The 48,190-nt window shown below is 71.6% G+C and carries 37 protein-coding genes and 1 tRNA gene; 24 read left to right on the top strand and 14 right to left on the bottom strand.

Annotated features, from left to right (window positions below; all coding sequences use genetic code 11):
• Positions 1-128 precede the first annotated feature (128 nt).
• On the bottom strand, positions 129-1,070 hold the full coding sequence (gene hemC, locus NBY69_RS31640; protein WP_250305381.1) for a hydroxymethylbilane synthase: 942 nt from the start codon (positions 1,068-1,070) through the stop codon (positions 129-131).
• A 216-nt stretch (positions 1,071-1,286) separates the two neighbouring features.
• Here hemC and NBY69_RS31635 point away from each other — a divergent pair, with 216 nt between their 5' ends.
• The gene (locus NBY69_RS31635; protein WP_250305380.1) at positions 1,287-1,592 is read left to right on the top strand and encodes a DUF6087 family protein; all 306 of its coding nucleotides are present in this window, start codon (positions 1,287-1,289) and stop codon (positions 1,590-1,592) included.
• A gap of 114 nt (positions 1,593-1,706) precedes the next feature.
• On the opposite strand, the gene NBY69_RS31630 is transcribed toward NBY69_RS31635, so the two are convergent.
• From NBY69_RS31630 to NBY69_RS31615, 4 genes are all read right to left on the bottom strand, one after another.
• Positions 1,707-2,507 (bottom strand): GDSL-type esterase/lipase family protein, encoded by an 801-nt coding sequence (locus tag NBY69_RS31630; RefSeq protein WP_250305379.1) that lies wholly within the window; start codon positions 2,505-2,507, stop codon positions 1,707-1,709.
• A 151-nt stretch (positions 2,508-2,658) separates the two neighbouring features.
• Complete coding sequence (locus NBY69_RS31625) at positions 2,659-3,474, bottom strand: phosphotransferase family protein (RefSeq protein ID WP_250305378.1); 816 nt, start codon at positions 3,472-3,474, stop codon at positions 2,659-2,661.
• 296 nt (positions 3,475-3,770) lie between these two features.
• The gene (locus tag NBY69_RS31620; protein WP_250305377.1) at positions 3,771-4,844 is read right to left on the bottom strand and encodes a hypothetical protein; all 1,074 of its coding nucleotides are present in this window, start codon (positions 4,842-4,844) and stop codon (positions 3,771-3,773) included.
• 112 nt (positions 4,845-4,956) lie between these two features.
• Positions 4,957-5,988 (bottom strand): hypothetical protein, encoded by a 1,032-nt coding sequence (locus NBY69_RS31615; protein WP_250305376.1) that lies wholly within the window; start codon positions 5,986-5,988, stop codon positions 4,957-4,959.
• Between the two features lie 334 nt (positions 5,989-6,322).
• On the opposite strand from NBY69_RS31615, the gene NBY69_RS31610 reads away from it, so the two are divergent.
• Both NBY69_RS31610 and NBY69_RS31605 read left to right on the top strand, forming a co-directional pair.
• Positions 6,323-7,021 carry a hypothetical protein gene (locus NBY69_RS31610; protein WP_250305375.1) on the top strand — a complete coding sequence of 233 codons (699 nt, stop codon included), beginning with the start codon at positions 6,323-6,325 and terminating at the stop codon, positions 7,019-7,021.
• A 190-nt stretch (positions 7,022-7,211) separates the two neighbouring features.
• Positions 7,212-8,735, top strand: a complete 1,524-nt coding sequence (locus NBY69_RS31605) for a serine/threonine-protein kinase (protein ID WP_250305374.1) — start codon at positions 7,212-7,214, stop codon at positions 8,733-8,735.
• A gap of 103 nt (positions 8,736-8,838) precedes the next feature.
• Here the strand turns inward: NBY69_RS31605 and NBY69_RS31600 are convergent, their stop codons facing one another.
• From NBY69_RS31600 to NBY69_RS31580, 5 genes are all read right to left on the bottom strand, one after another.
• Positions 8,839-9,282 (bottom strand): hypothetical protein, encoded by a 444-nt coding sequence (locus NBY69_RS31600; RefSeq protein ID WP_250305373.1) that lies wholly within the window; start codon positions 9,280-9,282, stop codon positions 8,839-8,841.
• A gap of 303 nt (positions 9,283-9,585) precedes the next feature.
• Positions 9,586-11,715 carry a hypothetical protein gene (locus NBY69_RS31595; protein WP_250305372.1) on the bottom strand — a complete coding sequence of 710 codons (2,130 nt, stop codon included), beginning with the start codon at positions 11,713-11,715 and terminating at the stop codon, positions 9,586-9,588.
• Positions 11,716-11,939: 224 nt separating this feature from the next.
• Complete coding sequence (locus NBY69_RS31590) at positions 11,940-12,476, bottom strand: hypothetical protein (RefSeq protein ID WP_250305371.1); 537 nt, start codon at positions 12,474-12,476, stop codon at positions 11,940-11,942.
• Between the two features lie 160 nt (positions 12,477-12,636).
• Positions 12,637-13,485 carry a hypothetical protein gene (locus NBY69_RS31585; RefSeq protein ID WP_250305370.1) on the bottom strand — a complete coding sequence of 283 codons (849 nt, stop codon included), beginning with the start codon at positions 13,483-13,485 and terminating at the stop codon, positions 12,637-12,639.
• A 135-nt stretch (positions 13,486-13,620) separates the two neighbouring features.
• Positions 13,621-13,694 (bottom strand) — tRNA-Met (locus NBY69_RS31580).
• Positions 13,695-13,865: 171 nt separating this feature from the next.
• Between NBY69_RS31580 and NBY69_RS31575 the strand changes: the two genes are divergently transcribed.
• Both NBY69_RS31575 and NBY69_RS31570 read left to right on the top strand, forming a co-directional pair.
• A complete protein-coding gene (locus tag NBY69_RS31575; RefSeq protein WP_250305369.1) occupies positions 13,866-14,030 on the top strand; it encodes a hypothetical protein in 165 nt (54 codons plus the stop codon).
• A 73-nt stretch (positions 14,031-14,103) separates the two neighbouring features.
• On the top strand, positions 14,104-15,330 hold the full coding sequence (locus NBY69_RS31570) for a hypothetical protein (RefSeq protein WP_250305368.1): 1,227 nt from the start codon (positions 14,104-14,106) through the stop codon (positions 15,328-15,330).
• A gap of 54 nt (positions 15,331-15,384) precedes the next feature.
• Here NBY69_RS31570 and NBY69_RS31565 read toward each other — a convergent pair whose 3' ends face one another.
• Entirely contained in the window at positions 15,385-16,335 is a 951-nt protein-coding gene (locus NBY69_RS31565; protein ID WP_250305367.1) for a hypothetical protein, read from the bottom strand.
• A gap of 241 nt (positions 16,336-16,576) precedes the next feature.
• On the bottom strand, positions 16,577-18,097 hold the full coding sequence (locus NBY69_RS31560; RefSeq protein ID WP_250305366.1) for a DUF2637 domain-containing protein: 1,521 nt from the start codon (positions 18,095-18,097) through the stop codon (positions 16,577-16,579).
• 310 nt (positions 18,098-18,407) lie between these two features.
• On the opposite strand from NBY69_RS31560, the gene NBY69_RS31555 reads away from it, so the two are divergent.
• The 3 genes from NBY69_RS31555 to NBY69_RS31545 all read left to right on the top strand — a co-directional run bounded on the left by NBY69_RS31555 (position 18,408) and on the right by NBY69_RS31545 (position 22,921).
• Positions 18,408-19,136, top strand: coding sequence for an A24 family peptidase (locus NBY69_RS31555; protein ID WP_250305365.1), 729 nt, complete (start codon positions 18,408-18,410; stop codon positions 19,134-19,136).
• A 2,196-nt stretch (positions 19,137-21,332) separates the two neighbouring features.
• Positions 21,333-22,304, top strand: a complete 972-nt coding sequence (locus tag NBY69_RS31550; RefSeq protein WP_250305364.1) for a ParA family protein — start codon at positions 21,333-21,335, stop codon at positions 22,302-22,304.
• Positions 22,304-22,921 carry a hypothetical protein gene (locus NBY69_RS31545; RefSeq protein WP_250305363.1) on the top strand — a complete coding sequence of 206 codons (618 nt, stop codon included), beginning with the start codon at positions 22,304-22,306 and terminating at the stop codon, positions 22,919-22,921. The genes NBY69_RS31550 and NBY69_RS31545 overlap by 1 nt, the downstream gene beginning before the upstream one ends.
• A gap of 816 nt (positions 22,922-23,737) precedes the next feature.
• Here NBY69_RS31545 and NBY69_RS31540 read toward each other — a convergent pair.
• Complete coding sequence (locus NBY69_RS31540; RefSeq protein WP_250305362.1) at positions 23,738-25,042, bottom strand: Fic family protein; 1,305 nt, start codon at positions 25,040-25,042, stop codon at positions 23,738-23,740.
• A gap of 1,894 nt (positions 25,043-26,936) precedes the next feature.
• Between NBY69_RS31540 and NBY69_RS31535 the strand changes: the two genes are divergently transcribed.
• The 5 genes from NBY69_RS31535 to NBY69_RS31515 all read left to right on the top strand — a co-directional run bounded on the left by NBY69_RS31535 (position 26,937) and on the right by NBY69_RS31515 (position 32,532).
• Positions 26,937-28,268, top strand: coding sequence for a hypothetical protein (locus NBY69_RS31535; RefSeq protein WP_250305361.1), 1,332 nt, complete (start codon positions 26,937-26,939; stop codon positions 28,266-28,268).
• The gene (locus NBY69_RS31530; protein ID WP_250305360.1) at positions 28,265-29,323 is read left to right on the top strand and encodes a bifunctional DNA primase/polymerase; all 1,059 of its coding nucleotides are present in this window, start codon (positions 28,265-28,267) and stop codon (positions 29,321-29,323) included. Before NBY69_RS31535 ends, NBY69_RS31530 begins: the two co-directional genes overlap by 4 nt.
• Entirely contained in the window at positions 29,320-30,924 is a 1,605-nt protein-coding gene (locus NBY69_RS31525; RefSeq protein WP_250305359.1) for a hypothetical protein, read from the top strand. The genes NBY69_RS31530 and NBY69_RS31525 overlap by 4 nt, the downstream gene beginning before the upstream one ends.
• A gap of 741 nt (positions 30,925-31,665) precedes the next feature.
• Complete coding sequence (locus tag NBY69_RS31520) at positions 31,666-32,193, top strand: GNAT family N-acetyltransferase (RefSeq protein ID WP_250305358.1); 528 nt, start codon at positions 31,666-31,668, stop codon at positions 32,191-32,193.
• Positions 32,194-32,286: 93 nt separating this feature from the next.
• Positions 32,287-32,532, top strand: a complete 246-nt coding sequence (locus NBY69_RS31515; protein WP_250305357.1) for a hypothetical protein — start codon at positions 32,287-32,289, stop codon at positions 32,530-32,532.
• A 184-nt stretch (positions 32,533-32,716) separates the two neighbouring features.
• On the opposite strand, the gene NBY69_RS31510 is transcribed toward NBY69_RS31515, so the two are convergent.
• Complete coding sequence (locus tag NBY69_RS31510; protein ID WP_250305356.1) at positions 32,717-33,265, bottom strand: AAA family ATPase; 549 nt, start codon at positions 33,263-33,265, stop codon at positions 32,717-32,719.
• Between the two features lie 325 nt (positions 33,266-33,590).
• Between NBY69_RS31510 and NBY69_RS31505 the strand changes: the two genes are divergently transcribed.
• The 11 genes from NBY69_RS31505 to NBY69_RS31450 all read left to right on the top strand — a co-directional run bounded on the left by NBY69_RS31505 (position 33,591) and on the right by NBY69_RS31450 (position 47,994).
• Complete coding sequence (locus tag NBY69_RS31505) at positions 33,591-34,706, top strand: DNA-binding protein (protein WP_250305355.1); 1,116 nt, start codon at positions 33,591-33,593, stop codon at positions 34,704-34,706.
• A 68-nt stretch (positions 34,707-34,774) separates the two neighbouring features.
• Positions 34,775-36,040: a helix-turn-helix domain-containing protein gene (locus NBY69_RS31500; RefSeq protein ID WP_250305354.1), complete on the top strand. Its 1,266-nt coding sequence runs from the start codon at positions 34,775-34,777 to the stop codon at positions 36,038-36,040.
• 218 nt (positions 36,041-36,258) lie between these two features.
• Positions 36,259-37,374: a radical SAM protein gene (locus tag NBY69_RS31495; protein ID WP_250305353.1), complete on the top strand. Its 1,116-nt coding sequence runs from the start codon at positions 36,259-36,261 to the stop codon at positions 37,372-37,374.
• Between the two features lie 118 nt (positions 37,375-37,492).
• Positions 37,493-38,668, top strand: coding sequence for a cytochrome P450 (locus NBY69_RS31490; protein ID WP_250305352.1), 1,176 nt, complete (start codon positions 37,493-37,495; stop codon positions 38,666-38,668).
• Positions 38,665-39,951 carry a hypothetical protein gene (locus NBY69_RS31485; protein WP_250305351.1) on the top strand — a complete coding sequence of 429 codons (1,287 nt, stop codon included), beginning with the start codon at positions 38,665-38,667 and terminating at the stop codon, positions 39,949-39,951. Before NBY69_RS31490 ends, NBY69_RS31485 begins: the two co-directional genes overlap by 4 nt.
• Positions 39,948-41,123, top strand: coding sequence for a glycosyltransferase family 9 protein (locus tag NBY69_RS31480; protein ID WP_250305350.1), 1,176 nt, complete (start codon positions 39,948-39,950; stop codon positions 41,121-41,123). The genes NBY69_RS31485 and NBY69_RS31480 overlap by 4 nt, the downstream gene beginning before the upstream one ends.
• 66 nt (positions 41,124-41,189) lie before the next feature.
• The gene (locus NBY69_RS31475; RefSeq protein WP_250305383.1) at positions 41,190-42,905 is read left to right on the top strand and encodes a carbamoyltransferase C-terminal domain-containing protein; all 1,716 of its coding nucleotides are present in this window, start codon (positions 41,190-41,192) and stop codon (positions 42,903-42,905) included.
• Positions 42,906-42,987: 82 nt separating this feature from the next.
• Positions 42,988-44,382: a GDSL-type esterase/lipase family protein gene (locus NBY69_RS31470; RefSeq protein WP_250305349.1), complete on the top strand. Its 1,395-nt coding sequence runs from the start codon at positions 42,988-42,990 to the stop codon at positions 44,380-44,382.
• Between the two features lie 87 nt (positions 44,383-44,469).
• The gene (locus NBY69_RS31460) at positions 44,470-46,422 is read left to right on the top strand and encodes a PfkB family carbohydrate kinase (RefSeq protein WP_308409515.1); all 1,953 of its coding nucleotides are present in this window, start codon (positions 44,470-44,472) and stop codon (positions 46,420-46,422) included.
• Positions 46,419-47,396, top strand: a complete 978-nt coding sequence (locus tag NBY69_RS31455; RefSeq protein ID WP_250305348.1) for an NAD(P)-dependent oxidoreductase — start codon at positions 46,419-46,421, stop codon at positions 47,394-47,396. Before NBY69_RS31460 ends, NBY69_RS31455 begins: the two co-directional genes overlap by 4 nt.
• Positions 47,383-47,994 (top strand): HAD-IIIA family hydrolase, encoded by a 612-nt coding sequence (locus NBY69_RS31450; RefSeq protein WP_250305347.1) that lies wholly within the window; start codon positions 47,383-47,385, stop codon positions 47,992-47,994. Before NBY69_RS31455 ends, NBY69_RS31450 begins: the two co-directional genes overlap by 14 nt.
• Positions 47,995-48,190: the final 196 nt, after the last annotated feature.

The raw sequence follows: 48,190 nt of genomic DNA, 5'->3' as shown, positions 1-48,190 counted from the left end.
GGACCGGCTGGTGACCGGGGACCCGCGCAGCGACATCCGCACGGCCTTCTGAGACCGACCCGCACCCCTGACCCGCCAGAGCTTCCCGGCGGCGTGCCGGAACCGCGGCACGCTGCTCCCGGGGCGGCCTACCGTGCGCCAACAGCCGCAGGGCGGATCTCCGCGAGGATGGTCCGTGCCCCCTGGTCGAGGAGGTCCAGTGCGACCGCCGCGCCGAGCTTCTCCGGCTCGTCGGCACGGCCGGTGGAGGCGGCGGTGAGCCGAACGGCTCCGTCCAGGGACACGACCTGCCCGGTGAGGCGCAGCTGGCCTTCCGGCTCATGGGTCACGTAGGCGCCCACTGGGACGCTGCACCCGCCGTGGAGTTCGGCGAGCATGCTCCGCTCGGCCCGGACCGCCGCGTGGACCGTATGGTCGGCCGCCCGTTCCAGCAGCGTCCGCAACTCCTGCTGGTCGCTGCGGATCTGGATACCCAGAGCGCCCTGGCCGGGCGAGGCGGGGAACCGGTCCAGTGGCAGCACCTCGGTGATGTGCTCCTCCAGGCCCAGCCGTCGCAGGCCCGCGACCGCGAGGACCACGGCGTGCACCCGGTTCCTTCCCTTCAGCGCCGCCAGCCGCCCGGGGACGTTGCCCCGGATCGGCACCAGCTCCAGGTCCGGCCGCACCGCCCGCAGCAGCGCGGCCCGGCGGGGGGCTCCGGTACCGACCCGGGCCCCGTGCGGCAACTCGGCCAGCGTCGAGCCGCACAGGGCGTCTTCCACCGCCTCCCGCCCTGGCGGGGCCAGCAGCACCAGGCCTTCCGGCATGCTGGTCGGCAGGTCTTTCAGGGAGTGGACCGCGACGTCGATCTCGCCGGCGGCCAGGGCCGCCTCCAGGCGGCTGGAGAACGCGCCTCCCGCACTGCGCCCGGCGACGTCGGCAAGCAGTGAGACGCGGTCGCGGTCGCCTGCCTCCGTGATCACCCGGCGCTTGAACTCGACGCCGGGGCAGAGCGGGGCGAGCAGCTCCAGGTACTGGCGGACCTGGGTACGGGCGAGTTCGCTGCCCCGCGAACCGACAAGGATGGGCACACCGGCTCCCGGAATCTGACGAGACGTGAGCTCCACGGTACCCGGCCGGAGCGGTGGCGCTTTCCGACAGCGCGTCGGGGACAACGCACCTGTGCGTCATGGGTGTTGGCGCTTCTGGCGGATTGGGGAACAGGTGCTCGATGGCCGGCTGGCGTGGGCCTTCGGTAGGGTCCGTGGCGCGGTTCAGATGAAGCGAGCGAGACGTTGGGAGTAGGGATGCCAGACGACGAGGAGCCCTTGAGCGCCTGGTACGCGCGCCGGGAGGCGAGGCGCCGTCCGATCGGCGAGCGCCACGTCGTCAGTCTGCAAGCGGGTCCGAGCCGGGGCTCGCACGTCGATCCGCAGGCTCCGCGGATCGTCGAGGAGTGGGACGGGCACAGCTGGCAGCCCGTCTCCGTGGCCGACGACTACTCCGCCGCTTGCCGCGCCGTCTCCGCGCTCGACGCAGCCGTGGCGGTGCCGGTGCCCGGGTTCAACCCGCTGGGGCCGGGGACCGGACGGCACCGGAAGATCCCCACCTGACCCGACGGCGGCCCCGGCCACCGAGCGGGAGGAGTGGTCGCCCTTCCGGCCGACGGCGTGCTGCCCGGGCCGGCGGACGCGTCCTGGCCGGCGGCGCCGGACATGCCGGCCGGTCTACGCGGTGCCTCGGTCCGGGCGGGAGATGAGGAGCCTGTCGATGATCCGGTGCTCGGCGAGGAGCCGTTCGGCCTGCTGGAGCAGCAGGGTGTCGCCCAGCTCGGTCAGGTGTACCCCGTCGCTCCACAGGCCGGCCGGGTCGTCGCCGTCGGCGGGTGTGAGGTGCCGGGCGGCGGCGGTGAAGGGGGCCCACACGTCCAGGAACAGCGCGCCGTTCGTGGCGGCGGCCGCGCGGGCGGCCTCGTTGTAGCGGGCGAGTTCGGCGTTCATCGCGGCCACGGTGCCGGGGCTCTCGACAGGGCCGAACGGCGTCTCGGACATGACGATGGTTGTCCGGGCGGGGCCGCCGAGGCCGCCGAGCATCGCTTCGAGGTGCTGGGCGTACTCGTCGAGGTCGACCGCCTCCGGCAGCCGGTTCTGGAAGCGCCGCCACACGTCGTTGATGCCACAGCCGAGGAAGACGAGGTCGTAGTCGGCGCCGGTGGCCAGGTCGCGTTCGACGATGCCGGCGATGTCGCGGCTCGTGGCGCCGCCCAGCCCGTGGTTGCGGATGTCGAAGCCGACGTGGGGCCAGGCGGCGCGCAGGGACAGGGCAAGGCGGTGGACCCAGCCGCGCCGGCGCCACCCCTCGACGGTGATCCTGGAACCGACTGCGGGCAGGGCGGCCTGGTTGGCCATCTGCGCGTTGAACGCCTCCAGGTGCTCCATGATCGAGGTGCCGAAGAAGCCCACGGACAGGGTTCGGGGGCGCTGGCCGGCACCGGTCGGCATGACCTGGTCTGGTCGCTGTTCATGCATGATCTTCCACCCCCGAAGTCCGGACGATCACCAGGCTAGGACAGGGCGGCCCAGCGTATGGGGGCGTTCCCCGAACGTGGCGGCGTCGCCTCCTCACGACGGTGCCGGTTCTCCCAGGCGTCGGCCGGGGACGTCCGGGCCTCGCTCTGGACTACGGGGACGCCCAGTACCGGGCCCAGGTCCGCGCCGCGGTGACCGTGCGCTCCAGGTCCTCTGTCCCGTACTGCTGCCACGCCTCCCACCACCGGGCCTCCGCTTCGGCCAGGACGGCTACGGCCTCCCGTGAGGCCGCCGTGAAGGCGGGCACCTTCGCGCACCAGCGCGCGGCCTGCTCGGCGGTCTGTCTGCCGTCCAGGACCAGCCGGAAGCCCCACAGTGCCGTGTCCAGCCAGGCGGGGGCGCGCATCGCCCACGCCCAGTCGACGAGCCACACCCGGCCATCGCGCTCGGTCATGAAGTTCACGGCCGCAGGATCGGAGTGCGCGAGACGGTCGCCGGTCAGGAGGGGTTCGTCGGACGGGTCGCAGTACTCCCCCCACTTGTCCCAGGCCGTACGTCGCACGACCTCGGGTGCGGCCCGCAGGCTCAGCTCGCGCAGAACTGCGGCGACGGCGTCCAGGTGCTCGCTGTCGTCACCGAAGTACGTCCAGGCCGACGCGTCGAGCCCTTGGAAGCACAGCACGAGCCAGCCGCCAGCCTCCTCGCACCACAGCAACTTCGGCGCGCTCTGCGGAAGGAAGGGGGCCACCGCGACCTCGGCCCGCAGCTGACCGATCCGCTCGTGCCGTACCGGCAGCCCCTTCAGGAACACCATCTCGGAGCCCGTCGTCGGCCAGGCCCAGCAGGCGAGCGCCGCACTGGTCCCGTTCTCCACCTCGACCCGCGGGAAGTCCTCGCCGACCCGTGCCTCGATCGCGGCACGGGTCGCAGTGGGCAACTCGTCGAACGTCAGCCGCTCCACGTACACGGAGCCGTCAGCTCCCGGGCTTGGGCGGCTGGGGGTTGTTCGGCGGGAACGGGGGGTTCTTGTCCGGTCGGGTCGGGGGCCCGGTGGACGGCCCGCCCGGCGGCGGCTTGGACGTGGGCCCGGGTGACGGGCGCCTGAGCTCGGGGAACGTCGTCGTCATGCCGGGAACGTACCGCTGGCTTCAACGTCTCGCCCATGCGTTGCCCGGATTGGCCGGATCGTGTCCGCGGCTGGCCGTCGGCGCGCAGGGACAGTGCAAGGCGGTGGACCCAGCCGCGGCCGTCCAGGCCGCGTGCTCACTCGGTCCCGGCTCGGAGGTGGTGCAGAGCGGTCGCCGCCGCGTCTGCGGCCGGGTGGCCCGAGCCTGCAGCCCGGGCGGCCTGCGCGAGGACGGTGGTCGCCGTGTCGCTGCGGCCGTGCAGGTGGGCGGCGATGCCGAGGTTGAACTGGTCCCCCGGCTCCGGCAGCTGCTGTGAGACCTCGTTCCACTCCCGGGCGCCGAGCGGACGGGGCTTGTGTCCGTGGTTCCCCTCGTCGGCGCCTGCCGCGTATGCGAGTACCCGCCAGTCGGGCGACGCACCACCGGCGGCGCGAGAGAGCAGGCCTGTCGAGGCCCCGTCGGGGACAGCGCCGGCCCAGTCGAGCGCGCGCTCGAACAGGAGCCGGGAGTCCTCGTGGCTTCCCCGGGCGCACCAGAGGCGGTACAACTCGTCCTCGCCGAGGGGGCGGTGGATACCACAGCGCCGTACGTCGATGGCCGCCTGCACGAGGAGATGTCCTTCGGGGGCGCTGCGGGCAGCCTGGTGGTAGTGCCTGACCAGGTTCTCGCCGCCGACGAGGGACTCGGCGAGGCCCTTGCTGACGGGGTAGCCCTTCTCACGGAGATAGCTGCGCTCGCGGGCGGTCAGGGTGAAGGGCACCTTGATGCGGTGCGCGTACTCGAGCAGCACCGTCCGCGCGGGGGCGGTGGCGGGCGAGGTGTCCGCAAGGAGACGGCCGCGCCAGGCGGTGTCCACGCTGGCCAGCACCACGGCATGCGGGAGGGTCTTGTCCAGCACGCCGCTGCCCAACAGCACGAGGTCGGCCGGGGTGAGGCCGTCGAGCCACAGGACGTAGCGGCTGCCTGCGCTGAACCGGCTGGTGAAGTTGGGCTGTACGGCGACTCGGGCGAGATCGAGGGCGGTGAACTGGGCGAATTTGGCCTGCGGGAGGGCGCGCTGCAGGCCCTCGTACGCGGCCCGCGAGACGCCGGAGAGCGGCGGGCCGTCCAGGAGGATCATGGAGTTCATCGGCTCGGCGGCCGAGGCCAGGAGCCGCGAGACCTCGTCGATCGGGTCTGCCGGACCCTCAGGGTGGGGTCGCTGGGGCACGGTGAGTCCTTACGTCCGGTGCGGCACGCTGACCGCGATGGTCGCCCTCGGCGAGGGCTGGTCTTCGTCACTCCCGGCGCGGTCCGTTGCGGGCGCGGGGCGCCGGGACCTGTCAGGATCCGCCGGCTGTGCGGAGGTTCAGAGGTCGGGCCCAGGCTCCGTGGGCAGCGAAGGCGCGCAGCACGGGCTCGATCACGGTGGCCGCGTCGCGAGTGATGCCGTCGGGGGTGAGGGTGGCGCGGTGGCAGATCGGGCGGCCGGCGTCGGTGCCGTAGTCGGCGTACTTGCCGTCGTCGTAGCGGCCGATGGCTGCTTCGACGTCGATGAGTCCGAAGGCCTCGAGTTGGCGGTGGGTCTCGTAGGCGTCGCGGCCGAGTCCGAAGTGGCCGGCGCGCTCGGCGCCGGTGACGTACGGCTCGGCGTGGACGGGGTTCTGGTTGATGTCGAGCCACATGAGGTAGGTGACGATCTCGCTGGGGGTCAGCAGGTTGACCCAGCCGCGGGTGAAGAACTCGATCGGCACGTTGACGCCGGGCAGCGCGGGGCGGGGGACCTTGTACGGGATGGGGGCGGCGGTGGTGCTGGCGCCGCTGTCGCACAGCAGCTGGAAGTCGCGGAAGGGCCGGGAGGTCCCGGCGTTGGGGAGTTCGAGCAGCTGGTGCTCGTGCAGCTTCTTGATGGCCTCGGTGATCTGGCGGGCCTTGTTGACGCGAGGGCTGGCGATCCGCCGGCCGCCGGGGGTGTGGCGGGCGTGCGCGCCGATCAGGGACATCCAGGAGTAGGGCTGGGTGCTGTCGGGCTCGATGGGGATGCGGTTGGCCCACTGGTGGCCGGGGGCGGCCTGGCAGTGGGCGGCGAACAGCAGGACCAGGTGGAGGCGGCCGGCGATGCCGCGCGGGGCGATCAGGCGGGCCGCAGGGGGCTGGTCGGCGCGGGGCAGTCCGTTGCGCTCCCGGTCGACGAAGCGAGGGGTGTCGTGCCGGAGGTAGGTGCGGCGGAGCCGGACTGCGGCGGGGGTACGGCCGCGGGCGAACAGCTCTTCGCTGGCGGTGGTGACGGCGGCCAGGGCTCCGCTGGTGCGCAGCGTGGTGAGCGCGTCGAGGCGGGCCTGGACCTTGGCGGTAGCAGCTGCGGAGCGGTTCACCGACGAGTTCTCACCTTTTGATCGCCACGTTTTGATCCGTATGTTGTGCTCATCGTCATCCATCTATCCAGTCATGGTGTCGACACATGAGGATCAATCCGTGGTGCCAGTGTAGCGGGAGGGGCGTCCCGAAGGGGTCTCATGGTGTGTACGAGCTCCGCCGTCGCACCCGCGGCCCCGCTTCACAGGGGTCCCGGAGTCCTTGGCGGCGGCTCGTGCGGCAGAGGCGGTCCGGGCCCGGAAACGTCTTAGCCCCGGCGACATGATCACGAGGATCAGCGGTCCACCGGGGCTTCTCACCCATGACTATACCCGAATCCGAAGGAGGAACAACGTGACGCACGCTTCCCCGGCCCCCGGAGCCGGCCCGTGGGTGGAGGCCTGGCTGAGCCCGGCCCGCTACGGGGTGTACCTGAACGAGGCCGGCGGCGACCGCACCCGGGCGCTGGAGCTCTACCGGTGGAACAGCGAGCTGTCGTGCGCGGTCCTGCACGACCTCGGCCACTTGGAGGTCGCGCTGCGCAACGCCTACGCCGCCGCGCTGGACGCGACCTGGTCGGGGGCGGGGCACTGGCTCGACGATCCGGCCAGCCCGCTGCGGGCCCCGCTGATGCGTACCAAGCGGGGCGGCCCCCGCGGCCCGCGGCAGGTCGACATCAACGACAAGCCCCGCCGGGCGATCGACGCGGCCCGTAGCCGGTACGGAATGCAGGCCCCGCCGGGGAAGATCATCGCCGACCTGTCGCTGGGGCTGTGGCGCTACCTGTCGTCCTCCGCGCACGAGAAGACCCTGTGGGTGCCGCACCTGCACCGGGCCTTCCCGCCGGGGACCAACCGCGGCCAGGTCGACCGGAAGATCGGCGACCTCCACGGGCTGCGCAACCGGGCCGCGCACTGGGAGCCGCTGCTGGCCGCGCCGCTCACCCGCCGGATGGGCGACCTGGCGTGGGTCGCCGGGCTGCTGGGCCCCGAGCTGGCCGCCTTCATCCAGCATCACAGCGAGGTGTCGGCGCTGCTGGCCAAGCGCCCGTGACGACGGTGCCGGCCGCTGCCCGGCGCGGTGCCCGGGAGCGGCCGGCACCGTCGTCACGGCCTCCCCCCGGGGGTGCCCCGCTTCTGGTCCGGGCGGGGCCGCGGAGTTGTTTTCGTAGGCTCGCCCGGACGCCGGCACGGAGCCGGCGCAGTGCGGACCGCCCTGCGGGGCCGGCCGGGAGGAGGACATCATGCGCGGCACCACGGTGGCGGGCCGGTACCGGGTGGTCGACCTCCTCGGCGCCGGCGGGATGGGCGAGGTCTGGCGGGCCGTGGACGAGCGGCTCGACCGCCCGGTGGCGCTCAAGGTCCTCCTGCACCCCGAGGACGAGGAACTGCTCCGGCGCCTGGAGGGCGAGGCCCGGGCCGCGGCCGCCCTGTGCGATCCGCACGTCGTGGCCGTCCACGACGTCGGCGAGGCCCCTCTGGCCGGGCGCCGGGTCGTCTACCTGGTGATGGAACTGGTCGACGGGCAGCCGCTCAGCCGGCTCCTGGCCGAAGGCCTGCCGACGGTCGGCGACGTCGTGGCCTGGGGGCAGCAGATCTGCCGCGGCCTGCAGGCCGCCCACACCGCCGGCCTGGTGCACCGTGACATCAAGCCCGCGAACATCCTGATCACCGCCGACGGGCGGGTGAAGGTCTGCGACTTCGGGATCGCGCGCCGGACCGACGCGGTCGGCCATCCCCTCACCGGGACCGGAGCGGTGATCGGCACCCCGTCGTACATGTCCCCGGAGCAGGCCCGCGCCGATGCGGTGATCGACGCCCGCAGCGACCTGTACTCGCTGGGGTGCCTGCTGTACGAGCTGCTGACCGGCGCGCCGCCGTTCCCCGGCGGCGGGTGGCCGGTACTGGCCCAGCACCTGCACCAGGCCCCGGCCCCGGTTCGCTCCCACCGGCCCGAGGTGTCCGCCGAGCTCGAGCACCTGGTGGCGGAGCTGCTGCAGAAAGACCCGCAGCGGCGGCCCGCGGACGCGGCGGAGGTCGCCCGGCGCCTTCAGGCAACCGTCGTGCGCGCCTCCACCGCCCCGATCACCGTGCCGGTCGAGACCGTCGTGGTGCCCGTGGACCGGCTGCCCACGGTGCGCGCGGCCCAAGCCCGTCCGCCCGTCGTCAGGAAGGTCTCCACGGGCTCCGCCGACCGCGCGGCCGCCGGGCCCAGGAGGTCGGCACCGTGGCGGGCCGGAGCGCTGACCGGTGTCCTGGTCGGCGGCCAGCTGGCCATGTTCACGGCTCTCCCCGGCCCGGTGAGCGCTGTGCTGGGGCTGGTGGCCGGCGGCTGCGTCGCGGCCGGCTCGCGCCTGGAGGAGCGGCACGACGCCGTCCACGGCCAGCAGGGCGGGCAGGGCAGCGTCGTCGGGGTGTTCGCTGCGATGCTGATCGCCACCGTCACGATGGTGGTGCTGCTGGGGTGGAGCACGCTGACCTGGTGGGTGGCGGTACTGGTCGCAACGGTGACCGGGCCGGTGCTCGTGGCGGGCGCGGCCGGCGTCCGGGCCCTGGTCGAGCAGCTGCTGCGCCGAGGCGGACCGGAGGCCGAACTCGCCTCCACCGCCGGGCTGCTCAGCGGCGCCGTCGGCTACGCGCTGACCGCCTCCGCGATCCACGGGCCGGTCGCGGGCGCCCTCGCGGCCGGGGCCGGTGCCTGGGTGGTGAGCAGTCTGGCCGTCGGGGCTCTGATGCCCTCACCTCGCCCGCGCCCGCGGCACCTGTGAGCGCGCACAGCCAGCTGCAGCGACGAACGGGCTGGCCTTCTCATCGCGGCGGTTGCTGTCTCACCGCTCCGGTGCCGACCCCGCCCCCAGGCGTCGGAAGGTGCTACCGGCGCTGGATCTCCTCGTTGGCTTCGCGCGCGAAGGCAGCCAGTTGTCGCAGGCCGGCGGCGGTGGAGTCCTTGATCATCGAAGTCGGGGAACAATGGGGGACCATGCCCTCGGCCCGCATCTCACCGAGCACGACGAGCATCTCGAGGACCTCGGCGCAGGCGGCGTCATCAAGCGCGTTGGCCGCTTCAAGGCCTACCAGGTGGTCGGTGAGCTCCTGCTGCTGAGGCTCGCTGAGGATGATGGTGTTGCCCGCACGCAGGGTGGAGAACCACGCCGGTTCCGGAGCGCTTCGCTCGGCCAGGTCGGCTCCGGCCCGAAGGAGCGCCGCGCGAAGACGTTCGGCCCGGGCCGGCAGCTCAGGATCTGCCGTCAGCGCAGGGCGCGGAGCGGGGGAAGGGGCTGGTGCGGCGGGTCGGCGGCGGAGCTTGGCGAACACCCGTCGATGATGCCGTGCGACTCCCGCCAGATTCCAACTGCGGCCGGGTGCTGTGACAAGCCCCACGTCAGCGGCTGGACGGGCGAGCTCTGATCCCCCGGTGCGGGCGTCGTGCCGCTGACCAGGGTGCCAACGGGGACCCGGAACGGTTGGGGCTCCAGCACGCTTTCCTCAACGGCGAGGGCCGGTGCGAGCAGGCGGTCGCGGCGGGGACCAGGTGCCGGTCCCCGCCGCGCCTCCTTCTCGGCGCCCCCGGGAGTTGTTCGGATGACGGCGAGGCGTCCCCCTACATGGGGAAGGCCCCTACTCGGTCTCGCAGAACGCCTCGTACCAGTCGCGGACCTCGTAGAGGTCGAGCGGGATGGAGGCGACCAGTTCGAGCAGGCGCGGAGGGACGGGCCACGGGTAGTGCTCCGCGAGGAGAGCCAGGTCGGCCTGGCGTAGTGCCGTGACGCCGGCGCGGTGCCGTTCGTTCAGGTCGAGCTCCTCGTCGGTCTCCTCGGCGGCGGCGAGGTAGCAGGTGACGAACGGGTCGAAGGCCGCTCGCTGGGCGGCCAGGTGCCGGCGGTAGGTGGCGCTGTCCACCGAGGCGGTGTTGGCGGCCTCGCCGTCGTGCGTGCTGGGCATGCCGCACCACTCGTTGACGTACGCGCTCATGGAGTTGAGGTAGTCCTGGGTGTCCTCAGGGTGTGTGTCCGAGTGCTTCCAGTGGCCCGCGCTGGGGCCCGACGATGTGAAGAGGCGTCCCGAGACGCGGATCAGGCCCTCCACCATGCCGGCGAAGGTCAGGCAGCGGTGCGGGTCGGATGCGAGGAGCAGCTCGGCGATGGTCGGCTCGGCGGTGTCGGCGATCTCCTGGGGCAGGAGGAGCCGGTGCTTGCGGCTGTCGCGCCGGTGTCGCATGGCGGGGCCGGCTTCGATGGCCGCGTGCTGGGCCATGAGGGCTGCGGCGCCGGCGGAGGGCGCGGGCTGGTTCGCCCACACCACGGTGTACTCCTCCTCGGCGAAGTCGCCGGAGATCACCTGGACCGTGTAGCTGTGGGCTCCGTCGCTGTCGTGGAGTTCGAGGTCCAGGACTCCGGCGGGTGCGCGCAGCGAGGACTGCCGGGTCGTCTCGTCGAGCGGCGGGCCGATGGCGGTGGAGGCTGCGAGCGCCCAGTCCAGCAGCTCGACCTGGATCTCCAGGCCCCAGACCGCGGGGTCGATCTCCAGCTCGCCGTCGGGGCCGCGGACGCAGTCCAGGTCGTCGCTGCGGACGAGCTCGCCGAGGGAGCGCAGGTCGTCGTCCTGGCGGTCGAGGAAGTCCTCGGCGCCGGGCGGCAGGGCGGGGCGGTAGGGCTCGTGCGCGGTGCCGCCCTCCTCGTGGCGCCGGCAGTTGCCGCTCCAGCCCGCGCCGTCGAAGAGCGACGCGAAGCGGGGATCCGGCAGGACCTTCTCCGCGGCGGTCAGGGCCGCCTCGGCGGCTTGCAGGGTCAGCGGGTGCGGTTGAAGGCCCGCCAGCCGGCACAGGGCCTGCGCGGCGTCCGTGTCCCAGGGCTGCTTGGTGAACGGGTCCCCGCCGGTCCGCGCGGCGCGGATCACCGCTGTACGCGGGTCGACGCGCCGCGTGGGGCTGTCCTCGGCTGCGCCCGGCCACAGCTCCAGCGGCGCCGAGAGGGACTGCCACAGCGGGATCACGCTGGCCGAGTTGCCCGAGGCGTCGACGAGGTAGCGGCTGCCGTCGTGCTCGGTGACCAGCAGTTCGAGGGTTCCGCAGCGTGCCGCCACGGTGCGCAGCAGGCCGACGCGGCGCAGGGTGGCCGACAGTTGCGGTACGAGGGCATCGAGGTGGGCGAGGGTGTGGTCGCGGTGCTCGTGCTCGGTGGGAAGGGCCGGCGTCCCGGCTTCGGGCAGCCGGGCCTGAGCGTGGTGGTCTTCGCCCGGGGCGGTGAGCGTACTCAGGGCGGTGCGCCAGGTGTCCGGGCCGGTGTGGGCGAGGACGATGCGCATGCCGGGCAGGGTGAGCAGGATGTCCTCACCGCTGGTGGCCCAGCGCAGGTGGGGAACGCCGCGTCCGCCCGGTGCGGGAGCGTGGGCGAGGGCTTGTGCCCAGTGGTGAAGCTGCTCGGCGTCGACGCGGATCACGAGCTCTCCGGGACGCGGGATGACGCCGGCGATGCCGAACGGGCCGCCGGTGACAGCGGGGCTGTGACGGCCGTAGGCGCCAAGGAGAGCGGCGAAGACCTGGGCCTCGCCTTCCATCTGGGCCCGGGCGGGTACGGGGATCAGCTCGGGCCCGGTGACCGTCTCGAGTTCGAGGTGGGCGTCGTGCTCGCTCTCCCCGGTGGCCCAGGAGCGCAGCGCGCTGGGGCCGGGGGCCGGGCGGTCGGGGTGCGGCTCGTACAGGGTGTTGATGTCGCGGCGGGCGAGTTCTGCGATTTCGCGGTGGGACAACGGGTCCTCCACATCGGATGGCTGGGTGCTATCCGATAGAGGTGTCGAACGGCGTCCTCGTGTGACGGCCGGGCGGAGGTCTCAGTGGGAAGGCCGGCTTCGCCGCCGTGTGACGGCGGCCCGGTGGAGGTGGTTCGGCGCGGCCCATGGCCGGTCGGCTGGTCTTCGGGTGCCGGGCACGGCGCGCGGGCGGCCCCGGGCGCCGTGACGCGGCGGTGACCAGGTCAGGCGTTCTTGCTCCCTGCCCCGTCGGTCTTGAAGTCCGCGAACAGCCAGAGCGTCTGGTCGGGGTCCATCTCCACTCCCCCAGTGGCCAGGTCCACGGCGACCCCGGGCCCGGTGACCACGGGCAGGGCGCCTTGGGCCAGCGCTTCGGCCCGCCACCGGGCCCCTTCGTCCCCTGTCAGGAGGGGAATCGGCACGGAGGTGAAGAGCTCCCCGTCGGCTGTACGTACGTCGGTCTGCCCCGTCCGGGGGTCGCACGTCACGGTCCAGCCCTGTCCTGCTGCGAGTGCTGCGTCCACGTCGGCGTCCAGGGCCACGAAGCCTGCCATCTGGAGCAGTTCGAGCGATCCCATGTGGGCTCCGTCGCGGCCCATGACCTCCAGCGGCGGGCTCTGTACCGCCAGGCCGACGAGCGTCGTGGTCCCGTCCAGGGAGAACGTCATCGCGGACGCCTTGGCGGGCATCGGCGGGGCCTCTCCGACCCGGCCGTGGAAGTAGCCGTCCCGCATCGCATTCCGCATCGCATCGGTGCTCATGCCGGCCAGCTTCCCAGCGTTCGGACGGCCTTGAGGCCGCTATCGCGCAGAACGCCGCGATCGAGGGAGCGTCACGGCCGGAGGTGGCCTGCGCTCCCGTCACCGACGTCGGCATCCGCTGCACGCACTGCGGCCTGCCGGTCACGGTGGTGTTTGCCGATCATGCCGCGATCAGGTCGGCGGGCGGCGTCTCGCGGCGGCGTTCCGCCCAGGTGCGGACCCGGGCGGCGTCGCCGGGGCGCACTCCGGCGGCGATGGGGTCGAGGGGCAGCAGTGCTGCGTGCAGGGCGCGGATTCGCTGGTCGACGGAGATGCTGATGCGTGCGTAGTTGCCGTCGCGGATGGAGGCGACGGTATGGGGGTTGACGCACAGCCCTTGGGCGAGACGGCGGGCGGGCCAGCCCCGTTCGGCGAGCTCGGTGAGCAGGACGGAGGCGGGGGCCGCGTCGACCTGGCCGCGGCCGGCCAGCGGAGCTGGGCGCTCCTTCGGAGGAAGTGGCACGCCCAGCACTGCGTCGGCGGTGACCTGGGAGACCTGAGGAGGGTGGAGCGGCGGCGGCTTGAGGAGGCGGCGGATCAAGGTCACGGAGACGCCGGAGACGCCGGCGATGTCCTGCGCGGACATGCCGTGCTCGCGCAGGGCGGCGGCGTACTGGGCAGCGGGGCCGGCGTCCACTCGGCCGCGGCGGCCGGCCTCTCGTTCCCGGTCGCGCTCACGGCGCGCCTTGCGTGCGGCGGCCACGCAGACGGGTCGGGTGCAGCCGTAGTCGGCGCAGGACGGCTGCCCGTGTCGGACCCGGCTTCGCGCGGGACGGCGGCCGGACGGCCGAGCCGATCCGCCGATGTCAGCGGAAGCAGGCGTACCGGCCGGAGCAGCTGGAGCGGCGGAGGCCGGAGGCTCCCGCCGCTGCCGGGGGCTGGGGGTCGGGACGGGGGGAACGAGCAGCGCCACGGCACCTGAGGCCAGGGCTGCTGCCCTGTTCTGGTACTTGCCCGCGCCGTCGTTCACGCCCACCATTGTGAAGGCCCGGGGGCTCCGGCCCGTGACACCTCGGCCGCTTGCCTCCGAGCGGAGGTCCGCCCGTCCCGCCGGGGAACGGCAGTGGCCCCGGCGCGGGGGGGATGCGCCGAGGCCACTGGAAAGTAGCGGGGACAGGATTTGAACCTGCGACCTCTGGGTTATGAGCCCAGCGAGCTACCGAGCTGCTCCACCCCGCGTCGGTATGCCGTCACTCTACGGCATCGCGTCCGGCGCTCTGCACTGCTTTTCCGGCGGCGCACGGTCCTCCACCCTTCCATGTATTTCTTAATTCTGTGACTTCATGTATTGTTACAAATCTCCTTTCGAATGGGCCCTCCAGCCCGCACCCATCCCAATGAGGCGTGACCATGGCCGTCATGATGACCCGCCGGGGCAAGCGCCGGGACTACTGCTGTCCCGGGCACAACCCCAAGGAACTGCACCACGGAACCGAACGCGCCCGCGAGAAGCGCGAGTGGCTCCGAGAAGCCGCCCAGGACCTCGCCGACGGCGAACACCTCCTCGACTCCTGAGCCTCACCCCCGATACGGGGCCCATGCCACCTCCGGCCACGGCCCCGATCCCGTCCCCTCCCGGAGATCACCTGTGCCTCCCCCGCCCCCGGCCGAGCCCGAAGAGATCACGCTCCCCCTCCCCCGCGGCGGCGTCCTGTCCGTGTCGACCACCGCCTCCCCGCAGGCCGGCACCGCGCGCTACGCCGTCCACACCCGCCACCTTCGCGGAGTCCTCCTGGTCCGCCCGTACACCGTCGCCGACGAACTTCTTCCCGCGGGTGTGCGGGTCAGCTTCGGCGACGGCGAGCCACCGGTACGCCCGTACCGGCCGCGTCCGGACGAACCGGTCGTCCACCGCGTGCGCGTGCACGGAACCGCGACCTGCCTCACCCCCGACCGCCTCCCGGACCCCCGCGCCGTCCTCGTGGAAGCCGTCGTCCTCGGCGAGCACCACGCGACCAGGCGGGTACCCGACCGCGCGGCGGACCTCCTGGAGGAAGTCGTCCTGGCCGTCCTTGAGCACTGGCAGGCCCGTGACGACCGCAGCGACCTGGTGCTGGCCGCCGCACGCCGGGCAGCCCCCACCGCAGTCCGCACCACCCGCGCTGCCCTGGCCACGGCCGAAGCCGACCTCCACGCCGTCCGAGAACGCCTGCGCCTGGACCAAGACCGCCTGCTGCGCCTGGACGAGCTGGCCGCCGCTCCCCCACCGCCGCCCGATCCGCCGGCCGACGTCACGCGGCTCGTGTACACCGACGAGCACGGCCAGGCGCTCGGCACGGCGCTGGTGCGGGAGACCGCGGTCAACCAACCGCCCGGCACCGTCACCTACCGGGTCGACGGGCCCCGGCTGGCCGGCAGCGTCGTCATCGGCCCGTACCGGCACAGCACACACCCCGTCCCCACCGGCGTCAGCGTGCAGTACGGCACCGGCGCCGACGACGCCCGCAGCGACGAGCCTGTCGTCAACGGCATCCGGCTGCGCGGGGGCTGGAACCACTCCAGCACGACGCCCATCACCCCATCCTTCCCGCCGACGCTCCCCCGTGCCTCCCGGGCCGACCCCGCCGCCACCCAGCCCGTCCCGGCGGCCACCAACCACCGCTGGTGGGCCGTGGTCCGCGCCCTGGCCACCCACTACACCCAGCGGCCCGACATCGCTCTTCTGCGCCGTGCCGCCGCGTACACCCGGGCCGCGGACCGCAGCCACGCCGAGCGGCAGGCCCTCGCCAGGCTCCGGGCCGAGCAGGACAAGCTGACGGACACCGCGGCGACGCTGCAAAAGCGCCTGGACGAGGCCACCGCCCTGATGCGCTGACCCGTCCGCGGCTCAGGCCGCCCAGGCCGCCGTAGGCCTACCGCGCCTCCGGGGCTACTCGTCTCGGTCGTCTTCGACCGCCGGCTCTCCCCGGACGATCCGCCTCGCCACCCCTTGCAGGGCCCGCAGCAGCTCCCGGTCGGCTTCCTCGGCCCTGGACTCGATGTTCCACCGGCGGATGTCGTCCACCAGGCCCTCGATCTCCCCGGAGAGCCGCTCCCGCAGCAACCCGGGGCGCAGGGCCTCGACCTCGACCGAGATGTTCGGGTCGAGGCCTTCGCTCAGGCACTCCTCGCGGTAGCGGGCGTAGTTGACGTCGCGGGTGTTGACGTCGTGGGTGGCGAGACGCCCGGAGCGGACGTCGTCCGCGGTAATGGCGATCTGCCGGAAGTCCAGGTCGAGTTCGCCGTTGCCGTAGCGCTGCATCCGCGCGGCCACGGAACGAGGTACACATCTGCCCGTGGGGTCCCAGTCACCGCAGAAGATCACGGTCACCGGCTTGCCCTGCCGTGCGTACTGCTGCGCGGCCTCCCAGACGAAGGTCTTGCTGGACTGGCCCCGGCAGGAGTACAGGCCCACGCCCCACGCCGAGGTGACCGGCTCGACCACGCCCCCGACCGAGTCGCTCTCGACCCATACCTCGACGCGGCGGCGCTGGGAGGCCCACAGGTTGCGCCGGTAGCTCTCCGCGTGGCGCTGAAGGGCGTCGTCGAGGGTGTCGTACTGCGTCTCCTGCCGGGCCATGCGGGTCCCGTCGGTGATCCACTCCCAGGGCATCCGGCCAGCCTCGCGAAGGTGGCCCAGCTCGCGGACGACCAGCGAGTAGTTCTTGCGGGAGTGACCGGTGTCCTTGTCCCAGAGGAGTCCGATGCCGAGGTAGTACACGTGGCGGACGCTGCACGGCTGCGCCTCTTCCGTGATCGCGCAGATCGCCAGCCGCAGGGCCTCGACCTGGGCTTTCGTCCGGCGGCCCCGCTTTGCGGGGCTAGCGCTGTAATCCGCCATGCCTCCAGTGAACCGCGGCGTCCGAGCCTGCGTCGCCGCCCGGCCGCCGGTACCCGGGCGGGCGGGATGGGCGGTTGGTCCGACCCTTGATGGCCGCCGTCCGGGCGGGCGGCCCGTCGACACCAGCCCGCCTCTCCGTTCGTCGAACGGGATGCATCATGATCCGCGCCCCGCTGTCCGCTCCGGATGCGCGGTTTACGGCCCGGAGAGAGGCGGGCTCGGGCGCCGGCCTCCCCCGGGCTCAGCTCACCGGCTCGGCCGGCCGCAGGCCCTCGCCGGACGCCGCCGGGTCACGCCAGTCCAGGTCCAGCTGGTCCGCTCCCTCACGGACCACGATGGGCCCGTGCTTCTTCTCCAGCTTGTTGTACTGGGTGCGGCCCGAGCCCTCCTGCTGGTAGCCGGCCCACCGGGCGAGATTGGGCTTAGTCAGCTCCACTCCCGCCTCCTGATGTGCCAGGTAGATCCGCTCGGCCCGCTGGACCTTCGTCTCACCGGGCGGGGCGACGCCGAGGTTGACCTTGGGCTCCTCCGCTCCGGTGTCGGCCGCCTCGTCATCCTCCTCGTCGCCGTCCTCGTCCTTCGCCTCACCCGGCTCCGGGGTCGGGTCACCCTCCGGCTCCGGAGCGTACGAGGCCTCGCCGCGATGCTGCCCGTCTTCCAGCTCGGGATCTGGCACCTTCTCCTGGCCGACACCGGGCCCCTCAGGCGCTCCCGCCGGGGCGTGCCCCTCGGCCCCTTGCGGGTCGCCCACCATCTGGGCGGGCGCCGGGGCTGCGGGAGCGGCGGCCGGCGAAGCAGCCGGTTCGGGAGCCGACTCAGGCGGGGCGACAGCAGAAACGTTCACCGGCGGCGCGGGCGGGACGGCAGCGGGCACGTTCACCGACGGAACTGCGGCAGGCGGGGCGACAGCAGGGACGTTCACCGGCGGAACTGCGGCGGGCGCCTCCACAGCGGGCGCGGCCGCGACCGGTGGTGCCGCTTCAACCGCCGCGGGGGCAGGCCCCTCGTCAAGCTGCCGCTCAGCCGATGCCGTGATGGCGACCGTGCTCCGGTCGATCGCGATGCCAAGCCGGGCCTGGCGCAGCGGCCGCAGCTCGGCGGAGGCCGCCTTCCGCCGCCAGCCCCACCCATACTTCGCCCGCAAGTCCTGCCTCAGCAGCATCTTCTCCTGGTAGCGCTCCAGAGCCAGGGCGTACGACCGGATCTCCCAGAGCTTCATGTCCCGCCAGATGGAGAAGGTCGCCACCGGCTGCAGGAACCAGCGGGACAGCCGGATGGAGTCCATGTGCTGGTCGAGCTCGAGGTCCGTCGCCTTCGCGATCGCGTTGCGCATCGCTTCGGTGACGGCGATGAACAGGACTGGGATCGTCGCGTGCATCGCGGAGCCGAGGACGTCGGGCCAGGAGGACGCCGCGTTGAAGAAGATGGTCGCCGCGGTGAGCAGCCAGGCTATGTACCGCAGTAGGGGGTACTTCAGGTTGACCGAGGTCAGGGCCAGGTCCAGGGCGAGCAGGACCGCGATCCCCAGGTCGACCGCGAGGGGGAACGCCGGGGCGAACGAGCCGAAACCTTTCTCCTCGGCCAGGGCCCGCACCGCTGTGTAGGAGCCGACGAAGCCGGCCGTCGCGATCGCGAGCGACCCCGCACCGATCGCGCCGAACAGCGCCTTGCGTCCCCTCGTCCACTTCATCCGGGCGCGCGCCGGGGCGGGGGCGGGCGGTATGGACGGCCAGAGGACGGTGCTGCTCGACCCAGCGGTCATTGGTCGTACTTCCCTCTCGTCGAGTCCGTGCGCAGGCGCGCATCGCACATAGAGGTGCGATCAACGCCTCGGGTGTGACACGGATCGACCTCCCATCGCATTCAGGCCACCCCGGTGGCCTTGAACGGTACGAGGGATGAGGTCGACGAACCACCCCCTTTTTCTCACGTTACCCCGTTCCACCTGCCTATTTGTACTGAAGATCACGATCTTGCCCGCCTGTAGGTCCGCTGGGCGCCTTCGTTACGCTTCAGTAGACCTGCCTACCAGCTGGCTGGAATCACCGTCCCCGATCGCCTGGAGAGCTCCGATGCCGCCCATGGTCACCGTCGTCGTCGCACTCCTCGCCGGCCTCGCAGCAGGCGCAGCGGCCCGGCCGCTGATCTTCGCCCGCGCCGTACCCCGGGGCGAACCGAACCGGACCGCGTGCCCCTCCTGCGCCAACAGCTACCCCTCCCCCGGACTCCGCGGCCGACTTCAGGCGACCAGGGGACGCTGCCCCTCCTGCGGCTCGAAGACCGGCCCGGCCGCCGGCCTGCCCGAACTGCTCACCGGGGCGTCCTTCGCGGCCGTCGCCGCCGCCGGAGCAAGTGGCTGGGCCGGGGCCGCGCAGTACTGGCTCCTCGCCTGCGGAGCCGCCCTGACGGTCATCGACCTCAAGGTCCACCGCCTCCCCGACATCCTCACCCTGCCCGCGTCCGCCGGCACCGTCCTGCTGCTCGGCGGAGCCGCCCTGGCCGGAGATCCTGGCAGCATCTGGCGCACCCTCACCGCGGCGGCGGTGGTCACCGCCGTCTACCTGGTCCTCGTCGTCGCCGGCATGGGCATGGGCGACGTCAAACTCGCACCCGCCGTCGGCGCACTCCTCGGCTGGTCAAGCTGGACCTCCGTACTCTGGGGCACCTTCGCCGGGTTCGCCCTGGCCGCAGTCACCGGCCTCGCACTGATCCTTACCGGGCGCGCATCCACGAAGAGCCGCTTGGCCTTCGGCCCGTACATGATCATCGGAGCACTCGCTGTCTCCATCATGAGCACCTGACTCGAACGCAGGCTGCCGCCCCAGCGGTCGATCGACTCATGAAGGCTCCAGGGAGCGACCCATACCGTTGCGGGCTCGTCGACGGATAGGTCCGGAGCACGACTCCGCCAGCGGCAACTCTCCGGTCGCCAATGCTGAGCGACTGCCGTTCTGACCGGGTGCCGTGAAATGCGGCTCAGGACGCCTCGAACTCCGCCGACGAGCCTCTCTGGACGCTGCGCAGATCCCCAAAGGGACAGAATGGCCCCCCTAGCAGCCGATCAGGAGATGCCTGGGCAGTTAGAGCCACCAGGGCGAGATAGGCCGCCACAGCGAATACATGCAGGTCAGGGGCCCTTTTCCCGTCCCTCAAGATGCCCACAAAAGGCATAAATCGGGCCCTGCGTCTATCCCTCGGCGAGAACCTTGCAAGGTGGTGTGCCGCCTATCACGCCAAGTCCTCAGCAAGCTGGTGATCTAGCGGTGTGACCGCGCGGCACACCCTTTGGCCTACTGGTCCACCAGCATGAAAGTGCACTAATGAGCGAGCGTGCCGCCCTCTCCACTAGACCGCCATGTAGCGTATCGAGATGCCATTCTCATGCTGTGCTTCCTGGCGTATGTGAGGGCCGACCAAAAGGAATCACTCTGTGCATATCCGATGGCGGGAAACAGGGCACTTCAACAGGCTGGTCCGACGGCCAACCTCAAGTCCCGCCGAGGTACCGACCCGTGAGTCGGCCATGAGGCCGACCCTGCGGACGACCTGATAACCGACTCGAAAGCCTTTCTTTGAGCCGCACGAAAGACAAACCAGCGAGCCTGCCATCGTGGCCAACAACTTGCACCACACTGGACCGTTCGAATGGTATGTCTGATGGCGGTAAGGGGGGCGCTTCGCAAGGCCGGTCCGGATACCTCCCCGCAAACCAACGGCAAGGCCACCCAGGAGGCCATCCCAGAGGCCTCCTTCGGAACTAGCCGGGAGTCTAAGCCAGGGGCCGCGCGAAGGGTCAACCGGAAGGACGCCTGGAAGTCCACCCGCGAGGCTGCCCCAGAGGTAAACCGAGGGGCCGGCCGCGGGTCTGGCCAATGAGTCAGTCGTCAGCCCACTTCTGCGGACGACCTGGCGACTAGCTTGAAAGCCTTTCGCCGAGCCACGGGACAGGCAGACCAGCGCGCCCGCCACTTCGTGCGACAACTTGCACTGCGCCAAACCACCCGGGTAGCTCCGCAGCTTGAGCGACAGATTGCCGACTGGTTCGCCATGCGACTTGGCAACATTCCGCCCAGCATGAAGGCCAGTCATCTGGCTGCTAACAGCGTCTACTTGGTTGCAAGCCGCTTGCCGCCATGGGGATGCACTCATGGCGCCGCCCTGAGGCCACGGCGAAAAGCGGACACGGAGGAATGCAATAGAGCCAGCACCAATGCACTTCCGCCGGTCTACACGTTGGGCGGCTGATCGTCTCCGCAACCGACCCCCGTTAAGACCATCCCGGTCGCAAGCGAGCTGGCCTCTCAGTTTGCTTGCGAGTTGGCCCGCCAAAGGGCCAGCTTCTGAGCAGCGCACTTGAAGGCCACCTAGCTGCAAGCGAAGCCATCGCAGTCGCACCACACCCGGCTTACCTACCGGCAAACCCGCCTGCGATCCACAAAGGTGCCAGCGAGCCCTCCTCGGATGACACACCCTAGGCACACAACCAGTGCCTACTTGCGAGCACCCCAACTGCTCAGCATCTGACCACACGCACAGCTGCCACGATGTCATGCACTGTCGCACCCCTACATGCATGCACCCAGTAGTGCAGCATCTCGCACCACCATCACACATCAGGGGCTTGCAAGTAGGTCTGCAAGTAGCTGTGCAAGTAGTTCCGACTGCTTGTTTGCGCAGGTGAGAGGCACTTGCCCAGACCGAAAGCGCCCTGTCAGCACCACTGCTTGGGATAGCCTCCAGCTCGCACCTAGGTGCACCACCGCTTGGACCTGAAGAGTGCCAAGCGATCGCTACCCGAGGGATGCTCAGCATCGAAGCAGGTGTCGACCACTGGGGCACTCCAGCGGAGACGCCGAGAGAGGTATCTGCGCGGCTGCCTGCGATGCCGAAGATCGTTGTGGCAACATGTTCAGCGACAGCCGCACTGCTCTGCTTCACGCCCTGCACGCTGCCCGCCTTCCCATGCTCGAACCATGTCCTGACCTGCGAGGAGTCTAATGCCGACGGATGTACTCCCCTACAGCTTCGCTCTAGCTGAGTATGACAAGGATGAGCCTCTGGACATCCCTTGGGAGGACCTCTGGCATGTCTACGTCTTCGCGAACGACAAGGGCGGCAGCGGCAAGACCAGCGTGACGGCGAACTTCGCGCTCATGCTGATGCGGTACCTGAAGAAGATGGGACAGGAGCCCCGGATACTGGCTCTCGACATCAACGGTCAGGGAAACCTGGCGATCCACGAGTTCGGCGTCGACAAGAAGTATCTGGACGAGGGCGAGGCTCTGGTCGAAGCCTTGCGCAAGGGGACGCCGCTCAAGCCGGTTCCGGTACGCCCTGGCCTTGACCTCATTGTCGGCGGTCCGAAGATCGAGGAGTTCGTCACCGACGTCTACCCGAGGCTGCGGTCCGCCTTCACCAAGAACGCAGACCTGAGGCTCCTCCAGTGCCTTCTGCCGATCGCCGGTGACTACGACTTCATCCTGATCGACCTCCCGCCGGAGAACCCGGTGATGCAGCGCCAGGGTCTGGCGTGTAGCCGCTGGGTGGTCATGTCGACGAAGACCGACCGAGGTTCCCTCGACGGCACCTTGACAATCAAGAAGCACTTCGATGAAGCGCGCAGAGTCAACCCGCTGCTCACGATGCTGGGCATCATCTTGTTCGCGACCGGCCGCAACTCGACCCTGATCCACAAGAAGGCTTCGGACTACCTTCGGAAGATCCTCAAGGGCGGCTATCACGGCTTCGACCGAGTCATTGGGCACAGTGAGCTGGTGGCGAGCCTGTCCCGGGACGACGAGCACCCCTTGGTTGAGCTCTTCGACCAGTACTCCGGCGGAGCGAAGCTGCCCGACACCATCCAGTCCGTGTACGACGACTACGAGACGCTCTGCCGACAGATCCTCCAACGAACCCAGGAGGTACGGGCGATCATGGAGCGTCCGATTGAAGAGGAAGCTGACGCCTGATGACTGAGAACGCCAATGCCGAAGCCGAAGCAACCGGTGACGACGACACCTACAACGTGCCCAACGTTGCGGCGTTGTCCGGCCGGCGCAGCGGCGCGCGGTCCGCGGAGCGTCGTACCGAGCAGCGCCAGGAGATGACCGACGAGGACCTCGCGGGAGGCGGCGCTGCGGTCCGCGTGGCTTCGCGGCCTCACGTACCTGAGTCGATCGACGAGGAGCCGGAAGAGGAGCCGGAAGAGGGGCCAGAAGCCGGCGACAAGCCTGTCACCATCAACGTCAGTCCCACCGTGGACCGTCGTCTTAAGGCCTACCGCAATAAGACCGGTCTCACCAACCTCGAAATCGTCTGGGAGGCCGTTGAGGCAGCTGAGAAGGAGGGCTGGAAGACGGTTGTCGCGACTGCGGTCCCGCCGGCCAAGACCCGACGGTTCGGGGTCCGGGCGAGCCAGACCCGCTACGCGGGGGTGGGAAGCAACTCGGTGTACACGCGCATGACGCCCGAGGAGCGCAACGAGCTCCGGCGCCTCGTCAAGGTCGCCGGAGTTCCTGATCGCTCGAAGCTGATCGCTATCAGCCTGAACTGGCACTTGCCTGGTACTGCGGACAAGCCCGCCTGATGTGATGGCTTGAAGGGCACGGGGGAGACCCCGGCTACGGGGGAGGACCCTCTAGTCGGAGGTCTCCCCCGTGCTTTTCCCGAGCGCAACCAGTTGCAGACCCACGTCAGCCGGGGTGGTTCAGGAACGCCGACGCGGCTATCTCCGCGGTGATGGACGCGGCCCTCCTGGCCACCCCGTCCATGTCCGCACGGCGGTCTTCCAAGAGCGGCATATACGCCGTCAGGTGGACGGGGCCACGCGCTGAGCGAGCGAATGGACGACCGTGAGGAGGGCCGACGGGTCCGGAGGCGCTCTCGGTCGCCAAGGTCGAAGGCACCGCCCGCCAGGGCTTTCCAGAGGTACCCCACTCTCCTCTGCGGGGGGAGGGATCGTTTTGAGCGAGGAGGACCGCGGGTGGTCGCGTAGCCCGGCACCGCGCGAAAGCCATGCGGCGGGTCTTCTCCTGGAGCCTCAGAGCCGGGAACCCGGCGGATCCACGTCCAGTTCGAAGCGACGTGAGACGCGCGGTGGGGCTGTCCAGGGCGTGCAGGTAGCCCCTGCGGGATGCTGAGTGTCGCTGGGCGGGACCTGGGAGTGGCAGGAAGGCCTGCACTGGGCCACCGACGAGGTTGACGGGCGGCGGCAGGAACCTTGGCGTGAGAGGGCGCGGGCTTGCGTCGGATCGCCTACGCGGTGGACGTGGGACTGGGCGCTCACCGCGTGTGCCCACTACGCAGTGTGACCCTTTCCTTTAACGCGCGGTCGTCGCGGTTAAAGGAAAAGGGTCACAGGGGGCTAGCCGTCCTCCGGTACGGTCGAGATCAACCGCCGAAATCAGATGTGGGCGTCCAACTCAGGCAGCTCCCACTTCGTATAGGTCAGCCGGCGCTCCGCGCCATTGATCAGGTCAAGCACGTCGGTCCCGAGGTAGGCCCGAGCGCCTCGTTCGACCTCCTTCACCTGAACAATCCCTGCACCAGCCAGCTCTTCCAGGGCACTTGAGGCTGAGACGAAGGAGATCCCGAGAAGGGACTGCGCTGCCCTTGCCGTAACGATCGGGACTCCAGGAAGTTGCTCCATCAGCCTGACGACTGCCGCGCCCTTCCGAGGCTGCCCTCGCCGGCCCAGGCTTGCCCTGTGAGCTGCGAGCTTTGCGTCCCAGGTCTTCCGCATCTGGACCAACTCGTCGGTGAACCGCCGAGCTTCGGCGACGGCGTCACGAGTTGCTGCGAGGAAGACGCGAATCCATGCCTCTCTGCCGGCGGCCGCTGAGGGGCTGTCTGACTCACCCACATAGCGGTAGGCGTTCAGGCCGCCGATGTACTCCCGTGCGTGGGCGAGGAGGGACATCGAGATCGGCAGGACATGGCCGACGGCCAACCCCTGCCTAGCGAGCACTGTGTGGATCAGCGCTCGACCGGTTCGGCCGTTGCCGTCGGTGTAGGGGTGAATTGTCTCGAACTGTGCGTGGACGAGGGCTGCTTGCACTAGGGGGAGCGGGTGATCCTCAGAGACGAATGCCGCCAGATCAGTCATAAGCTCTTCCACTGCCCCTGGAGCCGGTGGCACGTACTCGGCTCCGTGAGGACTGTAGGCGTTGCCGCCGACCCAGTTCTGCACTCGCCGAAGTTCGCCCGAGAGCTCTCCCTGCTCGGTGTCGACCATCAGTGCGGCCTGGAGGTCGTTGATGTCCTGAACCGAAACGCTCGGGGTCTCGGTGAGAAGCGACACCGCCTTCCGGAGAGCAAGGACGTTGTTCACCACCTCACGGGCACCATCACTGATCCCCTTGTGAGCGCGCGGGTCGTCGGTGGCCTGGATGGCGAGCATCATCTCCAGATGCGCGACCGCTCGGGCTGATGCGACGACCCCTTCGATGCGAGAGGAGGCGACGGCCTCCGAGCGAAGCAGGAAGCGGGCCAGCGACTCCAGGTGCGGGCTCGTGGGAGCAGCGTCGTTGAACGATCGGACTAGCTTGTCGACCGCGGCCACCTCGGCGCCTAGTTCTGCGGACAGCGCGATGGATCGGCCTTGAAGCATGTCTGGCATGTACGCGCCGAACGATCGGGCAGCCTGATCCTCCAGGCCGGCCGTCGCGCCAGGCCCCGATTGCCAGTGCTGCTCCGAATATCCTGCCACCAGACACGCTCCAAAGGTTCAGCCTCAGCGAGATCCGTTTAAGGATAGTGTGTTCCCCGTGATGTTTGGTGTGTTGCTTAAGGGTGCCGGGGCTAAAGCAGTCACGGCCCGGGCCTTCATGGTCTCCGCGGCAGCCTCACCGACCTCGCAGTTCTCTCCGGCCCGTCGGGCAAAACCATGCCGCAGTAGCGCTAACGCCTCGCCCACAGCGATGGTCACCGAGTCGGTAGCAAGTGGTCGGGAGAACGAAAAAGGCGACCGTCAGGTCGCCTCCCGGGCGGCTCAACCGAGCCGCCCATCACTCGGGGCCCACCCGAGCTCTTCACATGTTCACTTCATCAAGCCGACCCAGTCGGCCGTTCGTCGTGTCCTGCGGGGCCAACCGCTGGCTACGACACGGGAGGGGTCCAACCGCCACTGACCTGACCTGAAGCCGCTTTCGCGCGGCCGACGCTCTCACCCCCGCTGACCAGGCATCTTCGGAAAAACGGTCAAGCGGTCGGTTGCGTTGTGCCCACATCCCTATGCAGTTCTGGAGCAGATCATAGCCGCCAGCCATAGGGCTAGTCCCGTATTGCCAAAAAAAGGCTCGCCCGAGCCGCGCATGGACGATGCCCAAAATCGAACAGAACAGTTCAAATCCCCCATCCCTCGACGGGGGGCTCCGCGCGGGCGCCTCGCCTCCGCGAGTACCGACCCGACCACTCTGGATGAGCCGCTCAGGCTCCTCCCGCGTACCCGGGAGCGGATCTCCGGCGCGTTTGAAGTCCTGTTGGCGGATCGCTCGATTCATCAACGCCCACCGGTTGAGGCCCTGTCCGCAGTTGTCCTGCTGGCGAAGTCGCCGGCGGGGGAGTCGCGATTGGAGTTGACCGCCGGGGAGTTGGCACGGTGGTTGGGGGTGTCGGAGTCCTACGTCGACCATCGGGTGCTGCCGGCCCTTCGGGACTCGGGTGCGGTCTCGACCGAGGTGATGACGGCGTCGGTCGAGGGCGTGCGTCGGGTGACCGGCTTGCAGTGGGAGTTGTTGCCGCTCTCCGCCGCCCTAGCGCGGTGCTCTGCTCCGTTGATCCTGGAGAAGCGCGAGTTGGCGGTTCTCCTGGCGTTGTGCGAGCGGCTGTTCGCCCCTGGATGGGCTCCGGTGGGTAAGCGGGAGACGCCACCTGGGCTGCTCGGTAAGCGGCGGGGTCGCGGGGCGGCAGCCGAGCGTCTCGCGCTACTCCGTCTGGTGCTGGCGGCGCGGCCGGATGGCCGCGTGCCCTTGGTGGGCGGGGCGGTGGCGGCCGGGTTCGATCGGGCGGATGCGACGGTCGCGCGGCTGATCGGCCGCCCGTTGGTGGAGGCGGCCCAGGTGGTGGACGGGCTAGTCCGGCAGGGGTTGCTGAAGGTACCGGGCCGCGGTGCGCCCGACACACGGCTGAAGATCCTGGTGCCGGCGGTCGCAGCGGCACACGGGCGTTCCCAGGCAGACCTGGAGGTCGTCCCCGAGCAGTTCCCGCCGGGCGTCGACGAGGACGTCGAACCTGCGGGTGCTCCGTCGGATGGCCGGGGCTCGGTGTGCACGCAGTGCTCGGGCTCGTTGGAGGACGAGGACCTGTCGGGGCCGGGGGAGGGCTGGCTCCAGGGCGGTTTCTTCGACGTCGTGGACGGTGATCTCGTCGATGCGGATGGTGCACTCAGGGGTCAGGATGTTCCCGAGGCAGCGAAGGTAGGGGATGAAAGTGCCTCTGACCTGGGGGAACAGGCTGCTGAGGTGTCGGGTAGCGGCGCGGATACTGGTGCACCACTCCACGCCCACCACGCGTCTCAGGTGGTTGCTCTAGGTGGTTCTGGTGCTGCTGAGTTTCGCTTTTCCGGCGAAGCCGCATTGGGGTTCCCACCGTTGCCGGAGCGCGTGAGCGTGCGCGAGGACCGGCCCGAGCCCGGCACCGTTGAGGCCGACGAGCAGGTCGGTGGTTGCGGTGGCCCGCTTCGCGGGGAACAGCACCAGGACCTCGTCATCCAACGACAGGAGCAGAAGTCACCTGTCGGTGGTGCGCGGGTGCTGCTGCGGTGGTCGCTGCCCCGTGGGCTGGAACGGGTCCTGGCGCCGGTGCAGTGGCAGTGGGCCCGGATCAGGCATGCCGGTGGCCGCCGTCGAGTCCGGGCTGCAGCACGGGCCGAGCTGGTGCGCCTGGCCGGGATCGTCGGCGCGGAGCAGGCCCCGGTGGTGCTGGCGGAGCGCCTGGAGCGCCGGTTGGCCGCGCAGTTCGGGCAACCGGTACGGGATCCGATCGGCTGGCTGCTCGGCCGCGGGTTGCCGCAGCGGGCCGAGTGCTACGCCCAGGCATGCGATGACCGGGTGCGGATGGACACCGGCCGGGTCTGCCCGTCCTGCGAGCTGCTGGTCGAGGACCGCCGGGCGCTGCGGCACCAGGTCGCACGGTCCGTCACCGAGCAGCTGCCCGGCCTCGCGCTGGAGGAGTTCCGGGCGGAGGTGGAGCGGCGGCTGAGCCGGGAAGTTGCCCGGCTGGCGGCCGAGGAAGCCGTCCGCCGGGAGCGCGCGACGGTCGAGCGCGCCCGGCGTGAGAAGGCGTGGGCCCGCCAGCGGGACGAACAGGCGTCTGCGCAGGCTGAGTTGGCGGCCCGGCCGTGCGTGGAGTGCGGGGTGCCGGAGGCCGGTGGGCTGTGCCTGATCTGCTCGGAGACCCGGACGACGCGCCAGGCCTTGGAGTCGGCCTCGGAGTTCGCAACCGTTGCGGCCGGCCTGGTGGACGTCCCGGCCGCCACGGCCGACCTGCTGGGCGTGTGCCGGGCGCGGCTGGAGGCCGAGGCCGAGCAGGCGGGGGAGCGGTGGCGCGGCCAGGGGCTGCCGGAGGCGGCGGTGGTCTGGCAGCTGCGGGAGCTCGTCGAGCAGCTGGTGGCCCGGGAGCGCGCGCTCGCGCTGGAGGCCCTGCTTCGCGGCCCGCAAGCGAGGTCCGAGGCTGACCGGGTGGCCGGGATCGAGCGGGCCCGGCATCGCGGCGAGCCGGAGGTCCTGGCCGCGGCCGACGAGGCGGCCAAGCGGTGCGCACAGGCCCTGCTGGCGCAGCGGCTCGACCAGGTCCGCGCCGAGGTCCAGGCCCCGTCCCAGCCCCCAGTCGGGGGCTGGCGGGAGCGGATGTCCCAGTACGCGGCCCGGCCGCTGGAGGGCGAGACCCTCCCGGCACCGGTGCGGCTGGCCCGGGAGGCGGTGAGCGCGGCGTGAGCAGCGGACTTGAGCTCGCCATGCGGTGCGCAGGCAGGGGTTGGTGGGTCCATCCGCTGCTGCCCGGATCGAAGCGCCCGGCCGGCAACTGCCCCCGGTGCCGTCCACCCACGCCCGGGGGCCGCCCGCCCTGCGGGTTCCCCGACCTGGGCGCCGGCGGCTGCGGCTGCCTGGCAGCGGGACGGTACTGCCACGGGGTACGGGCGGCGACGACCGATCCGGAACTGATCCGCCGCTGGTGGCGCGGCCGCACCTTCGCCGTCGGCGTAGCCACCGGCCCGTCCGGTCTCGTGGTCGTCGACCTGGACGACCACCACCCCCTGTCGGAGCGCGAGTTGGTGCTGCCCGGCATCGACCTGGCCGCCGTCCCGGAGGCGGACAGGGTGCGCACCGGGGTGGACGTGCTGGAGCTGCTGTGCCGGGTGCGGCGCGCCGAGAGCCTGCTGCACGCCCCGCCGACGCTGACAGTGCGCACCCCGGGCGGCGGAGTCCACCTCTGGTACCGCGCCGGCGGAGCCCGGTTCACGCAGGGCGCCGGCCGACTGGGCTGGCAGATCGACGTCCGGGCCGGCTGGTCCACTGCCGTCGCGCCCACCACCAGGACCTCAGCCGGCTGCTACCAGGTCACCGGCCCGGAATCCGAACCTGCCCGATTCCCGCGTTGGCTCGCCCTCGAGCTCACGCGCGTCGGCCTTCGCTCCCGCGACCCCGCCGCCCCTCCGCCGACCCGAATCCGGCTTCCCCGCCCCGCCGCGCGGCACCGGCCGCACGACGCGGCCGCGTACGCCGCCGCGGCACTGCGCCGGGAGGCCGAGACCGTCGCCAGCGCCCGCTCCGGCCGCAACGACCAGCTCAACCGCGCCGGGTTCCGGCTCGGCCAGCTGGTCGGCGCCGGGCTGCTGGAGCTCGACGAAGTCCACCAGGCCCTCACCGAGGCCGCCGCGCTCGCCGGGATCGACCCCGGCGAAGCCAAGGCCCAGTCCACCCTCCGCCGCGCACTCCAGGCGGGCATGCGCTCGCCGCGCACCATCCCAAGCCCCGGAGCACGGCCATGACCGACCTGACCACCCGCGTGACGCTCCCGGTCCCGGCCGGCGAACCCCGACCCGCCCGCCCGGCGCCGACCGCCGAGCAGGGGGAGTCGACGGCCGCGGCACCGGCCGAGCAGCAGAGCACCGACCGCGGGCCGAAGCTGTCGCAGTCCGACGTCCTGCTCCACCTGGGCATGGACGAGTACGTCCTGGTGCGCTGCGACCAGACCGCGTACGCCGTCCCGGCCGAAGGACCGCCGATCGCCCGCCCGCTGCGCGCCGCCGGCGGCTTCGGCGGAACCGGCAGCCTGCGTCAACTCCTCAACCGCTCCTACGTCCTGCGCACCGGCCGGGCCCCCTCCCAGGGATGCCTGACGGATGCGATCGCCTCCATGGACGCCCTCGCCCTGGACGCCGAGGAACGGCTGGTCTGCCTGCGGATCGCCCCCGACCCGGCCGACGAACAGGTCACCTGGCTCGACCTGGGCCGCTCCGACGGGCTCAGCGTGTGCATCGAGCCGGGCACCTGGTCGGTGACCACCCCGCCCGTCGGCGAGGGCCCGCTCTGGCGGCGCACCCGGCTGACCGGCGAGCTCCCGCTGCCCGAACGCGATCCGGGCGGCTGGCGGGCCGGGCTGGGGCTGCTGCGCGAGCTATCCGCGCTGGCCGAGCCGTCCTGGCGGATGGCTGTCGCCTGGCTGCTGGCCGGGCTTCGTCCGGACATGCCCCGCCCCGTCGCGTACTTCAACGGCGAACGCGGCACCGCGAAGACGACATCCGCCCGGCAGCTGCTGCGGGTACTCGACGGGATCCGTGCCGAGGTACGCAACGTCCCGCGCTCCGAGGACGACGGCGCCGTCGCCGCGTCGGCCGGCTGGACCATGGGCCTGGACAACATCCATGGCATTCCCCAGTGGCTGTCGGACTTCCTGTGCCGCACCGTCACCGGGGCCTCCGTGGCCAAGCGGGAGATGTACACCGACGACGACGTCACCTCCTGGGCCTATCAGCGCCCGGTCGTACTGACGGGCATCGACGTCGGCGCCCTCCAGCCTGACCTCGCCGAACGGCTGCTTCCCTTCACCCTGGAGGCCATCGACCCCAAGGCCCGGCGTAGCGAGCACGATCTGTGGCGCAGCTACCGGGCCGCGCACGGCCGCATCCTCGGCGGCCTGCTCGAACTGGCGGCCGCGGTGTGGGCGCGCCTGCCCGACGCGGCCGACCAGCTCGACCAGAAACCGCGGATGGCCGACTGGGCCGAACTGCTCTGGGCCCTGGACGCGGTCACCGGCTGGGACACCCTGGCCACCTATACCGGCGCCCAGGAGGAGATCACCGACGACGTCATCGACGCCGACCCGGTCGCCACCGCCCTCACCCGCTGGGCCAGCGTCACCAACACCACCAAGTGGCAGGCCACCACCGGGCAGATCGACAACACCCTCCGACCGCCCGGCCCCCTCCCCGACACCTGGCCGAAGACCACCGCGCTGCTCTCCGCCCGCCTGACCTCCCTCGCCCCCGCGCTGCGCCAACGCGGCATCGACATCCGCAAACTGCCCCGCACCGGCAGCGGGCGAGGCTTCCTGATCACCCTCACCCCCGCCCCGGACCTGCGCACCTGACTCGACACCCGCTCGCCTGACGCAACCAGGACCCCACACCGCTCACCTCCCACCTGCCGTCGCCACCCGGACGCGCGGGCCGTCCGCATTCCCGGACGCCGTCGGAACGCCGACCCAGGCCGGCAGGAGCCCCTTCTCCATCGGTCGGCACCGCGGAGCCCGCCAAGGAGCCGGGGCCCCACCGCCAGGACCGTCCCGTCGGCTCAGGTCGGTTGCCGAATCCGGCAGACGGTGACGCAGAGGTGACGCCGCCCGTGACGCACCCAGCGCCCGGCCTGTAGTGGCTTTGACCTGCAAGTTCTTGTGATCTGCCGTGCGGCTATGACGCTGATGACGCTCTCATACCCCATCTCACTGAGAGAAAGGAAAAGAGAAGTAGGCGAGCCGGAGACATGGTGCGTCAGAGCGTCATCAGCGTCTGCCGCCCGCCTGTCCGGAAGAAAAACCACAGGTCAGCGCAGCAACTGGGCGAACACTCCAGCGTCACCTGGCAGCGTCACCGGGGGTTGTCTGCGTCACCAGGCGGCGCGGAGTGCCGAGGCCCGGCAGCGGCGGCTCCAGACTCCGACCTCTCGGCGGAGGACCGCCGGCGCTACGCTTTCGACCCGATGGTGCGCGAGGGCTGGGCACGATGGTCGGGGTGCTCGGGGCCAGCGTGCGGACGCTGTGGTGGCGGCTGCGGCGCGCGACCGCGGAGCTGCTGCTCCTCCTGGGCGCCCTCCACCCGGCACTATCGACACTATGACCTCGCTGCTTCAGGCCACCTCTCAATGGACGCTCACCGCCGTCCCGTACGGCACCGTCGACGCCCGTGCCCTCACCCGGGCCCTCCACCAAGAGCAGCTGGCCACCTACGGCAGCGCCGACGACCTCGAGGCCACCGATTGCGCGGAATTCGACGCACCGCACGGCCAGTTCCTCCTCGCCCGCCTCGGAGACGGACCGGCTCTGGCCTGCGGAGGCTGGCGCACACTCAGCCCCTCGAGAGCGGAGATCAAGCGGATGTACGTGGCCCCGGCCGCCCGCGGGCAGGGGCTCGGCCGCCGGATCCTCGCCGCTCTCGAACAGGATCTGCTCGGCCGCGGCCACATCGAGGTCCTGCTGGAGACCGGCGTCCACAACATCGCGGCTCTCGCCCTGTACGCCGCCTTCGGCTACGCACCGGTCCGCTCCTACGTCCCCGGGCGCAACCCCGACATCAACCGGGCGCTGAAGAAGGCCGTCCTGCAACCGGTGGCGCCGCACCCGCTCACCGGCCTGCCTACGTAGTCCCGGCCCGCATCGCATTCGTCCGGCGGCCGAGGTAGACGATCACCGGCCAGGGGCCGACGCTGCGGATCTTTGCTCTGCCAGGATGGCCGCATGAAGTGGAACGTCGAGGTAGACATCCCCGGGATCGGCCCGCGCATGCTGACCGTCGATCAACCCAGTGCGTCCGACGCCCTCGAACACACCAAGTCACGCGTCAACGACATGTTCCTGCAACTGCCCTCCGGGATCACCAGCTACACCGTCGCGGTGTTCGAACCGGGGCACCGCAAGGGAGACGCGTCCGTCTGCGCCGAGCGCATCACCCTGGTGACGGCGACCGAGCCTGCTCGCGGCTGACGAACAGCGTGGCGGCGCCAGCGCCGCCACGCCGGCCAGGAACCGAGGAGGTCCCGCCGACGGGGGATGCGGCGGGACCTCATCCCTGACGCTACGCCGCAGGCCACCCTGGGGTCCACCAATTCCGCGCGTTGGCCAGCTCGAAGGCTGGCCTGCCAGGCTGAGGGCAGTCACGGCGGGATCCTCAGCTTGCGCCTTCTTCGCGCTCCGGCGGCAGGAGAAATCTCTGGATCTCCGTCATGCCGGGCGTGTAGCCGTCGGAGGTGTCCACCAGCAGGGTCGGGGCGTCCAGGCTGATGGGGACGAACTGATCGGGGTCGTACACGCCGGCGTCCATGTCGGCGAGCAGGGCCTTGTCGCCGTGGGCGACCCGGTGGCTGTCGGTGCGGGCGCGGTCGGTGATGCGCCGGGCGATGATCGAGGCGGGGGTGGTGCACCGGATGATCCGGAGGTCGGCGAACGTCGTGAGCGGCTCCAGCCCGGGGCGCCAGAGGCGGTCCTGGAAGGCGGCTTCGGCGACGACGGTCGAGCCCGCCCGGAGGAGGACCGTGATCGTTGCGAAGAACGCTTCCAGTGCCGGGACGTTGAGTGGATCGTTGCCGTCGGGGTCGTGACCCGGATGGTTCATGGCCAGGCCTTGCTTGATCTCGTCACGCAAGATCGCGGGGCAGCCCAGGTGCCGGGCGAGCTCCTTGGCGAGGGTGGTCTTGCCGGTCGCAGGCGGGCCGCTCACTACGGCCAGGGTCGGGGTTCGGACGGGCACGGGTGGACTCCGAGAGTGGTCGTTGCGGCAGCGGATTCGGACTTCAGGTGCCATTCCGGAAGACATGGTGCTTAAGGCCTACCGCAGAGCGCGGTCACGGACCAAGTAACCACGGTGGAAAGACTGGTACTACCCCTGCGGGAGCCGTACAGGCATATTCGCGCTGGCTCGATCCTTGTGGCTACTGTGTCGCCGCGAAGCCCATGTGGTCTCGTGGGAGAGGACCAGATCCGGACGGCGAGCATCGCCGCCATGGACGAGCACGGAGCCCGATAGCCATGCGAGCACCCTGGTGATGCTGGGGACGAACGGCGAAGGCCATGTCCCGATCGGACATCGTGTCGCCCTGTGGCGGCACCGCCGCGGTGTCACGGTGACCGAGATGGCGTCGTCCTCCAGCCTGACGGAGCAGCTGATCCGGAACGTAGAAGCCGAAGTCGACTGGGTGGACCGGCATCGTGTCCTGTACTCCCTGGCAGCCGGGCTCCGCTTGGACCCGACCGAGCTGACCGGCCAGCCCTATGAACCTCACGGGACGCAGCACGGCGTCGTTCGTGCCGCGGCGTGGCACCTTCGCCGCCACGTTGTCCAAGCGGGTCCCCGTACGAGGGGCCCCGCCCGGGGCCTGGAGGAGCTGCGGGCCGGTGCCGAGGACCTCCGGGCCGCGCAGGCAGCCGGAGACGAGCACGCGCTGGCACTGCGCCTACCCGCGCTGCTTGAACTGGCAGACAGGGCGTGCGCCGAAGGGGGAGAGGGATCCGATGCGAGAGCTGCGCGGACCGTCGCCTACGTGGCCGCGGCAGGCCTGCTGCGCCGCCTGGGATACCGGGATCTGGCGTGGAGTTTCCTCCACTGCGCCGGCCCAGGCGCTGATGGAGATCATCTTGTGGCGTCCGAGGAGATACGGCTGCTGACGAGCATGGGGCTGCCGGAGACGGCCGCCGACCGCGCCACGCAGCACCTCCCCACGGCGCTGTCCGTCGAGCTGCTGTGCGCGGCAGCGCTCGCCCACGCGACAGCAGGCCGACGGCACCAAGCCGAGGCCCTCCTCGGCCAGGCCGGCGACCGTGTCGGCGGTGAGGTGGAAGCCGCGGAAGTCGCGGTGGCGACGGCGGGAAGCGCGATGCAGTTCGGGGTGCTGGACGAGGTCCTGGACCTGGAGGCGGCTACCGCGTTGATGCCGCCGGCCCGGCGAGCCGACCTGCTGCTCTTCGGGGCAGAGGCCCGGGCAAGAGGCGCGGACCCCGACCGGGCCGCCGAGAGCCTGGCCGCTGCTGAGGACGTGGCCCCGCTCTACATCAGGCTCGACCCTCTGGCCCGCGAGCTCCTTCACGCTCTACGGTCCTGCGCCCGGGACACGAACGGCACCGGCCTGCTTGTACGGATGGCCGACAGCTTCGGGATGAAGTGAGGTCACCGCTTTCGGGGAATGCCCGCACACGCGGGGCCGACCTGGCCTAGCCTATGGATCTTCGGGACGTGGGGCAGGCGATCATGGACGAGCAGCAGTCACATCGGGCCGCAGCGATCGGCTCCAACCTGCGGACCCTGCGGCGCCAGCGCGGAGTCGGCCTGAAGAGCCTGGCGCAACAGACCGGGATCTCCCAGGGGTACCTCTCCATGGTGGAGAACGGGCACCGGTTGCTCGACAGCCAGATGTTCATCGACTCCATCGCCGACGTCTTACGGATCTCGCCCACCGAGCTGACCGGCCAGCCGGCCGCGCCGATGGACCCGCCCAGCAGTGCCGCCCACGCGGCGATTCCCGCGCTCAGACTCGCCCTCATGGGCCTCGCCCTCCCGGCAGCACACGGCGAGCGGCTGCCCGAGGACCCTTTCCCGTTGCTGACGGCCCGCGTCGCTCGAGCCAACAACCTCTACCACGCCTCCGAATACGGAACGCTCGCGGTCGAACTGCCCGCCCTGCTGTCCGATCTGCGCGCAGCGGCCGATGCCCGGCACGGCTACGCTCGCCGCCGGCTGCTGCAGTTGCTGGCCGGCGCGTACCACCCGGCGTGCGTGCTGCTGCTGAAGTACCTGGGCTACCCCGATCTCGCCTTCGTCGCGGTCACCCGTGCCGCCGAGGTGATCGCCGAACTCGAGGACCCGCAGTACACGGCTCTGTCGGATTTCTTCACCGCCCACGTGCTGCTGGCGGTCGGCAGCCCGGATCAAGCCCTGCTGCGCGCGGCGGCGGCCATTTCGTCCCTGGAGGCGCAGTTGGGGTCCGGGCGCGCCCCGCAGGCATTGCTCGGCGAGCTCCATCTGATCTCGGCCACGGCCATCACCCGCGACAAGACCCGCGCGGGCGAGGCCCGCCGCCTGGATGCTGCAACCCACCTTGCCGAGGCGGAGCGGCTTGCCCATCGGACCGGCGAGACGCGCGATTGGCATCTCAACTTCGGTCTGATCAACACCGCCATCCACCGTGTGAGTCTGAACACCGCGCTGGGTCGGCACGGCGATGCCGCGGACGCCGGTGAGGGTCTTCACCCCGAGACGATCACGGCGCCGGGGCGGCGGATGGCCTACCACGCCGACCTGGGAAGGGCTTTGGCGCACATGCGGGGCCGGGAGGGCGACGCGACCCGCCAGCTGCTGCTGGCCGAGCAGGCCGGGCCGCAGCGGCTGCGGGTAGACCCGCTGGTGCGGGACTGCGTCACCTACCTCCTCGGGCGGCCGATGACCACGCACGCCCGCCGTGACCTGCGCGGTCTCGCCCACCGGGTCGGCGCCCTGAACTGAGCGGCCGCCAGCGGGCCCCTTCAGGGGTTCACCACCGTGAACCCCAGCCGTGAACGCGCGGCTACGTTCGGTTCCTACCCCAGACGGTGCCGGTCGATCGAGGCGCTCTTCCCGTGCGCTGGATCTCCCGGTCTCCTAGGGGGTTCGTGACGGCTGCGCTGCGCTTCCGGTCCGCGCGCGTGTCCGGCTGACCGACCGGGGATCGAAGGGGGAAGGCCATGCCTGAGCACACGCTCGACAACGCGCTGGCGCCAGTGAAGGACCTGCGGCGGCGGATCGGGGACCTGTCCCTGCGGCTGAGGACCTCCGGGCCGCTGAAGCCGGCCGAGCCGCGGTTCACCGACTTCGACAAGATCCGGCTGCCCGGCGGCGAGCTGGTCGGCCGTAAGAAGGTCATCATCATGTCCGGCGGCTGCAGCGTGCCGACGTGCACGATGTGCCCGTTCACCAACTTCAACAACTTCGGCATCGACGGCGCCGCCTCGTCCGAGAGCCTTCTGGACCAGGTCCGGCGCACCCTGGCGCGGACCGAGGGCGAGCCCGCCTACGAGGTGCTCTCCCTCTACAACGACGGGTCCTTCTTCGCGCCGCGCGAGATCCCCCGCGACGTCCAGGTGGAGATCGCCCGCCTGGTCGCGGCGGCCGGCGTCAAGCGCCTGGTGGTCGAGTCGTTGCCCCAGTTCGTCACCGGACCGGTGCTGGGCCCGTTCGTGGAGGCGCTCGGCGAGGTGCGTCTGGAGATCGGCATCGGTCTGCAGTCCGCGGACGTGCTGGTACGCGAGACGCTGGTGAACACCCGTATCTCGCAGAAGTCCTTCGAGCGGGCCTTGTCGGTGATGGCCGGTCTGGGCGTCGACCCGAAGATCTACCTGCTGATCAAGCCGCCGTTCCTGAGCGAGGGCGAGGCGGTGACCGACGTCGTCAAGTCGGTGGACTACCTGACCGGACTCGGCGTGAAGGGGATGACGCTGTGCCCGACGCGGGTGTCGCGCCACACGGTGGCGTGGGAGCTGTGGGAGGCCGGACAGTACACCCCGCCGAACCTGTGGACGGTCGTGGAGACGGTCCGCCGGGTCCACGAGCGGCTCGCGGTGCGGGTAGCGTGCGTGAACCTGCGCGGCAGCGACTTCGAGTCGGTCTTCCCCGACGCCTGCCCGGACTGCGCCGACGGTGTGGTGGACGCGCTGATGCGCTTCGGGGAGAGCGGCGAGGCGGCGGACCTGCCCGCGGACTGCTCCTGCCGGCCGCAGCTGAAGGTGGCCCCGCTCGACCACGCGGCCATCATCGCCCGCGCGGCGCAGCAGCTGAACGTGCTGGAGCGAGCCGGTGTCTGAGTCCGCCGCGGCGCCGGCCACAGCGGGGTTACCCCTTCGGCACCCGGAGAGCGGCTTTGCCAGTGACCCGCTCGGTGTCCTCCAGGAGGGGCACCGCCGAAACGGGCCGGTGTTCCGGATGCCGGTCGACGGCGTGGAGACGGTCCTGGTGGGCACCTGGGCCGGACTGGGCGAGCTGTTCGCGGCCGAACGCGGCCGCCTGGAGGTGCTCAACACGCCGCTGGTGCACGACCTGTTCGGCCGGGCGCTGTTCAACCTCACCGCGGAGCACCACGGCGAAGCACGCCGCCGGCTGCGTCCCGCGCTGTCCGGCCGGGCGCTGCCCGGCTACGTAGTGCCCCTGCTGGAGGTGATCGGCCCGACCGTCGGCCGGTGGGCGCTGCACGGCACCGCGGATCTACACGGGCAGGTGCGCGGGCTCACCGGCGCGATGAGCGCCCGCGTCCTGCTCGGTATCTCCCCCGGGGAGGCGGACGCGGCACGGTTCGCCGCCGCCTTCGAGGTGTTCGTCTCGGCGACCGGTGCGCCGCCGGGACCGGCCCGGTACGCGGACCGCCGGTACTGGGTCGGCCGGTCGGCCCGCCGGGAGCTGCACGCCCTGTTCGCCCGCCGTGCCGCTCAGGCCGCCGGGGACTCGGCGGGCGGGGCGGCGCTTGCCGGGCTGGTGGCGGCGTTCGCCGATGCCCCGGCGGCGGCTGGGCCGCTGGAGGACCATCTGCTGGCACTGCTGATCGCCGCGCGGGAGACGACGGCGAGCCTGCTCACCTGGTGCCTGGTGGAGCTGGCCGGCCATCGTGAGCACGCCGAGCTCGCGGCGGCCGAGGCCCGCGCGGTGGCCGCTGATCCCGGCCGCCTGGTGGCGCGCGGCGGGCTGCCGGTGCTCCGGTCGGTGCTCGCCGAGAGCCTGCGCCTGCACGCGCCGAACCTGCTGTCGATGCGGGAGGCGGTCTGCCCTCTGACGCTGGCTGGTCTCCGGATCGAGGCGGGAACACGGGTGGCCTACTCCCCGTCGGCCGGGCACTTCGATCCCGAGGTCTTCCCGCGTCCCCAACAGTTCCGGCCGGGCCGGTTCCTGGCCGGGCAGGCCAGCGCCTCGCGGCTGTGGGCGTTCGGCGGAGGCGCGCACGCGTGCCTGGGCCGGCCGCTCGCCGAGCTGATGGCCCTGGCCGTCATGGCCGGCGCCCTGCAGAAGGGGCTCCCCACCCTGCCCGCCGGCCCACCGGCCCGGATCACCTTCCGGCCCGCCAAGGCCCCCGTCGACCAGCTGCCGTTCGCCCTGGAGTCCGCTTCATGACCCGCATCCCGCCCGACGCACTTGCCGCCCTCCGCCAGGCATCCGCCCACCACGCGGCCGGCCGACGCAGGCTGCACCTGGTGCCCAGCGAAAACAGACTCAGCCTCGCCGCTCGGATCCCGCACCTGATGGACGCCGCCGTCCGCTACGCCTTCCCCGGGCCGAGGGACGGGGGCGAGAATTGGGCATGGCCGGGTCGCCAGGACCTCGTGGCTGTCGAGCAGGCAGCAGCCGTCCGGCTCGGCGCGCAACTGGGTGCGGACTTCATGAACCTCAAGCCCGTGTCCGGGGTGTCCGCGCTGACCGCGGCGCTCTCGGCGCTGGCGAGACCGCGGGAGGTCGCCTACAACCTGGCAGAGCGCGACGGCGGCCACGGTTCGACCCGTTTCATCGGTACCCGCCTGGGCCTGCAGATGAAGAACCTCCCCGTCGACCCGGCCACCTGCACCCTCGACCTCGACGCGCTCGACCGCCTACTCGGCACCGGGCCGCGCCCGGAACTGGTGTACCTGGACGCGTTCATGTGCCTGTTTCCCATGGACCTTCAGGGACTGCGGGAGATCGTCGGCCCCGACACGGTGATCCACTACGACGCCTCGCACACCCTGGGCCTGATCGCCGGCGGCGCCTGGCAGAACCCGCTCACCGAGGGCGCCGACAGCCTCGGCGGTTCCACCCACAAGACCTACCCCGGCCCGCACAAGGGACTGCTGGCCACCAACGACGCCGCCCTCGCGGCGCGGCTGGACGAGCACGCCTCGCACTTCGTCTCCCACCACCACCCGGCCGACGTCGTCGCCCTGGCCGTAGCCGCCGCCGAGATGGACGCCCGCGGCCCCGCGTACGCGCACGCCACCGTGGCCAACGCCCGGCGGCTGGGCGCGGCGCTGGCCGGGCGCGGGTTCACGGTCTGCGGGGAGAAGGCCGGGTTCACCGACTGCCACCAGCTGTGGATCGACATCGCCCCGCTCATGGACGCCGAGGACGCCTCCCGACGGCTGTTCGAGGCCGGGATCGTCGTCAACGCGATCCCGCTGCCGCACATCACCGCACCCGCCGGGCTGCGCCTGGGCGTCCAGGAGCTCACCTGGGCCGGGCTGCGCGCGGACGGCATCGACGAACTGGCCGAGATCTTCACCGCGGTGCTCCGCGACGGCCGCGACCCGGCGACCGTCGCGCCCCGCACCCTGGCCCTGGCCGAGGCACTCGCAACGGACGCCGGGCCGGGGGAGCAGGTGCTGCGCGTCGCGCTCGCTGCGGCCGGGATCGGCGGCGCGGCATGATCCCGGAGCAGATCCCCGGCAAGGGCACCTTCCTCGGACCCATCCACACCACGACCACGTTCGAGATCCACCCGGACTGCCGGCACTTCGCCGGGGGGATGCCGTGCCGGTACTGGCGGCCGTGCCACGGCTGCCCCGACCGTGACCCGGTCGATCACCGGGTGCTGATCGTGATGCTCGGCCTGCTCGGGGACATGCTCATCGCCTCACCCCTGCCCAAGCGGATCCGCGACGAGCGCCCGGGCGCGCACGTCACCTGGCTGGTCGACGAGGCGAACGCCCCGATCCTGCGGATGAACCCGTACGTGGACGAGGTCCTCGTCCACGACTGGCAGGCCGCCGCCCAACTGCCCTCGCGCCGCTTCGACGCCGTGTACTCCTTCGAGCGGACCCCGTCGGCCGCCGCCCTGGTCGACCGGATCGACGCCGGACACAAGGCCGGGCTCGCCTACGGCGGCCCCCACCACGCCCTGTATCCGATGGGCGAGGCCGCGCTCCAGTTCTTCCGCCAGAACACCTGGAACGACTACCGCACCCTCACCAACGCGCAGACGTGGACGGAGCTGTACTTCGCCGTCGCCGGATACGAGTACGCGGGCGAGCCCTACGTCCTGGACGTGCCGCAGGCCGCGCGCCGGCGGGCGGCCGGTCTGCTCGGCGAGCGCACCGGGCCGCGGGTGTGCCTGAACCTGGGCGGCTCGCTGACCACGAAGCTGTGGCCCCAGAGGCACTGGGCCGAGCTCGCCGACGCACTGCTGGAGCACGGCGCGCAGCTGGCCCTCCTGGGCGGGCCAAGCGACCGGGAGGCGTGCGAGGCGCTGGTGCGGCACCTGCGGATGCGCGGCGCGGATGAGTCCCGCGTCGCGTACGCGCCGCTGTCGCTGGAGGAGGCGTCCGCGCTGCCGGGCCTGGTCGACGTGGTGGTCACCGGCGACAGCTTCGGCTTCCACCTCGCCCTCGCCCACGGCCGGCCCACCGTGCTGCTCCTCGGGCCGTCCAACGGCGCCGAGGTCATCCCCAAGCACGCCAAGGCCGTCACCGCGCTGCGCTCCACGCTGGCGTGCTCGCCGTGCGCCCACCAGGTCGAGTGCGGCGGCGTCGGCGGCTGCATGGACACCATCGACCCCTCCACCGTCCTCAAGGCGACCCTCGATCACCTGACCACCGCCTGAACCCGCTGCCCGGCACCCGGCCGGGCAGCGGGCAGCAACAGCGAGAAGGAGCCCACGTTGGCCACCGTGCTGGGCCTTGGCGGCCCGTACTACCACGACGCCTCCGCCTGTCTGGTCGTTGACGGCCAGGTCGTCGCCTTCGCCGAGGAGGAGCGCTTCTCCCGGCGCAAGCACCACAAGGACTCGCGCAGCTGCGCGATGGCCGCGGCGTACTGCCTGTCCGAGGCCGGGATCACCCTGGCCGAGGTGGACGAGATCGCGATCGCGTTCAACCCGTCCTGGCCCGAGCCGAGCGAGACGTGCACCGACGCCGAGCTGATCGCCGAACTCCTCGACCCCGCCCTGTTCGGCTATCACCGGCCCCGGCAGGTCACCGTGATCGAGCACCACCTCGCCCACGCCGCCTCCGCCTTCCACCCCTCCGGCTTCGCCGAGGCCGCCGTCCTGGTGGTCGACGGCTCCGGCGACGGCGTCTCCGCCACCCTCGCCCACGGCACCGCCGACGGCCTCAAGGTCCTGCAGCAGTTCCCGTTCAGCCAGTCCCTGGGCTGGTTCTACGAGACGGTCGCCGAGCACCTGGGCCTGGGTGACTGGACCAGCTCCGGCAAGCTCATGGGCCTGGCCGGCTACGGCAACCCCGACCGCTACCGGCTCGACTTCCTCACCGCCCGCGCCGGCGGCTACCACCTCGACCTCTCCCGCTACGGCATCCGCCCCGACGAGAGCGTCGAGGACCAGTACACCGACCTGCGCTACTACCGGCGCCTGAAGACCGCGTACGCCACCGCGTACACCGACCTCGGCATCCCGCCCCACCGCCGCGCCCGCACCTACACCGACGGCCGGATCATCCCCGACACCGGCTACAGGCCCGAGCACGCCGACCTCGCCGCCAGCGCGCAGCGTCTGCTGGAGCAGTGCCTGACCGAGCTGGCCCGCGAAGCCCTCACCGCCACCGGCACCACCCGCCTGTGCATCGCCGGCGGGGTCGGCCTGAACTGCTCCGCCAACGGCCGCCTCGCCGCCCTGCGCGGAGTGGAGGAGCTGTTCGTCCAGCCGGCCGCGGGTGACGCCGGCTGCGCGATCGGCGCGGCGCTCGAGGTCTCGCTGCGCCGCGGCGACCTCACCCTCCCGGGTCCGGCGATGACCACCGCCGCCCTCGGCCCCGCCTTCACCCCGGGCAGCATCCGCAGCGCCCTGGACGACTTCGGCCTGCCCTACCGTGACCTCGGCGACGATCTGGCGACTGCGGCCGCCGGGCACCTCGCGCTCGGGCGCACCATCGGCTGGTTCCAGGGCCGCATGGAGGCCGGGCCCCGCGCGCTCGGCCGCCGCAGCATCCTCGCCGACGCCCACGACCCCCGATCCCGCGACCACATCAACGACAGCGTCAAGAACCGCGAGTCCTGGCGGCCCCTGGCCCCGGCCCTGCTGGAGGAGACCGCTCCCGACCTGATCGGCACCGCAGTCCCGCACCCGTTCATGATCGTCGCCCGGCCCGCCACCGAAAGCGCCCGCCACCTGATCCCGGCCGCCGTGCACACCGACGGCACGCTGCGCCCGCAGACCGTCGCCCGCGACGACACCGACCCCTACGCGGCGCTGCTGGCCTCGTTCGCCGAGCAGACCGGCCGACCGCCCGCGCTGCTGAACACCTCCTTCAACCACGAGCGGGAGCCGATCGTGTGCGCCCCGCGCGACGCCATCGCCACCTTCGCCGTCGGCCCGCTCGACGCCCTCGCGATCGGCCCGTTCCTCGTCCGCAAGGACCGCCCGAGCTGACTGTCCGACACCGTCCGCTCACAGCCGGTACGTTGAGCCCGGCCCTGGCCATCATCCGCAGCAAGCGAAGGACCATTCCGCGATGACCAGCACGACCTCCGCCCCGAACACCACCGCTGAGAGGCTGCGCGCCGAGCACGGCCCGGCGCTCACCCTCGGCGACGACTGCGACCTGCCCGACGACCTCTTCATCGAGATCGACCACGGCGCCCACCTCACGATCGGCGACCGGGTCTCCATCCGCCGCGGCTCCACCATCCAGGTCCACCGCGGCGCCACCGTCGCCATCGGCCACGACGTCGCCATAGGAGAGCACACCTTCCTCTCCTCCATGGCCGGCATCCGCATCGGCGACGGCGCGGCGCTCTCGAACATGTGCGACCTGCACGACCACAACCACCGCACCCGCACCGCAGCGAACGTGCCCACCGGGCAGCTCCGGCCGTGGGCGTCCGGGTTCGAGGCGGCGCCCATTGTCATCGAGCCCGGCGCGATCCTCTCCAACAAGGTCACCGTCACCGCCGGCGTCCGCATCGGGGCCAACGCGCTGGTCGGCGCGAACGCGGTGGTCTCCCACAGCATCGCCCCCGACACCGTCGCCGCCGGCGTCCCGGCCGCAGTTCGCCGCACCTTCGACGGCGCCCCCGGAGCGCGGGAGGACCGCCGCACCCTGACCGTCGGCTTCTTCGGCACCTCGATCATGGAGCACCTGGAGGCCGTCAACGCGCAGATGACCAACCAGGCCGACCTGCCCGAGGTCGGCTCCAAGGTCACCGTCGAGGCCTGGGCCCAGCGGGGCTGGGTCCACCGCCTCGCCCTGTCCCTGCGCGCGGCTTGGCCGCACGTCGCCTTCGACGTCCGCAACCACGGCGAGGGCGGCGCCACCAGCCGTGACATCGCCGGCATCGTCGAAGGCGACCGGGCGACCACCGGCACCGACTACGACCTGGCCTTCCTCGGCTGTGGCATCAACGACGTGTGGCGCCGCTTCCAGAACCGGGTGTCGGAGGCGGTCGACCTCGACGAGTACACCCGCCACATCAACGCGATGCTCACCCAACTCGGCGGCTACACCCGCACGATCATCGTCGTGAGCGAGACACCGTTCGGACCGGTCGAGGACCCCGGCACCGTCACCGAGATGAACCTGGAGCTCGCCCGCTACAACGACGCCGCCCGCGCGGCCGCCGCCGCGCACGGCGCCCTGTTCCTGGATGTCTGGTCCCCCTTCACCACCGCCGCCCGGCACCTCGCCCCCACCGAGACCGAAGGTGAGAGCCCGGGCGGCCTGTGGAGCGACGGGGTGCACCTGACCGAACTCGGCGACACCGTCCTGCTCCAGCAGGCCGAGAAGCTCCTCGCCGAACACCGGATCGTCAACAAGCTCCTCGACTACCCGCTCCTGGAGCGCGACGCCGCGCTCGCCGCGTACGGCCCGATGTTCGCCCGCCACCGGCCCGCCGCGGCCGGCGCCTGAACCGCCGGGGCGTCCGGCGCTGGTCGGCCACCGCCGGGCGCCCCGGCACCACCCCCTGCCCGCTTCCTCCTCCGAAGGAGCTGCTCCGTGCCCCAGTCGGGCCGCGCACACATACAGGCGCTCACCACCGCACTGCCCCGGCTCGACACCGGCCGCCTCCGCTCCTGGGGAGGCCTGCTCGCCGACCGGCTGCCCGCCGGCGCCCGGCTGCTCGTCGCGGGCAACGGCGGCAGCGCCGCCGAGGCCCAGCACCTCACCTCCGAGCTCGTCGGCCGCTACCGCACGGAGCGCGCGCCGCTGTCCGCGATCGCGCTGCACACCGACTCCTCCTCGGTCACCGCCATCACCAACGACTACGGCGCGAGCGAGGTCTTCGCCCGGCAGGTCCGCGCCCACGGCCGCCCCGGCGATGTCCTGCTGCTGCTCTCCACCTCCGGCACCAGCCCCAACATCCTCGCCGCCGCCCAGGCCGGCCGGGAGCTCGGCCTCACCGTCTGGGCCCTGACCGGCCCGGCCCCCAACCCGCTCGCCGAAGCCGCCGACCAGGCCGTATGCGTGGACGCCGACCAGGTCGCCACCATCCAGGAATGCCACCTGGTCGCCGTCCACCTCCTGTGCGCGGCCGTCGACGCCCACCTCACGCAACCCGCCACCGCCACGGAGCCTGTACGCCGGCGACTGATCGTGGTCGGCGACGTGCTGCTGGACCGCGACATCACCGGCACCGCCGACCGGCTCTCCCCGGAGGCCCCCGTCCCGGTCGTCGCCGACACCCACTCCACCGACCGGCCGGGCGGCGCCGGCCTGGCCGCCCTCCTCGCCGCCCGCACGCCGGGCTGGCACGTCACCCTGGTGTGCGGCCTCGGCCAGGACGGCCCGGGAGCACGAGCGGGCACCCTCCTCGAAGAGGCAGGCGTCGACGTCATCAACCTCGCCACCAGCGGCACCACCCCGGTCAAGACCCGCGTCCGGGCCGCCGACCGCACCCTGCTGCGCTTCGACACCCCCACCGCCCCGCTACCGCTCGGCCCCCTGCCCGACCAGGTCCGCGCCCGCCTGGCCGAGGCCGCAGCCGTACTCGTCTGCGACTACGGGCGCGGCATCACCTCCCACGAGGACCTCCGCCAGGCCCTCACAGACGCGGCCGCCGGCCGCCCGCTGGTGTGGGACCCGCACCCCAAGGGCGCGGTGCCGGTGCCGGGGACAGCCCTGGCCGTTCCGAACGCAGACGAAGCCCTCCTCCTCACCGCGGACACGGGGCCCCGGGATCTCGCGGGCGACGCGGACCGGGCCGCCCGGCTGCTCTCCGCCTGGCCCGTCACCCAGGTCGCCGTCACCCGGGGCAGCCTCGGCGCGGTCCTGGTCGCCGACCCCGAGGCCCACCCCCAGGTCGTCCCGGCCCGGCCGGCCGCCGGGGACACCTGCGGCGCCGGCGACCAGCTGGCCGTCACCGCGGCCCTGATGCTCGGCGCCCGCCAACTGCCCTCCCACGCGCTGGCCCGAGCGGTCGACGCCGCCACCGCCTACGTTCGAGCTGGCGGCCCCGCCTCCCTCACCACATCGCCCACCACCGGACCCCTCGGTCCGCTGGAGCTGGCCGAGCGCGTACGGGCCCGCGGCGGCAGGGTCGTCGGTGCGGGCGGCGTCTTCGACCTCCTCCACGCCGGGCACCTCTCCCTCCTCGAACAGGCCCGCCGCCTGGGCGATGCCCTGATCGTGTGCATCAACGCCGACGCCTCCGTCCGCCGCCTCAAAGGCGACGACCGGCCTGTTGTCGACGAACAGGAACGAGCCACCCTGCTCGAAGCCCTGGACTGCGTCGACGGCGTTCTCATCTTCGGCGAGGACACCCCCGAGGAGATCCTCGGCCAGCTGCGGCCCGACATCTGGGTCAAGGGCGGCGACTACGCCGGCAGGCGTATCCCCGAAGCCGACCTCGTGGACAGCTGGGGCGGCACCGTCGTCACCGTGCCCTACCTGGACGGCAACTCCACCACCGCCCGCATCGACCGCCTCACCCAGCGGGCGGGCGCCCGATGACCACGCGAACCCGCGTCCTGGTCACCGGCGCCGCCGGCTTCATCGGCCGCCACACCGTCGCCGCCCTCCACCGTGCCGGACACCAGGTCACCGCAGTCGACCTGCGCCCCGCCCCCACCCACCTCACCAGCACCGCCCACTGGCTGCACGGCGACTTCGCCGACCCCGCCCTCCTGGCCCAGGTAGCCACTGGGCGCTACGCCACGATCGTCCACCAGGCCGGCATCAGCGACACCCGCGCCCTGGCGGGCCCCGAGCTGGACGAGACGAACACGGCCGGTCCGCTGCGCATGGCCGACGCCTGCCGCGCTGGCCGGGCCCGCCTGATCTACGCCTCCTCGCACTCTGTCTACGGCACCCTCCACCGCCACAAGCCGATCGCCGAGGACGCGGACACCGACACCACCCGCTGCTCCGGCCCCCTCAACCCGTACGCGGCGTCCAAGCTCGCCCTCGACCAGCAGATGCGCACCCTCCACCCCGGCGGCCTCCAGTGGGCGGGCCTGCGCTACACCAACGTCTTCGGCCCCGACGAGACCGACAAGGGCCCGATGGCCTCGATCCTGACCCAGCTCCTGCGCCAAGCCGCCCGCACCGGGAAGATCCGCCTCTTCGACGACTCTCTGACCGCCGCCCGCGACTACATCCCCGTCGAGACCGTCACCGCCACCATCGTCCGCCTCACCGAGCACCGACAGCTTCCGTCCGCGGTCTACAACCTCGGCGCCGGCACCACTGTCTCCTTCGCCGACATCGCCCAGTGGTGCGCCCGCCTCCACCACCGGGCGACCGGCCAGACCCTCCACGTGGAACTCGTGCCGAACCCGGTCGCCCACGCCTACCAGTACTTCACCTGCGCGGACATGACCGCACTCGACACGGTCCTGACCGACCGGCCGACCACCTCGGCCGCCTCCGTCGAAGCCCGTACCACCGAGCTGTTCGAAACCTTCCGCCGCGATGCGACCGGCTGAACTACCCATCTACGCCCCGCGCCCCGACCGGCCGCTGCGGCCCGCGGTATTCCTCGACCGCGACGGCACCCTCACCGAGCCCCGCCACTACCCCACCCGCCCCGACGACTTGGTCCTCCAACGAGACATCGGCTCACCGCTGCGCGCCCTCCAGCACCAGAGCTTCGCCCTGATCGTCGTGACCAACCAGAGCGCACTGGCCCGAGGGCTGCTCGACGCCGAAGGCCTGGACGCGATGCACGACCGGCTCCGCACGCTCCTCGGCCACCACCGGGTGCACCTCGACGGGATCTACGCCTGCCCCCACCACCCCGACGGCACCGTGCCCCGCTACCGCGGTTCCTGTCAGTGCCGCAAGCCCGCACCCGGCATGCTTCAACAGGCCGCCCACGACCTCGGGATCGACCTAACCCGCTCCTGGACCGTCGGCGACTCGCCCTGCGACATCGGCGCCGGCCGCCGAGCCGGAACCCGCACCGCGCTCGTCGCGGCCACGCCGCTTCATCACGCAGTCGCGGACGTTCACCGTGCGACGACATCCGAGGCACTGTGCCAGATACTGCGCCACCACCTCGGCACGCCGCAGGGCCAGTCGTAGCGGGGGATCCGAGAGCGGACGCGTGAGCGAGCTGAAGGATGCATCCGATGGCCGCCGACCCACGGTGGGTCGTGCGTCGCGAGCGGACCGCTGCGGCCCGGCGCGCCGTCCGGGATTTCTGGAGAGCATATGAGCGGGTCGGTCTCAGAAGGCCGTGCGGATGTCGCTGCGCGGGTCCCCGGCTACCAGCCGGCTC

Origin of the sequence: Streptomyces sp. A 4/2, from assembly GCF_940670765.1 — a bacterium.
Classification (GTDB): Bacteria; Actinomycetota; Actinomycetes; order Streptomycetales; family Streptomycetaceae; genus Streptomyces.
Note: the sequence above shows the minus strand (reverse complement) of the source record. Positions and strands in the feature narration are given on the sequence as shown.

Excerpts from the sequence above, each read along its gene's own strand:
- NBY69_RS31555 (WP_250305365.1), top strand. The coding sequence starts at position 18,408 with ATGCCGCCCATGGTCACCGTCGTCGTCGCACTCCTCGCCGGCCTCGCA.
- NBY69_RS31550 (WP_250305364.1), top strand. The coding sequence starts at position 21,333 with ATGCCGACGGATGTACTCCCCTACAGCTTCGCTCTAGCTGAGTATGAC.
- NBY69_RS31545 (WP_250305363.1), top strand. The coding sequence starts at position 22,304 with ATGACTGAGAACGCCAATGCCGAAGCCGAAGCAACCGGTGACGACGAC.
- NBY69_RS31590 (WP_250305371.1), bottom strand. The coding sequence starts at position 12,476 with ATGAGCACCGATGCGATGCGGAATGCGATGCGGGACGGCTACTTCCAC.
- NBY69_RS31565 (WP_250305367.1), bottom strand. The coding sequence starts at position 16,335 with ATGGCGGATTACAGCGCTAGCCCCGCAAAGCGGGGCCGCCGGACGAAA.
- NBY69_RS31450 (WP_250305347.1), top strand. The coding sequence starts at position 47,383 with ATGCGACCGGCTGAACTACCCATCTACGCCCCGCGCCCCGACCGGCCG.
- NBY69_RS31560 (WP_250305366.1), bottom strand. The coding sequence starts at position 18,097 with ATGACCGCTGGGTCGAGCAGCACCGTCCTCTGGCCGTCCATACCGCCC.
- NBY69_RS31630 (WP_250305379.1), bottom strand. The coding sequence starts at position 2,507 with ATGCATGAACAGCGACCAGACCAGGTCATGCCGACCGGTGCCGGCCAG.
- NBY69_RS31485 (WP_250305351.1), top strand. The coding sequence starts at position 38,665 with ATGACCCGCATCCCGCCCGACGCACTTGCCGCCCTCCGCCAGGCATCC.
- NBY69_RS31480 (WP_250305350.1), top strand. The coding sequence starts at position 39,948 with ATGATCCCGGAGCAGATCCCCGGCAAGGGCACCTTCCTCGGACCCATC.
- NBY69_RS31605 (WP_250305374.1), top strand. The coding sequence starts at position 7,212 with ATGCGCGGCACCACGGTGGCGGGCCGGTACCGGGTGGTCGACCTCCTC.
- NBY69_RS31490 (WP_250305352.1), top strand. The coding sequence starts at position 37,493 with ATGCCGGTCGACGGCGTGGAGACGGTCCTGGTGGGCACCTGGGCCGGA.
- NBY69_RS31470 (WP_250305349.1), top strand. The coding sequence starts at position 42,988 with ATGACCAGCACGACCTCCGCCCCGAACACCACCGCTGAGAGGCTGCGC.
- NBY69_RS31505 (WP_250305355.1), top strand. The coding sequence starts at position 33,591 with ATGCTGGGGACGAACGGCGAAGGCCATGTCCCGATCGGACATCGTGTC.
- NBY69_RS31495 (WP_250305353.1), top strand. The coding sequence starts at position 36,259 with ATGCCTGAGCACACGCTCGACAACGCGCTGGCGCCAGTGAAGGACCTG.
- NBY69_RS31455 (WP_250305348.1), top strand. The coding sequence starts at position 46,419 with ATGACCACGCGAACCCGCGTCCTGGTCACCGGCGCCGCCGGCTTCATC.
- NBY69_RS31575 (WP_250305369.1), top strand. The coding sequence starts at position 13,866 with ATGGCCGTCATGATGACCCGCCGGGGCAAGCGCCGGGACTACTGCTGT.
- NBY69_RS31635 (WP_250305380.1), top strand. The coding sequence starts at position 1,287 with ATGCCAGACGACGAGGAGCCCTTGAGCGCCTGGTACGCGCGCCGGGAG.
- NBY69_RS31515 (WP_250305357.1), top strand. The coding sequence starts at position 32,287 with ATGAAGTGGAACGTCGAGGTAGACATCCCCGGGATCGGCCCGCGCATG.
- NBY69_RS31525 (WP_250305359.1), top strand. The coding sequence starts at position 29,320 with ATGACCGACCTGACCACCCGCGTGACGCTCCCGGTCCCGGCCGGCGAA.
- NBY69_RS31520 (WP_250305358.1), top strand. The coding sequence starts at position 31,666 with ATGACCTCGCTGCTTCAGGCCACCTCTCAATGGACGCTCACCGCCGTC.